A 57,671-nucleotide genomic window follows, 5' to 3' on the forward strand; every position below is an offset into this window, starting at 1 on the left:
CACCTGACCGAACAATTCCAGCAAAACTGGCTCGAAGGCCACAAACACTACCGCCTGCGCCTGACCAGCGAACCCGACAACCCCGACCAGCGCATCGCCGAAGACATCTACCTCCTTGCCGACAAAAGCATCGGGCTGTTCCGCTCCTTCATCAATAATATTGCCAAATTCAGCGCGTTCGTCGCCGTATTGTGGACGCTCTCCGGCGTGCAGACCTTCAATATCGGCGGGCGCGACATCACCATACACGGCTACCTCGTTTGGGTTGCCCTGATTTATTCCGTCATCAGCACCCTGATTGCCCACCTCGTCGGCCACAAACTCAAAAACCTCAACATCGACCGCCAGCACCGCGAAGCCGACTACCGCGCCGCCCTCCTGCGCGTGCGCGACCACGCCGAACAAATCGCCTTTTACAACGGCGGCGAAGCCGAAACAGGTCGTCTGAAACAGCGTTACCTCCGCATCCGCGACAACTGGCGGCGGCTCACCAACTGCGAATTCCGCCAAGAAACCTTTTGGGCGACCTATGTGCGCATCAGCATCTTCATCCCCATCCTCGCCACCCTGCCCATGTACCTCGCCAAAACCATGACCTTCGGCGACATGATGCAGACCCGCACATCGTTTGCCCGCGTCCAAGACAGCTTCGGCTGGTTTACCGACTCCTACCGCCGCCTCATTGAATGGGCGGCAGTCGTCGAACGCCTCTCCGGTTTTCAGACGGCCTTGGAACAAGTAGAACAAGAAGGAATAAGCACCGCCCGCCCAGCACCCGCCCTGACTTTAAACAACCGCCGCCAAAGCGGCATCCTCGTCCTGCAAAACCTCACCGTCCACACCCAAACCGGCAGCCCACTGCTTACCGACATCAACCTCGAAGCCCACACCCCCGAATGGGTATTGCTCGAGGGCAGAAGCGGCATCGGCAAATCCACCCTGCTGCGCGCCCTCGCAGGCTTGTGGCCGTATTACCAAGGCAGCTTTGCCCTCGACGGCAGCCTCCTCTTCCTGCCCCAACGCCCCTACCTCCCCGCCGACACCCTGCGCCACACCGTCAGCTATCCCCACACCGTCTGCCAAGACGATCGACTTATTCAGACGACCTTGGAACAAGTCGGACTAGGCCGCCTGAAAGATAATTTAGACGAACCATACGAATGGCACGGCATCCTTTCCGGCGGCGAACAGCAACGCCTCAGCCTCGCCCGCGCGCTGCTGCACAAACCGCAAATCCTGTTCCTCGACGAAGCCACCAACCAGCTCGACGGCGAATCTGCATTGGCGCTGATGCAAACCCTCAAACGTGCCTTACTCGACACCCTCGTCATCGGCATCAGCCACCAACCCGAAATCCAAGCCTTGTTCGGACGTAAAGTTAATTTAAGACCACTCAACGAGCTTGCAAACCGTTCAGATTAGTAATATAGTTCTTTATGACTAGTTTCATAGTTCTTTAGGGTTACTTTTTTGAAATTCCTTGGATAGCCTCCGCCAACTCCCGGCAGGAGGCGTTTTTTTGCCTGTCTGCGCTTAAAATAAATTAAATTTCAAGGCGTTGGATGGTTATAAATATTGGTATTTGAATAGGTTTAATTTTCAGACAAATCTTGTTGTATGGGCTTAATGTGTAAAACAAGAAATAGAAAAAGGTCGTCTGAAAACCTTGCATTCAGGTTTTCAGACGACCTTTGTGTGCATGAACTTATATCAGCAAGAAGGATTAGCCGCCGAAGTATTCATGCTCTAATCTGAGAAGTGTTGAATGTTTACCAGTCCTGCGCCCGCTTCAAGTCGTTCTGCGCCAGCGTGTCGGCGTGTTCGTTGCGGCTTTTGTATTCCCTGTTTTGCAAGATGCTGTTGGCGACGTAGTTTAAGTGTATTTTGGCGGCTTCGGCGGCATCGGCAGGGCGGCGTTCGAGTATGGCTTCGTAGATGGCGCGGTGTTGCGCGATCAGCTTGGGGCGCGGGTCTTCGGTTTGGTTGGAATAGATGATGCTGCTACGCGTCTGGCGGTAGAGCATTTTGAGCAGGCCGCCGGAGAGGTGGCTGAAGAGGATGTTGTGTGCGGCATCGGCGATGGTTTGGTGAAAGCTTACGTCGGCTTCGCTTTGATGTTCCAGATGACCGCTTTCGCAGGCGGATTCGAATTTTTGCCGCCAAAAATCAATCCGTTTCAAATCGGCATCGGTGCGCCGCTCGGCAGCCAGCGATGCCATGCAGCCTTCGATATGGCAGCTGAAATCGAAAACGTCGGTTTCCCAGTTGGTATGTTTGCCGAGCAATTCCTGCCAGCTTTGGAGGAAATCTTGTTGCGGTTTGACGGAAACGTAATAGCCGTCACCCTGACGCGCTTCCAAAACCTGTCGCGCAATCAAGATGTTCAGTGCGACCCTGACCGACGGGCGCGATACGCCGAATTCTTCCGCCAACGTGCGTTCGGGCGGGATTTTGCCGCCTTCTTCGTAAACGCCCGTCGCAATCCGTTCTTCTAATATCGACAATATTTGGTCGCTGATTTTTTGTGGCCGAACCAGTTTTGTCATTTTAATTCCCTCTTTTCCCTCATGTTTTCTTTATGAGGAAGACTCAAATCCGATAATGTGATGCGGCAGGTCGTCTGAAATGGCAATCTGCGTCAAAATTGGCATGACCAAATTGGTATGCCCAATGTCGCGGTATTCTAATTAACCGGCCATATCCCGTCAATATGGCTTGTTCTACCCGAATATGGTTTAAAACTATATCGGGTTACATTTTTACAATTCATATAATGTTTTGTTTTATTTAAAATTAAATAACAATTTTGCACTTATGTAGTAAGGTTGTTTAAAAAAATAATTGACTGCCATATTAAAGTTTCGTAAAGTGTCCTCCGTTCAAAAAATTGGTTTTACCAATTTAGGAAAGTATATTAGAAAAATATTCGGAGATTTTCCCAATGGAAACTTGGATTCAAAACTATACCGCAGTGGGCGGCAGCCTATATTTGACGGCAGCCGTCGCCCTCCTGCCCATTATCTTTTTCTTTGTCGCACTGACCGTCCTGAAGCTTAAAGGCTATCAGGCGGGGCTTTATACGCTTCTGATTGCGCTTGGCGTTGCCGTATTAGGTTTCGGAATGCCTGCTGGCATGGCGGTTTCTTCCGCGCTGTACGGCTTCGCTTACGGTTTGTGGCCGATTGCATGGATTATCGTTACTGCCGTGTTCCTGTATAAAATTACCGTGAAAACAGGGCAGTTCGACATCATCCGCGCTTCCGTGATTTCGATTACCGAAGACCAACGCCTGCAAATGTTGCTGGTCGGCTTCTCCTTCGGCGCATTCCTCGAAGGCGCGGCAGGCTTTGGCGCGCCGGTGGCGATTACCGCCTCGTTGTTGGTGGGCTTGGGCTTTAATCCGCTTTACGCCGCCGGTTTGTGTTTAATTGCCAATACCGCGCCTGTGGCTTTCGGCGCGATGGGTATTCCAATCCTGGTTGCCGGTCAAGTGTCTAACCTCGACCCTTACCACATCGGTCAGGTCGCTGGCCGCCAACTGCCGATCCTGTCGATTATCGTTCCTTTCTGGCTGGTCGCCATGATGGACGGTATGCGCGGCATACGCCAAACTTGGCCTGCCGTATTGGTGGCGGGCGTATCTTTCGCCACTACCCAGTTCATTACTGCCAACTTCATCGGTCCGGAATTGCCAGACGTAACCTCCGCATTGGTCAGCCTGGTTTGTCTGTCTGCCTTCCTGAAAAAATGGCAGCCTAAAGAAATCTTCACCTTCAACGGCATGAAAAAACCGGCCGAGCGCAAAGCGGGCGAATACACTGCCGGACAAATCATCAAAGCCTGGTCGCCTTTCGCCATCCTGACCGTTTTCGTCAGCGTGTGGACGATTAAGGGCGTGAAAGAGGCTTTGGGTGTTGCCACCATTAAATTCGACTGGCCGATGCTGCACAATTTGGTACAAAAAGCCGCGCCCATCGTCAGCGAACCGACACCATACGCCGCCGTGTTCAAAATCGACCTCCTCGGCGCAGTCGGCACGGCAATCCTGTTTGCTTCCATCGTTTCCGCCGCCTTGCTGAAAATGAAACCTTCCGAAGCCGTCGGCACTTTCTTTGAAACGCTCAAAGAACTGCGCCTGTCCATCCTGTCTATCGGCTTGGTACTCGGCTTCGCATTCGTGGCAAACTATTCAGGTCTGTCGTCCACATTGGCACTCGTCCTCGCCGCCACTGGCACCGTATTCCCGTTCTTCTCGCCGTTCCTCGGCTGGCTGGGCGTATTCCTGACTGGTTCGGACACTTCCGCCAACGCGCTCTTCGGCTCGCTGCAAGCCAGCACCGCGCATCAAATCGGCGTCGTGCCTGAGTTGACCGTTGCTGCCAACACCACCGGGGGCGTGACCGGCAAAATGATTTCGCCGCAATCCATCGCCATCGCCTGCGCGGCAGTCGGTCTGGAAGGTAAAGAATCCAACCTGTTCCGCTTCACTGTGAAACACAGTTTGATTTTCTGTACCTTCGTCGGTCTGCTGACCCTGCTGCAAGCCTACGTCTTGCCGTGGACGCTGATTTTCTTCAATAAATAAGCCTATCGGTTTGAAATGAAAAAGGTCGTCTGAAAACCAATTTGGGTTTCAGACGACCTTTTCGTTGTGGGTTGCAAATACCAAGATGCGGAAGGTTTCATTTGAGCCTGCGATATAGCTATAGTGGATTAAATTTAAACCAGTACGGCGTTGCCTCGCCTTGCCGTACTATTTGTACTGTCTGCGGCTTCGTCGCCTTGTCCTGATTTAAATTTAATCCACTATAATTTAATCCACTATAATTTAATCCACTATACGATAAAAATTCGACAGAAGGCTTGAATTAAGGTCGTCTGAAACGTTATGCTTGCCGTCTGTATTCCAATTTTTACCCGAAAGCAAAACCATGAGCAAAACCGTCCATTATCTGAAAGATTACCAAACGCCTGCCTACCGTATTCTCGAAACCGACCTGCATTTTGATATTGCCGAACCGCAAACCGTCGTGAAATCCCGTTTGACGGTCGAGCCGCAGAGGGTGGGGGAGCCGCTGGTGTTGGACGGTTCGGCGAAACTCTTGTCCGTCAAAATCAACGGGGCGGCGGCGGATTATGTGTTGGAAGGCGAGACGCTGACGATTGCGGGCGCGCCGTCCGAACGCTTCACCGTCGAAGTGGAAACCGAAATCCTGCCGGCGGAGAATAAATCGCTGATGGGGCTGTATGCTTCCGGCGGCAATCTGTTTACCCAGTGCGAGCCGGAGGGCTTCCGCAAAATCACGTTTTACATCGACCGTCCGGATGTGATGTCCAAGTTCACGACCACCATCGTCGCGGACAAAAAACGCTATCCCGTTTTGCTTTCCAACGGCAACAAAATCGACGGCGGCGAGTTTTTAGACGACCGCCATTGGGTGAAATGGGAAGACCCGTTTGCCAAGCCGAGCTATCTGTTTGCTTTGGTCGCGGGCGACTTGGCGGTCACGGAAGACCGTTTCACCACCATGAGCGGCAGGAACGTCAAAATCGAGTTTTACACCACCGAAGCGGACAAGCCCAAGGTCGGCTTTGCCGTGGAATCGTTGAAAAACGCGATGAAGTGGGACGAAACGCGCTTCGGTTTGGAATACGACTTGGATATTTTCATGGTCGTCGCCGTGGGCGATTTCAATATGGGCGCGATGGAAAACAAGGGTTTGAACATCTTTAACACCAAGTTCGTCCTCGCCGACAGCCGCACCGCCACCGATACCGATTTCGAAGGCATCGAATCTGTCGTCGGACACGAGTATTTCCACAACTGGACGGGCAACCGCGTGACCTGCCGCGACTGGTTCCAGCTTTCGCTGAAAGAAGGGCTGACCGTGTTCCGCGACCAAGAATTTTCCGGCGACCGCGCCAGCCGCGCCGTGCGCCGCATCGAAAACATCCGCCTGCTGCGCCAGCACCAGTTCCCCGAAGACGCAGGCCCGACCGCCCATCCGGTGCGCCCCGCCAGCTATGAGGAGATGAACAATTTCTACACCATGACCGTTTATGAAAAAGGCGCGGAAGTGGTGCGGATGTATCACACCCTGCTCGGCGAAGAGGGCTTCCAAAAAGGCATGAAGCTCTACTTCCAACGCCACGACGGGCAAGCCGTGACCTGCGACGATTTCCGAGCGGCGATGGCGGACGCGAACGGCATCAATCTCGACCAGTTCGCCTTGTGGTACAGCCAGGCGGGCACGCCCGTTTTGGAAGCGGAAGGTCGTCTGAAAAACAATATTTTCGAGTTAACCATTAAACAAACCGTGCCGCCTACGCCTGATATGGCGGACAAGCAGCCGATGATGATTCCGGTCAAAGTCGGGTTGCTGAACCGCAACGGCGAAGCGGTGGCATTCGATTATCAGGGCAAACGCGTAACCGAAGCCGTGTTGCTGCTGACCGAAGCCGAACAAACCTTCCCGCTCGAAGGCGTAACGGAAGCCGTCGTTCCCTCGCTGCTGCGCGGGTTCAGCGCGCCGGTGCATCTGAACTATCCGTACAGCGACGACGACCTGCTGCTCCTGCTCGCCCATGACAGCGACGCCTTCACGCGCTGGGAAGCCGCCCAAACGCTCTACCGCCGCGCCGTCGCCGCCAACCTTGCCGCGCTTTCAGACGGCGTTGAGCTGCCGAAACACGAAAAACTGCTTGCTGCCGTCGAAAAAGTCATTTCAGACGACCTCTTGGACAACGCCTTCAAAGCCCTGCTTTTGGGCGTGCCGTCTGAAGCCGAGCTGTGGGACGGCGCAGAAAACATCGACCCGCTGCGTTACCATCAGGCGCGCGAAGCCCTGTTGGATACGCTTGCCGCCCACTTCCTGCCGAAATGGCACGAATTGAACCGTCAGGCGGCGAAGCAGGAAAACCAAAGCTATGAATACAGCCCTGAAACCGCCGGCTGGCGCACGTTGCGCAATGTCTGCCGCGCCTTCGTCCTGCGCGCCGACCCCGTCCACATCGAAACCGTTGCCGAAAAATACGGCGAAATGGCGCAAAACATGACCCACGAATGGGGCATCCTGTCCGCCGTCAACGGCAACGAAAGTGATACGCGCAACCGCCTGCTGGCGCAGTTTGCCGACAAGTTTTCAGACGACGCGCTGGTGATGGACAAATATTTCGCCCTCGTCGGCTCAAGCCGCCGCAGCGACACCCTGCAACAGGTTCAAACCGCCTTGCAGCATCCGAAATTCAGCCTCGAAAACCCCAACAAAGCCCGTTCGCTCATCGGCAGCTTCAGCCGCAACGTCCCGTATTTCCACGCACAAGACGGCAGCGGCTACCGCTTCATCGCCGACAAAGTCATCGAAATCGACCGCTTCAACCCGCAGGTCGCCGCCCGCTTAGTGCAGGCGTTCAACCTCTGCAACAAGCTCGAGCCGCACCGCAAAAACTTGGTGAAACAAGAATTGCAGCGCATTCGGGCGCAGGAAGGATTGTCGAAAGACGTGGGCGAAATCGTCGGCAAGATTTTGGATTGAGGCATCATCGAAATAGACGGATTCCGCATTCTTTTGGACACACATACCTAATCGTTAAGCCCGTAAAAAAAGGCGCATGATTGCGCCTTTCTTAAACGAAGGAGCTGGTGTGTGGGTATGGTGATTGTCATTGCTGCCATTTCGATGTAGATGAAAAATCATGATTGAGAAGCGGGAGTAACAGTTGCTAGACTAGAAATCTCAGCAAAAATAAAAGGTCGTCTGAAAACGTACAATATTTGTTTTCAGACGACCTTCTTGTATGCAGTTCGTTATTTTTGCTTACGCAGTTGCGGGTGGTTTTTCAGATTGTCCAAGAGGATGTCGATCACACGCGGTGCGGTTTGGGCGAGATCAAAATTTTTGCCGGACGAGAGCCAACGCCAAATCAGACCGTCCAGCGTCGATTTGATGAAGATGACCGCCATGTCGGTATCCAAATCTTCGGATAAGGCATGTTGGGCGATGGATTTGGTCAGAACTTCGGTAATTTTTTCGCGCCAAATGGATTGATGTTTATGCGCGATGTCGATGACCGCGGCGTTCTGATCGGTGTGTTCGCATTTTAAAAACAGGATGCTGTGGAATTTATAGTGGATGTCGTTGGTTTGCAGACGCGTGAAAAAGTGCATCAAGGTGCGGCGGAAAAGCGGCCACTCTTGTTCATTGCTATCAGCTGCGTCCTGATGCATACAGTTTTCGATGTCGTCGCAAATGCGTTGGAAGAGGGCGTCGAACAAGTCTTCTTTGTTTTTGAAATGCCAATACAAAGCGCCGCGCGTGACGCCGGCGGCTTGGGCGATTTCGTTGAGGGAAGTGCGCGCGATGCCTTTTTGGTGGAAGGTTTCCAGCGCGGCGAGCATTAAATGTTCTTTGGTTTTAAGAGCTTCGGTTTTGGTTTTCCGCATGATGCCTGTTTCAAGTTAAGTGGAATGTTGGGGATTATAAAAAATACTTTGTATCCATGCAAGCATGTATGTATAATGACGCCTGTAATTGAGATTGGCTCTCAAATATAAACTCTTTTTTTCAGACGACCTGCTTCAGATATTGAAGCAGGCGATTGTTGTTTTCGGAACCAAAAATCGGCTACAATAACAAAGCATATAGTGAAACTTCATAACAATTATCTAGATAGGAAAAATAATGACTTTTTATGCTTCTAAGGTGAAAAGCATGACGGCAATCGCTGCCGCTATTGCGCTGGCTCTTTCGGCGTGCGGTAAAGGTGGTGATACGGCGAAAGGCGAAGCGGGCGGAGCAGGGCAGCAGGCAGCGGCACAGCAGGCTCCCGCTCCTGTGGTCGGTGTCGTTACCGTCCATCCTGAAACTATCGCGTTGACGACCGAGCTGCCGGGACGTTTGGAGTCGCTGCGTACTGCGGATGTCCGCGCGCAAGTCGGCGGTATCATCCAAAAACGCCTGTTCCAAGAGGGCAGCTATGTCCGCGCCGGGCAGCCGCTTTACCAAATCGACAGCTCCACCTATGAAGCAAATCTGGAAAGCTCGCGCGCCCAATTGGCAAGCGCGCAGGCAACCCTTGCCAAAGCCAATGCCGACTTGGCGCGTTACAAACCGCTGGTTGCCGCCGATGCCATCAGTAAACAGGACTACGATGCGGCGGTAACGGCGAAACGTTCTGCCGAAGCAAGCGTCAAAGCGGCTCAGGCGGCGATTAAATCTGCCGGTATCAATCTGAACAGGGCGCGCATTACCGCGCCAATTTCAGGTTTTATCGGTCAGTCTAAAGTATCCGAAGGTACGCTGTTGAACGCGGGTGATACGACCGTTCTGGCAACCATCCGCCAAACCAATCCTATGTATGTGAACATCACTCAATCTGCGACCGAAGTGATGAAGCTGCGCCAACAGGTTGCCGAAGGCAAGCTGTCGGGCGTGGACGGCGCGATTGAAGTGGGCATCAAGTTCGACAACGGCGAAGTTTATCCGCACAAAGGCCGTTTGCTGTTCTCCGATCCGTCTGTTAACGAAACGACTGGACAAATCACGCTGCGCGCGTCAGTGCCGAACGACAAAAATATCCTGATGCCCGGTCTCTATGTGCGCGTCCTGATGGAGCAGGTTGCTGTTGCTAATGCCTTTGTCGTGCCGCAGCAGGCAGTAACGCGCGGTACGAAAGATACTGTAACGATTGTGAACGCCAAAGGCGAAATGGAGTCGCGCGAGGTAACAGTCGCCCGGCAGCAGGGAACCAATTGGGTTATTACTTCTGGTTTGAACGACGGCGACAAAGTCGTTGTGGACGGCACCAGCATTGCCGCCATGATGGGTGCGAAAAAGGTTACGCCTAAAGAATGGACGCCTGCCGGAAGTGCTGCAGAAGCCGCGCCCAAAGCTGCTTCTGAAGCGAAAAAAGACGTTCAGACGACCTCTGAAGCTAAAGCTGCATCTGAAGCCAAATAAGGAACGCATGAATGTCTAAGTTTTTTATTGACCGCCCCATTTTTGCATGGGTTATTGCGATTTTTATCATCGCAGCGGGTATTTTCGGCATTCAAAAACTGCCGATTTCCCAATATCCGTCCGTTGCTGCACCGACCATTACTTTGCGCGCTACTTATCCGGGCGCTTCTGCTCAGGTAATGGAAGACAGCGTACTGGCCGTTATCGAACGTAATATGTACGGTGTGGAAGGTTTGGACTATATGACGACTTCTGCCAATTCCAGCGGCAGCGGCAGCGTCAGTCTGACGTTTACACCGGAAACCAATGAAGATTTGGCGCAGGTAGACGTGCAGAACAAATTGTCGGAAGTGTTGTCCACATTGCCGTCTACCGTACAGCAATATGGTGTAACCGTATCTAAAGCGCGTTCCAACTTCTTGCAAGTGGTCATGCTTTCTTCTGAAAAGCAATCCATTGAGGAAATGAACGATTACGCCCAGCGCAATATCATTCCTGAACTGCAGCGTATCGACGGGGTAGGGCAGGTACAATTGTTTGGTGCGCAACGCGCCATGCGTATTTGGGTTGACCCGAAAAAACTGCAAAACTACAACCTGTCTTTTGCAACGGTAACCAACGCACTGGCTACTCAAAATATCCAAATTTCTGCAGGCTCTATCGGCTCTTTGCCGGCGGCTGCAGGTCAGACCATTTCAGCAACTGTGACGGCTCAAGGTCAGCTGAGCACTGCTGAAGAGTTTGGCAACATCATTTTGGTATCCAATACCGATGGTTCTAATGTCTATCTGAAAGACGTTGCCAAAGTCAGCTTGGGTATGCAGGACTATTCTACTTCCACACGTTTGAACGGCGTGAATGCCACCGGTATGGCAGTGATGCTGTCCAACAGCGGTAACGCTTTGGCAACGGCGACTGCCGTGAAAGAAAAAATGGCAGTTTTGCAGAAGTATTTTCCAGACGGCATGAGCTGGAAAGTTCCTTACGATACTTCCAAATTTGTGGAAATTTCGATTGAGAAAGTGATCCATACGCTTTTGGAAGCCATCGTATTGGTATTCTTAGTGATGTATCTCTTCCTGCAAAACATCCGCTATACGCTGATTCCGACCATTGTTGTACCGATTTCCCTGTTGGGCGGTTTTGCCTTTATCTCATACATGGGTATGTCGATTAACGTATTGACCATGTTTGCGATGGTATTGGTGATCGGTATTGTGGTCGATGACGCGATTGTGGTCGTTGAAAACGTTGAGCGTATTATGGCGAGTGAAGGTCTGTCGCCTAAGGCTGCAACCAAAAAAGCGATGGGTCGGATTTCCGGCGCGGTGATTGGTATTACTGCCGTGTTGATGTCCGTATTTGTTCCGCTGGCAATGTTTAGCGGTGCAACAGGTAACATTTACAAACAGTTTGCCTTGACCATGGCGGCATCGATTGCATTCTCCGCATTCCTTGCCTTGACGCTGACTCCGGCATTATGTGCCACCATGCTCAAACCGATTCAGAAGGGTCATCACGAAGAGAAAAAAGGTTTCTTCGGTTGGTTTAACAAAAAATTCGACAGCTGGACACACGGCTACGAAGGCTGGGTTGCCAAAGTCTTGCGCAAGACTTTGCGCATGATGGTTGTCTATATTGGTTTGACTGTTGTGGGCGTATTCCTGTTTATGCGTCTGCCGACTTCCTTCTTGCCGACTGAAGACCAAGGTAACTTGATGTTGAGCGTACAGCTGCCTGCCGGCGCGACCAAAGAGCGTACCGATGCAACTTTGGCTCAAATCACTCAGCTGGCAAAATCTATACCTGAGATTGAGAACATCATTACCGTTTCCGGCTTCAGTTTTTCAGGTTCCGGTCAAAACATGGCTTTGGGCTTTGTCATTCTGAAAGACTGGAGCGAACGTACTGCCCCGGGCAGCGATGCGACTTCTATTTCCGGTAAGTTGACCGGCATGATGATGGCTACGCTGAAAGACGGTTTCGGTTTGGCGATTGTGCCTCCAGCCATTATGGAATTGGGTACAGGCTCCGGCTTGACGATTTACCTGCAAGACCGTAACAACAGCGGCCATGCTGCATTGTTGGCCAAGCGCAATGAGTTGATTGACAAAATGCGCAAAAGCGGTTTGTTTAACCCAAGTACCGTTCGTGCGAGCGGTTTGGAAGATGCGCCTCAGTTGAAAATCGACATCAACCGCTCTGCAGCAGCCGCACAAGGTATTTCGTTCTCTGATATCCGTACTGCTTTGGCTTCTTCTTTGGGTTCGTCTTATGTCAACGACTTCCCAAATCAAGGACGTCTGCAACGCGTGATGGTACAAGCTGATGCGAGTGCCCGTATGCAGCCTGCCGATATTCTGAACCTGACCGTGCCGAACAAATCCGGCGTTGCTGTACCGCTTTCTACCATTGCTACTGTTTCTTGGGAAAACGGTATGGAACAAAGCGTCCGCTTCAATGGTTATCCGGCAATGGAGCTTTCCGGCTCGCCTGTTAATGGCGTATCTTCCGGTCAGGCCATGACTGCGGTACAGCAAATGGTTGATGACATGGGCGGCGGTTACAGTCTGGAATGGGGAGGCCAGTCTCGTGAAGAGGCTAAAGGCGGCTCGCAAACTGTCGTATTGTACGCATTGGCCGCTGCCGCTGTATTCTTGGTATTGGCTGCTTTGTACGAAAGCTGGTCTATCCCGTTGGCGGTTATCCTTGTGATTCCGTTGGGCTTGATTGGCGCGGCATTGGGTGTGACTGGCCGTAACATGTTTGAAGCATTACTGGGCAGTATTCCGGCATACGCCAACGATATCTACTTCCAAGTCGGTTTCGTTACGGTGATGGGTTTGAGTGCGAAAAACGCGATTTTGATTATCGAGTTTGCCAAAGACCTGCAAGCGCAAGGCAAGAGCGCGCTTGAAGCTGCGCTTGCCGCCGCACACTTGCGTTTCCGTCCGATTATCATGACTTCGTTTGCCTTCATCTTGGGCGTGGTACCGCTTTATGTTGCCAGCGGTGCCAGCTCCGCCAGCCAACGTGCGATTGGTACGACCGTGGTCTGGGGTATGTTGATCGGTACGATTCTGTCTGTGTTCCTTGTGCCTTTGTTCTATGTGGTTGTGCGCAAATTCTTTAAAGAAACCGCACACGAGCATGAGATGGCCGCCAAACACGCCGCTGAAGCCGGCATGATTGAAGACGGTAAACAAGATTCAGACAAGCACTAAAGCAAAGGCCGTCTGAAAAATTTTCAGACGGCCTCAAAATGCTAAAGGATTCTAAAATGAAGAAGATTACATTCAAACCTGTACTGACCGCCGTTGCCGCCGCCGTGGCTTTGTCGGCCTGTACCATGATGCCGAAATATGAGCAGCCTCAAGTTGCCGTGGCCGATACGTTTAAATACGACACTGTTGACGACGGTATCCGTGCAGCCGAATTGGGTTGGCAAGATTACTTTGCCGATCCTCGCCTTCACCGCCTGATCGACATCGCATTGGAACGCAATACCGATTTGCGTACAGCCGCGCTGAATGCGGAAATCTACCGCAAGCAATACATGATTGCGCGTAATAATTTGTTGCCAACCGTCAATGCCAGCGGTACAGGTTCGCGTCAAGGCAGTTTGAGTGGCGGCAGCGTTAGCAGCCAATACAGCGTGGGTTTGGGCGCAGCCTCTTATGAGCTTGACCTCTTCGGCCGTGTCCGCAGCACCAGCGAAGCCGCGTTGCAAGGTTATTTTAATGTGGCCGCAAACCGCGATGCCGCCCATCTGACCCTGATTTCTACCGTTGCCAAAGCCTACTTTAACGAACGCTACGCGGAAGAAACCATGGCATTGGCACAACGCGTATTACAAACCCGTGAAGCGACTTACAAGCTCTCGCAATTACGCCATAAGGCCGGCGTGATTTCCGCCGTTGATTTGCACCAACAGGAAGCGCTGATTGAATCGGCCAAAGCCGATTACGCATCTGCGGTAAAAAACCGCGAGCAAGCGCGAAATTCCTTGGCTATGTTGATTAATCAACCTTTGCCTGAAGACTTGCCTGCCGGTTTGCCTTTGAACAAACAGTTCAAAATGACCAAACTGCCTGCCGGTTTGAGTTCGGACCTGTTGCTCAACCGTCCGGATATCCGTGCGGCCGAACACGCGCTCAAACAAGCCAATGCCAATATCGGTGCGGCACGTGCGGCGTTTTTCCCGCGCATCAGCCTGACCGGTTCTGTCGGTACCGCTTCCGGCGAGTTGAGCGGCCTGTTTAAGAGCGGCACGGGTATTTGGGCTTTTGCACCATCCATCACTCTGCCTATCTTTGATTGGGGCACAAACAAAGCCAATCTTGACGTAGCCAAACTGCGCCAACAGGCACAAATCGTTGCTTATGAAGCCGCTGTTCAATCCGCATTCAAAGACGTTTCCAATGCGTTGGTTGCACGCGAACAGCTGGATAAAAGCTATGCCGCTTTGAGCAAACAAAGCCGTGCCTACAACGACAGCCTGCGCCTCATCAGCCTGCGCTACAAACATGGCGTATCCAGTGCATTGGATTTGCTGGATGCCGAGCGCAGCAGTTACGGCGCAGAAACTGCTCTTTTGGCTAATCAGCTGACCCGTTTGGAAAACCTTGCCGACTTGTATAAAGCACTTGGCGGCGGTTTGAAACGCGAAACCGTTAGCCAACCTGCCGCGCAGCAGTAAGACTGTTCGAAATAAGCGGCATTAAAAACGTCGTCTGAAAACCGGATATCCAGTTTTCAGACGACGTTTTTATATTTTGGCATGGATACAATATGGATGGACTGGGCTAGCAGGCAGGTATCTAGGAGTTTGAGCTTACGGCAATTTTTAAGTATGACTGACAATCTGAGGTCAGGATTCCTGTTTGTGCAGAATAAATATGATTAGGTATTTCCTATTACGATTCACGATATAAAAAGGTCGTCTGAAAACTTCAGACGACCTTTGCTGTTTGATTATACGGTTAGCTGCCCATCAATTTTAAACGCTGACCCGGAGTAACGGTTCGGGTATTTTTATTCCAGCGGCGGATATCGTTGACATCTACGTTAAAGCGGTTGGCAATCGTATTGAGTGTATCGCCTCTACGGACTGTATAAGAAACATTTTGAATGTTGTTTTTACGGGTTTTGACCGGAGCCGCGCTAACGCGTAACAGCTGACCCTTGCGGATGTTGCTGCCTTTGATATTGTTGGCCACAATCAAATCGGCAACGCTTAAGTTGTAGCGTTTAGAGATATTGAACAAAGTATCTCCATCAGTCACGCGGTGCATACCTGCCATAGTTGTCGGCTGTGCAGATGATTGATTATTTGCTCTTGCCAGTCGTGCTTCAGTACGGCTTTGATGCTTGGCAATATTTTCGGCAATGCGTTCGCTGCGTGCTTTGGCTGCATCAACTTCTTGATGAAGCGTATCGATATTTTGAGCAACAGTGGTTTGATCCTCTTCTGCTTTTTGCAGACGTGAATCAGCATTGGCAAGCAATGCCATCATTTGGTCAGGTTCTTCGACTGTCGAAGGAGTGGAAGGGGCAGCTGATTTTGCGGATGCCACGACCTGCGGCTCTGTTAAGGTGAAGGCAGGTTGTGCAAGCTCGGCTGCCGCAATGACAGTTGTGTCCGCAGCAGTTTTTGCTTCCGTGGATTGTACGGTTTGAACGCGTTCTACACGGGGTTGGGCGGTTGTAACGGTATCGACGGTAATAGGGGTAGTTGCAGCTTTGGTATTAGCAACAAAATCAAAGCTTGCTGGAGCTTGTTCTTGTGCAATCGTATTGGCAGGGATGACGACTGTTTTGACTGTATCGGTCTTGAGTTTTGCCGTTTGAATCGGAGCCATTGTCGGCATATTCGAACGGTAGGTATCCGGAGTATTGTCAGTATCAATGAAATTAATCATATCCTGTTTGGTCGCAGTATTATTTTGCGCAACCAAAATAGTACGTCCTTCAGACAGCGAATTGCCGTTTAAGCCGTTCAGGCGTTTGATTTCGGCAACGCTCATCCCGGCTTCTGTCGCAATCTTGTTCAGATTGGTATTGCGGGCCGATGTATAGGCATTGAAAGAGAGCAGTGTCTCGGGGTTTGCATTGCGGTAATTTTTTTCGAATGCGGATACGGCGGAAACGGGTAGCAATAATTTGCGGTTGTTTTTCGGGATGAAGACAGGTGCGTTGAAGGCAGGGTTCAATGTTAGCAGCTCGCTCTCGCTGATATTGGCAAGGCGGGCGATGGTGCTGTTGTCGATGGGTTTGTCAATACTGACTGTTTGGAAATAAGGCTGATTAGTGATTTCGCTGATATTCATGCCGAAAGTCTGGGGGCTGGCGACGATATTGCGGACAGCCAGCAATTTTGGAACGTAGTTGCGTGTTTCGTTCGGCATGCGCAGGTTTTCGTAAGTCGGCTCCAAGCCTTGTGCGCGGGCACGGTTGACGGCGCGGCCTACATTGCCTTCGCCCCAGTTGTATGCAGCCAATGCCAAAGACCAGTCGTTAAACAGCCCGTGCAGATATTGCAGGTAGTTCAGCGCGGCGTCGGTCGCGGCATATACGTCGTGGCGGCCGTCATACAAAGGTGTTTTTTCCAAGCCGAAATGACGGCCGGTTGCCGGCATGAACTGCCACAGGCCGGATGCGCCGACGTGGGATTTGGCTTTGGTGACGAATGCGCTTTCAATGAAGGGAAGAAGCGCGATCTCAGCGGGCATATTGCGTTTTTTAACTTCGGTTGCAATATGGTACATATAAGGTTTGCTACGCGTGATGGTGCGGTCGAAATAGGCACCGTTTGCGGCGAATTTGCTTTCGTGGCGGCGGACCAGCTCGGAATTGACTTCGCCCATGCGGAAGTCTTTTTTCAACGAGGCCCACAGGCTACCGGAACCGAAAGTCTTGGCTTTGGCTTGGTCGAGAAGGGCAGAATTGAGCCGCATCATTGCCATACCTGTTTGGTTGGGAGTGGCGTTTTGTGCGGCGGCCGCGCCGGAAACGGCGGATAAACCGGACAGCGTCAGGGCGATGGTTTTCAGTTTTGCCATAGTAGTCAATTATCAATATATATTATTCAGTCTCCGCGATGTTACTGTCTGATTCATGTGAACGTCAAGGATATGAGGGTAATTTACATATGACTGGAGCTTAATGATAAAATTTGTCGCGAAAATACGGCGGTTTGCGTATATATGCCGTTAAAATCAGATTAAGCAAAAGAACATGCTATAAAGAACATCCTATGATTTCCAAAAATTCCTCCCTGCTCGATTTCGACCGCGCCCACTTGCTTCATCCCTATACGTCCATGACCGCCCCGTTGCCTGTGTATCCGGTGCGCCGTGCGGAGGGCGTGCATATCGAATTGGCGGACGGTACGCGGTTGATTGACGGGATGTCGTCTTGGTGGTGTGCGATACACGGCTACAATCATCCCGTTTTGAATCAGGCGGTTGAGGCGCAGATTAAACAGATGTCGCATATGATGTTCGGCGGTTTGACACACGAGCCAGCGGTGGAGCTGGGCAAATTATTGGTCGGGATTTTGCCGCAGGGGCTGGATCGTATTTTTTATGCGGATTCGGGTTCGGTTTCGGTGGAAGTCGCGTTGAAGATGGCGGTGCAATACCAGCAGGCGAGGGGTTTGACGGCGAAGCAGAATATCGCGACGGTGCGGCGCGGTTATCACGGCGATACGTGGAACGCGATGTCCGTCTGCGATCCGGAAACGGGGATGCACCATATTTTCGGCAGCGCGTTGCCGCAGCGTTATTTTGTCGATAATCCGAAAAGCCGTTTCGATGATGAATGGGACGAGGCGGATTTGCAGCCTGTCCGCGCCTTGTTTGAAGCGCATCATGCGGATATCGCCGCCTTTATTTTGGAACCGGTCGTACAGGGCGCGGGCGGCATGTATTTTTATCATCCGCAGTATCTTCGCGGTTTGCGCGATTTGTGCGATGAATTTGATATCGTGTTGATTTTTGACGAAATTGCCACCGGATTCGGGCGCACGGGCAAGATGTTTGCCTGCGAACACGCGGACGTCGTGCCGGATATTATGTGTATCGGCAAGGGCTTGAGCGGCGGTTATATGACGCTGGCAGCGGCAATCACTTCGCAAAAAGTCACCGAAACGATTTCGCGCGGCGAAGCGGGCGTGTTTATGCACGGCCCGACATTTATGGCGAACCCGCTGGCGTGTGCCGTTGCCTGCGCTTCGGTCAAGCTGCTTTTGTCTCAAGACTGGCAGGCAAATATCCGCCGCATCGAAAGCATCCTGATAGGTCGTCTGAAAACCGCATGGGACATTCGCGGCGTGAAAGACGTGCGCGTTTTGGGTGCCATCGGCGTGATCGAGTTGGAAAAAGGCGTGGATATGGCGCGTTTTCAAGCGGACTGCGTGGCGCAGGGCATTTGGGTGCGCCCGTTCGGCAGGCTGGTGTATCTCATGCCGCCTTACATTATTTCAGACGACCTCTTGACCGAACTTGCCGACAAAACCGTGCAAATCTTGAAGGAACACAGAAAATGAAAGGCGTTTACTTCGTCAGCGGTATAGACACGGACATCGGCAAAACCGTCGCCACCGGCGTATTGGCAAAACAATTGTTGCAGCAGGGTAAAAGCGTGATCACGCAAAAGCCTGTGCAAACCGGTTGCCAAAACATCGCCGACGACATCGCCGTCCACCGCAAAATCATGGGCATACCCATGCAGGAAGCCGACAAGCAAAAGCTGACCATGCCCGAAATCTTCAGCTATCCCGCTTCGCCGCACCTCGCCGCCCGTCTGGACGGCAGGACTTTGGACTTGGACAAAATCCGCACCGCCACGCAGCAACTGGCGGCGCAATACGAAATCGTATTGGTCGAAGGTGCGGGCGGATTGATGGTTCCGCTGACGGAAAATCTGTTAACCATTGATTATATTCAGCAACAAGATTATCCCGTCATCCTCGTCACCAGCGGGCGGCTCGGCAGCATCAACCACACCCTGCTCAGTTTCGCCGCACTCAAACAATACGGTATCAGCCTGCACAGCCTGATTTTCAACCACATCCACGACAGCCGCGACGACCACATCGCCCAAGACAGCTTGGCGTATCTGAAGGGTCGTCTGAAAACAGATTTTCCTGATGCGGAGTGGATGGAGTTGGACAAAACGGAGACGGACGAAAGGTCCTTGGATTCGGATTTCAAGTGCAACACTAGTGTATCAGTGGTTTGAACAGATTCAAGAATAAAACACTTGGCGTTTCGTAGCCAAGTGTTTTTCTTGGCCGGTGGTTCAACTCATCTTGAACCCTGCGTATCTCCCGATCGCTGATGTTTCGGAAATCGGTTTGCTTGGGGAAATATTGTCGGATGAGTCCGTTGGTGTTCTCATTCAGCCCTTTCTCCCAAGAATGGTAGGGGCGGCAAAAATAAGTCTCCGCTTTCAATGCTTTGGCTATTTTGGTGTGTTGGTAAAATTCTTTACCGTTGTCCATGGTGATGGTGTGGACTCTGGCTTTATGTGCCCTTAATACCCTAATGGCTGCCAGAGCAGTGTCTTCGGCTTTGAGGCTGTCCAATTTGCAGATGATGGTGTAGCGGGTAACGCGTTCGACCAAGGTCAGTAATGCGCTTTTCTGTCCTTTGCCGACGATGGTGTCGGCTTCCCAATCGCCGATGCGGGCTTTCTGGTCGACGATGGCGGGTCGGTTTTCTATGCCGACGCGGTTGGGCACTTTGCCTCTGGTCCATGTGCTGCCGTAGCGTTTGCGGTAGGGTTTGCTGCATATTCTGAGGTGTTGCCACAAGGTGCCGCCGTTGCTTTTGTCTTGGCGGAGGTAGCGGTAAATGGTGCTGTGGTGGAGTGTTATCCCGTGATGTTTGCGCAGGTAGGCGCATACTTGTTCGGGACTGAGTTTGCGGCGGATAAGGGTGTCGATGTGTTGAATCAGCTGCGAATCAAGCTTATAGGGCTTTCGCTTACGCTGTTTGATAGTCCGGCTCTGCTTCTGTGCTTTTTCGGCACTGTATTGCTGCCCTTGGGTGCGGTGCCGTCTGATTTCGCGGCTGATGGTGCTTTTGTGGCGGTTAAGCTGTTTGGCGATTTCTGTGACGGTGCAGTGGCGGGACAGGTATTGGATATGGTATCGTTCGTCTTGGGTCAGTTGTGTGTAGCTCATGGCAATCTTTCTTGCAGGAAAGGCCGTATGCTACCGCATACTGGCCTTTTTCTGTTAGGGAAAGTTGCACTTCAAATGCGAATCCGCCGACTTTTTCAATTCGATGTTGCCAGCCATGCAACAAAACCTATGCCATACAAACCTTGCCCCGCCTAAATTTGACACCAGCCCTCCGACTGCCTACAATTCAGGTTTCTCAAAAATCAACGTACATTCCGTACACCATTCTTTTCAGACGACCTCCGTCTTCCGAATCCCATTCTTTTCCAATACAACTGTCAAAAATCATGCACGTTTCAGAACTACAAACCCTACACATTTCCAAGCTCTTGGAAATGGCAGAAGAACACGGCATTGAAAACGCCAACCGTTTCCGCAAACAAGACCTCGTATTCGCCATCGTCCGCCAAATGATGAAGCAGGGTGAAAGCTTTACCTGCTCAGGCACGCTCGAAATCCTACCCGACGGCTTCGGCTTTTTACGCAGCGCAGACACTTCCTATCTTGCCGGTCCCGACGACATTTACGTTTCTCCCACGCAAATCCGCCGCTTCAACCTGCATACGGGCGACACCATCGAAGGCAGCGTGCGCGTTCCCAAAGACAACGAACGCTATTTCGCCCTCGTCCGCCTCGACAGCATCAACGGCGATCATCCCGAAGTCTGCAAACACAAAATCCTCTTCGAAAATCTTACCCCGCTTTTCCCTACCAAACAGTTCAAACTCGAGCGCGACATCAAAGCCGAAGAAAACCTTACCGGCCGCGCCATTGATCTGGTCTCCCCCATTGGTCGCGGACAGCGCGCCCTTTTGGTTGCACCGCCGAAAACCGGTAAGACCGTGATGCTGCAAAACATCGCCCACGCGATTACCGCCAACTATCCCGATGTCGAACTCATCGTTCTCTTAATTGACGAGCGCCCTGAAGAAGTTACGGAAATGAGCCGATCCGTGCGCGGCGAAGTCGTGTCTTCTACCTTCGACGAACCGGCGCAGCGCCATGTTCAAGTGGCCGAAATGGTGATTGAAAAAGCCAAGCGTATGGTGGAACACAAAAAAGACGTGGTCATCCTGCTTGACTCGATTACCCGCCTCGCCCGCGCCTATAACACCGTCGTGCCGACCTCCGGCAAAATCCTGACCGGCGGCGTAGATGCCAATGCCCTCCACCGCCCCAAACGCTTCTTCGGCGCAGCGCGCAATGTAGAAGAAGGCGGCTCGCTCACCATTATTGCGACTGCTTTGGTAGAAACCGGCAGTCGCATGGATGATGTGATTTATGAAGAATTTAAAGGCACAGGCAATATGGAGCTGCACCTCGACCGCCGCATGGCGGAAAAACGCCTGTTCCCCGCCATCAACATCAACAAATCCGGTACACGCCGCGAAGAGCTGCTGGTGCCTAACGATCAGTTGCAGCGTATGTGGCTCTTGCGCAAATTCCTGCATCCGATGGACGAGATTGAAGCGACCGAATTTTTGGTGGGCAAACTCAAAGATTCCAAAAACAACGACGATTTCTTCGAGCTGATGCGCGGAAAATAAAATCATCGAAGGTCGTCTGAAAACGATGGATTAAGTTTTCAGACGACCTTTCTCATTTCCGACAACCTGTCCCCTCATATCCAAACGAGAAAACCCCATGACCTGCCCCATCTGCACTGCCGACAACGAAGACATTTTGCTGCAAACCCCAAACCTGCGCGTTATCGCCGTCCACAACGAAGCCTCAGCCCCGGCATTCTGCCGCGTCATCTGGAACGACCACATCGCCGAGATGACCGACCTTTCAGCCGCCGAACGTGCCGAAATCATGGAAATGGTGTATAAAGTCGAAGCCGCCATGCGCCAAGTGTTCCGTCCCGCCAAAATCAACCTTGCCAGCCTGGGCAACGTCGTCCCCCATCTGCATTGGCACGTCATCGCCCGCTTCGAAAACGATGCCAACTTTCCCGCCCCGATTTGGGCAGCCCCCGTCCGCGAACACGGCATGACCCTGCCGGACCACTGGACGGAACAAGTCAAAGCCCTGCTGGCGTAACGTTCAGACGACCTCAATAGGCGTATCGGATACCGCATATCAACCGATTTTCAGACGACCCCTGCCGAAAAGGTCGTCTGAAACCCAAGCAAAGGAAACCATATGACCTGGCAAACCTCCCGCCGCCATTTCCTCCGCGCCTGCTCCGCCGCAGCCGGAGCCGGACTGGTGCAAGCCTGCGGCACCGGCACGACCGTTACCCCGTCCACTCAAACCGGCAACACAGCGAAAGCCCAACCCGTGCAGCCCAAAACCAGCCATCCCCCACGCTCCGGCGACAACCTCCTCCGCGTCGTCGCCCCTTCCGGCTTTGCCGAAGACCCCAACCGCGTCAACGCAGGCTTGACCCGCCTCTATAACGCAGGTTTTACTGTGACCAACCAACAAGCAGGCAGCCGACGCTATCAACGCTTCGCTGGCTCCGACGCCCAACGTGCCGCCGACTTCCAAGAGGTCGCCACCGGCCGCGTTGAAACACCCAAAGTCCTCATGGGCTTGCGCGGCGGCTACGGCGCGGCACGCATCCTGCCGCAAATCGACTTCGCTTCACTCGGCGCCAGAATGCGCGAACGCGGCACCTTGTTCTTCGGCTTCAGCGACGTTTGCGCCGTCCAACTCGCCCTGCTCGCCAAAGGCAATATGGCAAGCTTCGCCGGCCCTATGGTTTACAGCGAATTCGGCAAACCCGAACCCAGTGTCTTCACCATGGATTCGTTCATCCGCGGCACCACCAACAACGTCAACATTATCGACGTTCCCGCCATCCAACGCGCCAACGTCAACGTCGAAGGTACCTTATGGGGCGGCAACCTCAGCGTTCTCGCCTCCCTCGCAGGCTCGCCCTATATGCCCGACATCCAAGGCGGCATCCTGTTCGTCGAAGACGTCAGCGAACAACCCTACCGCATCGAACGCATGTTGAACACGCTTTATCTTGCAGGCATCCTGCAAAAACAACGCGCCATCATCTTCGGCGACTTCCGCATGGGCACCATCCGCGATGTGTACGACTCAAGCTACGACTTCTCCGCCGTCGTCAACCACGTCTCACGCACCGCCAAAGTCCCCGTCCTGACAGGTTTCCCCTTCGGACACATCACCAATAAGAGCACCTTCCCCTTGGGTGCACATGCCAAAATCCACAGTACAGCCAACGGCGGCTACACCGTAACCTTCAGCGGCTACCCTACCCTGAACCCCGCCGCCCTAACCCTCAACAACCTGCTGCCCCCGCCCATGCCTACCTTTGACAGCTCTACTTACAGCCCCATAGTCGAAGAAATTACCGAATAAACAAGATGCCGATCCAAGAGAAGGTCGTCTGAAAATTTTCAGACGACCTTTTTACCCCCTAATCATTGAACCGATTAATGTTTTTTTGTACAATCCCCGCCATCTCAACCCTTTCTCAGGCCGTCGCAAAAGCGGCCTGAACCTTTTTGCAAAGAAAGCCCATGTCCCAAGAAATCCTCGATCAAGTGCGCCGCCGCCGCACATTTGCCATCATCTCCCACCCCGACGCGGGTAAAACCACGCTGACCGAAAAACTCTTGCTGTTTTCAGGCGCAATTCAAAGCGCAGGTACGGTAAAAGGTAAGAAAACCGGCAAATTCGCCACTTCCGACTGGATGGAAATCGAGAAGCAGCGCGGCATTTCCGTCGCTTCGTCAGTGATGCAGTTCGACTACAAAGACCACACCGTCAACCTTTTGGACACGCCGGGACACCAAGACTTCTCCGAAGACACCTACCGCGTTTTAACTGCCGTTGACAGCGCGTTGATGGTCATCGACGCGGCAAAAGGCGTGGAAGCGCAAACCATCAAACTCTTGAACGTCTGCCGCCTGCGCAATACGCCGATTGTCACGTTCATGAACAAATACGACCGCGAAGTGCGCGATTCTTTGGAATTGCTGGACGAAGTGGAAAATATTTTAAAAATCCGCTGCGCGCCCGTTACTTGGCCGATCGGCATGGGCAAAAACTTCAAGGGCGTGTACCACATCCTGAACGACGAAATCTATCTCTTCGATGCAGGTGGTGAGCGACTGCCGCACGAGTTCGACATCATCAAAGGCATCGACAATCCCGAATTGGAACAACGCTTTCCGCTGGAAATCCAGCAGTTGCGCGACGAAATCGAATTGGTGCAGGCGGCTTCCAACGAGTTCAATCTCGACGAATTTCTCGCCGGCGAACTCACGCCCGTGTTCTTCGGCTCGGCGATTAATAACTTCGGTATTCAGGAAATCCTCAATTCATTGATTGACTGGGCGCCCGCGCCGAAACCGCGCGACGCGACCGTGCGTATGGTCGAGCCGGACGAGCCGAAATTCTCCGGATTTATCTTCAAAATCCAAGCCAATATGGATCCGAAACACCGCGACCGCATCGCCTTCTTGCGCGTCTGCTCCGGCAAATTTGAGCGCGGCATGAAGATGAAACACCTGCGCATCAACCGCGAAATCGCCGCCTCCAGCGTGGTTACATTCATGTCGCACGACCGCGAGCTGGTGGAAGAAGCCTACGCGGGCGACATCATCGGCATCCCGAACCACGGCAACATCCAAATCGGCGACAGCTTTTCTGAAGGCGAACAACTGGCGTTCACCGGCATCCCCTTCTTCGCGCCCGAACTTTTCCGCAGCGTCCGCATCAAAAACCCGCTGAAAATCAAGCAACTGCAAAAAGGTTTGCAACAGCTCGGCGAAGAAGGCGCGGTTCAAGTCTTCAAACCGATGAGCGGCGCAGATTTGATTTTGGGCGCGGTCGGCGTGTTGCAGTTTGAAGTCGTTACCTCCCGCCTCGCCAACGAATACGGCGTGGAAGCCGTGTTCGACAGCGCATCCATCTGGTCGGCGCGCTGGGTATCGTGCGATGACAAGAAAAAACTGGCGGAGTTTGAAAGAGCCAACGCGGGCAACCTCTCCATCGACGCAGGCGGCAACCTCGCATACCTCGCCCCCAACCGCGTGAATTTGGGACTCACGCAAGAACGCTGGCCGGACATCGTGTTCCATGAAACGCGCGAGCATTCGGTGAAACTGTAATGGATTAAAAAAGGTCGTCTGAAAACGTTTCAGACGACCTTTCCTTATATTGCCGCGACATTTAGCGCACGATACTCGCCAACCCCGGCAAAAAATATTCCGTCAATTCCAACACCTCGCCATCCCAATCGAAATAAGACCTGCGGGCAGCGACAGGTCGTCTGAAATCATCCTGACCGCCTGCGTTTTCCATCAGACAAAACTCGAATGCTGAACGCTTCAGGGGCAGCGTGCCGTCAAACAGCCGCTCGCCCAAAGGCTGCGTGCCGCAATCCAACACGCCGCGCCAGGCTTGCGATTGCGGGCTGCACGCGCTGCGCGCCTGTACGACGGGAACGCCGTCCAGATGCAGCAAAACATCGCGGACGAATTGCGAGGCGGCGGTTTCAGCATGGTTTTCGCCAAACGAATTGCCCTGCCCGTCCAGTTCACCCATATACAGCACTTTTACCGTAAAGCTGCCGCCCAAGGCGCGTAAAGCGGCGGTCAGCGATTGCGCTTGGCACAAGGCGGCGGCGCGTTCGTTCCAGCCTTGCGGCAGCTCGCTGGGAAGTTTGTCTTGCCAATTTAAAGGGAGATTCATGGGGTTTTGATTGATGGGTTTCATGTTTTAATCGTTTTCAGACGACGGCGGATTCGCATTTGAAGTGCAACTTTCCCTAACAGAAAAAGGCCAGTATGCGGTAGCATACGGCCTTTCCTGCAAGAAAGATTGCCATGAGCTACACACAACTGACCCAAGACGAACGATACCATATCCAATACCTGTCCCGCCACTGCACCGTCACAGAAATCGCCAAACAGCTTAACCGCCACAAAAGCACCATCAGCCGCGAAATCAGACGGCACCGCACCCAAGGGCAGCAATACAGTGCCGAAAAAGCACAGAAGCAGAGCCGGACTATCAAACAGCGTAAGCGAAAGCCCTATAAGCTTGATTCGCAGCTGATTCAACACATCGACACCCTTATCCGCCGCAAACTCAGTCCCGAACAAGTATGCGCCTACCTGCGCAAACATCACGGGATAACACTCCACCACAGCACCATTTACCGCTACCTCCGCCAAGACAAAAGCAACGGCGGCACCTTGTGGCAACACCTCAGAATATGCAGCAAACCCTACCGCAAACGCTACGGCAGCACATGGACCAGAGGCAAAGTGCCCAACCGCGTCGGCATAGAAAACCGACCCGCCATCGTCGACCAGAAAGCCCGCATCGGCGATTGGGAAGCCGACACCATCGTCGGCAAAGGACAGAAAAGCGCATTACTGACCTTGGTCGAACGCGTTACCCGCTACACCATCATCTGCAAATTGGACAGCCTCAAAGCCGAAGACACTGCTCTGGCAGCCATTAGGGTATTAAGGGCACATAAAGCCAGAGTCCACACCATCACCATGGACAACGGTAAAGAATTTTACCAACACACCAAAATAGCCAAAGCATTGAAAGCGGAGACTTATTTTTGCCGCCCCTACCATTCTTGGGAGAAAGGGCTGAATGAGAACACCAACGGACTCATCCGACAATATTTCCCCAAGCAAACCGATTTCCGAAACATCAGCGATCGGGAGATACGCAGGGTTCAAGATGAGTTGAACCACCGGCCAAGAAAAACACTTGGCTACGAAACGCCAAGTGTTTTATTCTTGAATCTGTTCAAACCACTGATACACTAGTGTTGCACTTGAAATCCGAATCCAAGGACTTTTATGAGAAACAACGATCTTCTACTGAAAGATTAGTATTTGTTCAGACGACCTTGGGGGAAAATGCTGCGATAGGCGGTGTATATACCGATCATTGCTACAGGGTAGAGAACCAAGTAAGTAATCACTAAGAAGATGAAGAACAAAATAAAAACAGGACCGGAAAGCGCGGTTGCTTGCTGTATCGATGCTTCTGTTGCAAATGCGGAAACGATGACTATCATAAATATGAACCAAAACGCGATACCGATACCCAGCCAAATTAAGCCGTATACCAGCAGGGCAGGGATGTTGCAGCGGCAGGCATTGAAGCTGGCCTTAATGGCGGCAACAGGGTTCATATCCTCCAACATGACAAAGGCGGGAGCCAGCCAAAACATCATGGAGTAAATGGCGATAATAACCAACAGGATAATAAATAAAATCGGAAAGGCCGGCATAAAGTCTGCCCTTAAGAAATTTCCGTTGGCGAACATACCGAAAGGAATAACAACGGCCAAAGCTAAAAGCAGGCATATGACGATACTCAGCAGTAAAAGAATCAGGAATGCTCCGCTTTTTTTAATCGAAAATCCGGCAAACAGAGAGCCGAAGTTGAAATTCTTACCTTGCGCGGTTTGGGCTGCAAGCAGCACGATGCCACCGAGGAAACAAAAGCCCACCCAATAGAAAAACAGATTGAAGAGCAATTCTCGGATTATTATGGTTGAGGTGAAATCATTGAAATCAGCGGGCGGGGGGCTTTCAATGCCTAGCAAACCGAATAGAAAACCTACCGCGATAGGAATAAGGCTGATTAAAATAATTGCGCCCATCCATTTGAATTTGTTTTTACTGAAAATACGCCATGAGTCGGTAAACCAGCTTACCCCTTCGCCTGCGCGAAGACGTTTGGGTTCGTTGAAGGAGTTTTTTGGGGGGGTAGGGTGCTGGGAAGGTTGCAATGTTTCCATAAAAATAATTTCCAAGTTTACAGATGAGAAAGGCTATCATTATATCATAAGCGTATATGGTTATTTGTTGAGAGTTTGACAAAAGGTCGTCTGAAAATTTTTCAGACGACCTTTGTGTTTAGCATGAGGCAGTTTATAGCGTACCAAGATAAATTGCAGATGGGTTATTGGGCGATATGTTTCGAAATCTATCGGCAGACGATTTTCTGTTTTGGGAAGGATACGTTTAAAGAACGATGGCAGCTTGCTGTCTGTCAGCTGAACCAAAAGCGGAAAACTAAATAAAAAACCAATGCCAACACGCCAGCCCAGACGACCAGCATAAATCCTGCAACGGCCTGCCCTAATCGGTAAACGGGATTTTTACGTTCGTCTTCAGGCAGGGAAGGCTGAGTGTTTTTAGGTTCGGTCATGTTGTCGGCTCCCGTCGGTAATCGGATAAAGGCGTAAGGTTACGCCGTGGCGGGGAAAGATTCAAGTTTGCTGCATTTTTACAGCGGAATTTCTTCAAGAAGCCTGTTGCCGTCATGGCGGGCTGTTCCGCTATAATCCTTGCTTTCCGAATATCTTTAAAGAGAGGGGAGATATGAAAATCCGTACCAAAATATGCGGCATTACCCGCCCCGAAGATGCGCAATCTGCCGCTGATGCGGGCGCGGATGCCGTCGGGCTGGTGTTTTACGTGAAAAGCAAACGTGCGGTAACGGCGGAACAGGCGGCGGAAATTGTGGCTGCATTGCCGCCCTTTGTGTCGGTGGTTGCTTTATTTGTTAATGAAACGGCGGACAATATCCGCGAAATCCTGCACCAAGTGCCGATAGACGTGATTCAGTTTCATGGTGATGAAGACGATGATTTTTGCCGCCAATTTGACCGTCCGTATCTCAAAGCCGTGCGCGTGCAGTCAGCCGCCGATATTCAGACGGCCTGCGCCAGGTTCCCCAACGCGCGTGCGCTGTTGTTCGACGCTTACCATCCTACCGAATACGGCGGCACGGGGCAGAGCTTCGATTGGACGCTGTTGCGCGGCAATATCGGCAAACCGTGGATTTTGGCGGGCGGCCTGACGCCGGAAAATGTTGCCGATGCGGTGAGAATCAGCGGCGCGGCGGCGGTGGACGTATCCGGCGGCGTGGAAAGCGCGGCAGGGATGAAAGACAAGGAAAAAATAGCGGCGTTTGTGGCGGCTGCAAAGGTCGTCTGAAACTGGAAATCTGATTTTCAGACGACCTTTGTTGATAAAGGAATGAGATGGAACGTTATTCTGTACATTTGAAACTGCTGGGGATGGCGGTGTTGTGGGGTGCGTCTTGGCCGATGGGGCGGATGCTGGGGCAGTCGCTTCCGCCGCTGACGGGCGGGGCGGTTCGGTTTGTGCTGGCTTCGGTTTTGTTGTTGGGCTGGTTGTTTACGCGCAGCAGGTTTGCGACTTTGGCGGCTTTGTCGGCGCGGCAATGGCTGGGCTTGACAGTGGCCGCTTCCGTCGGGGTGTGCGGCTATGCGGTGTTTTTTATGTTGGGTTTGCAGGCAATGCCGGCGGGTAAGGCGGCGGTGGTCGTGGCGGTGAATCCCGTGCTGACGCTGCTGCTGGCGGCTTGGCTTTTCGGCGAGCGTTTAAACGCGAAGATTTTGGCGGGTATGCTGCTGGCGGTTTTTGGTGCAATAACGGCGGTAACGCAAGGGCAGCCGTTGGCGGTATTGTCGGGCGGCATCAAGGCAGGGGAGTGGCTGATTTTCGGCTGTGTGGTCTGCTGGGCGGCTTATACTTTAATCGGACGTGCGGTTTTGCGCGGGATAGACGCGCTGACGGTAACGGCGGCAACGTCGTTCATCGGCGCGCTGATGTTGTCAGTGGTGGCGTTGTGGACGGACGGATTGCCGTTTGAGGCAATGGCGGCGATGGATGCACGCGGTTGGACGGCATTGGCGTGGCTGGTCATCGGCGCGACGGTATTGGCCTACGCGTGGTATTTCGAAGGCGTGAAGACTTTGGGTGCAGGCAGCGCGGCGGCGTATATTACGCTCGTACCGATTTTCGGTATGCTCAGCTCGGCGTGGGTTTTGGGCGAACCGCTGCATATTTCGTTGGTCGCGGGCTGCGCTGCGGCAGTCGGCGGCATGACGCTGATGCGGTACGGGCAGAAGGTCGTCTGAAAAGGCGGCAACCGGCTGCTTTGTGTTCAATATTTTTTATCAAGGAAATCATGATGTCCGCTCCGCTTGAAATCGAAATCCACCCTTTTCCCGCCTTGCTGCCGCCGCAGGCGACGGTAATGATGATGGGGACGTTTCCGCCCAAGGAAGACAAACGCGCGATGCAGTTTCATTATCCGAATTTCCAAAACGATATGTGGCGCGTCTATGGGCTGGTGTTTTTTAATGATGCGGCGCATTTCCAGATGCCGTCTGAAAAAGCGTTTGATGCGGAGAAAATCAAGGCGTTTTTGAGCGAACGGGGGATTGCGTCCTGCCCGACCGTGTTGAAGGCGGTGCGGGAACACGGTAATGCGTCGGACAAGTTTTTGCAAGTGATCGAAACTGTCGATTTGGCGGCGGTGTTGGCGCAGATGCCCGACTGCCGCTATATCTGCACCACCGGAGGTAAGGCGACGGAAATCCTGCTCGATATTCAGGGCGGCGGCATCAAAATGCCGAAAACGGGCGAAACCGTGCCGTTTCCGTTTGCCGGACGGGATTTGACCCTGACCCGCCTGCCGTCCACTTCGCGCGCCTATCCTTTGAGTTTGGCGAAAAAGGCAGCGGCGTATCGGGCGTTTTTCGAAATGGCGGGTTTGGTGTGAGGTACTTATACCGTCGTTACATCTCGCCTGCGCAAGGATGAGTTGCAGTGTGGCACATACTTGGATGTTTTAAGATACGGGTGTTTGAGAAACAGTTTCTTAAGTTCAAAAATGAATTCCCGCCTGCACGGGAATGACGGGAGTTAGAGGATGCCTTGTTATGAAAGTCAAATGAACCGTTATCTGTATTTCTGTATTAACGGTAGCGGTATTCGGTGAAAAGGTCGTCTGAAAAACCTTGAATCTGGGTTTTCAGACGACCTTTTGTCTGACGGCTGCTGTCTTTATTTGTTGGCGTTCAGATAAAGATTGATCAGGCGGGTGGTGGAGCTGTCGTGTTTTTGTACGCCGGTTTCTCCGGTCAGTTCGGCAAGGATGGTTTTGGCGAGCTGTTTGCCGAGTTCGACGCCCCATTGGTCAAAGCTGTTAATGCCCCAGATGATGCCTTGGACGAAGGTTTTGTGTTCGTACATGGCAATCAGACTGCCCATGTTGCGGGGGTTGATTTTGTCCATGAGGATGAGGTTGGTCGGGCGGTTGCCGGAGAAGGTTTTGTGCGGAACCAGCTCTTCGATGCGGGCTTCTTCCATGCCTTGGGCTTTGAGTTCGGCGCGGACTTCGTCGGGGGTTTTGCCGCGCATGAAGGCTTCGGCTTGGGCGAAGACGTTGGCGAGCAGGATTTCGTGGTGGCCGCGCAGGTTGCTGCGTTTTTCAAGCGAGGCGATGAGGTCGATCGGGGTGATGTGGGTACCTTGGTGCAGCAGTTGGAAGAAGGCGTGCTGACCGTTGATGCCGGTTTCGCCCCAAATAATCGGGGAGGTTTCGTAGCCGATGGACTTGCCGTCGAGAGTAACTTGTTTGCCGTTGCTCTCCATGTCGAGCTGCTGGATGAATTTGGGCAGTCGGTGGAGGTGTTGGTCGTAGGGAGCGATGACGTGGCTGCCGCCGCCGTAGTAGTTGATGTACCAGATGCCGACGAGGGCGAGGATGACGGGGAGGTTGCGCTCGAGCGGGGTGTTGATGAAGTGTTGGTCCATCAGGTGCGCGCCGTTGAGCATTTCGATGAAGTTTTCTTCGCCCAAGTAGAGCATGATGGGCAGGCCGATTGCCGACCAGAGGCTGTATCGTCCGCCGACCCAGTCCCAAAATTCAAACATATTGGCGGTGTCGATACCGAATTCGGCAACGGCTTTTTGGTTGGTGGAGACGGCGACGAAGTGTTTGGCGACGGCGGTTTCATCGCCTGCGTGGTCAAGGAACCATTTGCGCGCGGTCAGGGCGTTGGTGAGGGTTTCTTGGGTGGTGAAGGTTTTGGAGGCGATGATGAAGAGGGTGGTTTCGGGGTGGACTTTGGACAGTACGTCGCGCAGTTGGGAGCCGTCCACGTTGGAGACGAAGTGCATTTTCAGGCGCGGATGTCCGAAGGGTTTGAGCGCGGTACACATCATCAGCGGGCCGAGGTCGGAGCCGCCGATGCCGATGTTGACGATGTCGGTGATGACTTGGTTGGTGTAGCCTAACCAGTTGCCGCTGCGGACTTCGTGTGCGAATTCACCCATGCGCTGAAGGACGCGGTTGACTTTAGGCATGACGTCTTCGCCGTCAACGATGATGGGGGAATTGGTGCGGTTGCGCAGGGCGACGTGGAGGACGGCGCGGTTTTCGGTGGTGTTGATTTTTTCGCCGTGGAACATCTGCTGCATACGCTCGGGTACGCCGGCTTCGCGGGCAAGCTCGGTCAGCAGCGACATGGTTTCGTCGGTGATGCGGTTTTTGGAGTAATCCAGCGTCAGCCCACCGACTTGCAGCCAGTAGCGTTCCGCGCGCTGCGGGTCTTGTTCGAACATTTCGCGCATGTGTTGTTCTTTGGTTTCGTCAAAATGTATCCATAATTTTGACCAAGCCGGTAAGTCGTGAAGGTGTTTCATCGGATGCTCCTGAGGTTGGACGGTTTTGTGGGAAAAACGGCCGCGAGGTCGTCTGAAACGGGAACGGGTGGGTTTCCGTTTTTAGGGTTTGTGGCAAAGGCGGGTTGTCTGCCGTTATTTTTTCTAGTGGATTAACTTTAAACCAGTACGGTGTTGCCTCGCCTTAGCTCAAAGAGAACGATTCTCTAAAAATACTGAAGCACCAAGTGAATCGGTTCCGTACTATTTGTACTGTCTGCGGCTTCGTCGCCTTGTCCTGATTTTTGTTAATCCACTATATTTAGTGTTGGTGTTGAGGATAACGGTAGCACTGATTTGTCGGTCGGTATTTTCAGACGACCTTGGGATATGTCGGGTCGTCTGAAAATGTATAGTTTAGTCTTTATCGTAATCGACGTGTTTGTTGTGTATGCTTTTTTTGCTTTTTTGCAGTTGCAGGCTGGCGGCATCGCCCAAGCGCAGGGCGAGTCCGATGGCGAGGATGTCGATGACGGCAAGTTGCAGCAGGCGGGAAACCATTGGGGTGTAGAGTTCGGCGTTTTCCTGCGTGGCGATGCTCAAAACGCAGTCGGCAAGTTGCGCCAGCGGGGAGTCGTTGCGGGTCAGGGCAATCACTGCTGCGCCGTTTTCTTTGGCGATGCTGACGGCGTCTAAAAGCTCGATGGACGAGCCGGTGTTGGAAATGGCGACGAGGACGTCTTGATCGGACAGGACGGAGGCCGCCATCAGCTGGGTGTGGGTATCGACGTAGGCAACGGTGGAGATGCCGAAGCGGAAGAACTTATGCTGCGCGTCTTGGGCGACGATACCGGAGTTACCGACGCCGTAGAACTCGACACGGCGGGCGTGCATCAGTGTGGCGATGGCGTTTTCCAGCTCGGCTTCTTTCAGGAAGCGGCGTTCGCCCAAAATGGAGGCGGCGGCGTTGCCCAAAACTTTTTCGACCACGACACTCATGTCGTCGTCGGTGTTGAGTTCTTCATGGACGTAGGGCATACCTTCGTGGCCTATGCTGGCGGACAGGGCGAGTTTGAACTCGGGCAGTCCTTTGTAGCCCAGGCTGCGGCAAAAACGGATAACGGTCGGCTGGCTGACGGATGCGCGCTCGGCGATTTCGGCGACGGCGGCATGGACAAACCATTTGGGTTCTGCCAAGGCGCATTCGGCGACTTTGCGTTCCGCGCCCGACAGGTTTGACAGTGATTCGCTGATTTTGCTTAACATAAATATGCCCTTCGGTGTGTGCCGCCCCTTGTCGAGGCGGCTTGTGTGATTAAACGTTTTTCAAGTGGTTGTCGAGTGCCGCCGCTGCGCCGGTGATGCCCGGAAATTCGCTTAAGACGACATAGACGGGAATCGCGGCGAGATAGGCTTCGAAACGGCCTTTGTTTTCAAAGCGGCTGCGGAAAGGTGAGGTTTTAAAATATTCCAAAACGCGGGGGATGATGCCGCCGCACAAATACACGCCGCCACGCGCACCCAGCGTCAGGGCGAGGTTGGAGGCAACCGTGCCGAGCATGGCGCAGAAGATGTCCAAAGTCTGACGGCAGAGCGGGGAAGTGCCGCTTAAGGCTTTTTCGGTGATTTCGGACGGTTTGAGGCGGTAGTTTTTCAGTTTGTCGCGTTTGGCGAGTGCTTCGTAAATCAGGCTCAAGCCTGCGCCGCTGAGGAAGCGTTCGGCGGAAACATGGCCGTATTTGTTTTTCGCATACTGCCAGATCAAAACTTCCATGTCGTCAAACGGCGGGAAGCTGGAATGTCCGCCTTCGCCGGCAAGTGCCACCCAGCCTGCGGGGCTGTGTACCAGTCCGCTGACGCCCAAACCGGTTCCCGGGCCGATGACGGCTTTGGGGGCAAATTCGACCGGTTTTTGCCCGCCGATCTGCATCAGGTCTTTGCTTGAAGTCTGCGTTACCGCCAATGCCTGCGCGGTAAAGTCGTTCAAGAGGATAAGGGTGTCCAGCCCCAATGCCTGACGGGTGGTTTCGATGGAAAACGCCCAATGGTGGTTGGTCATTTGCACCCAGTCGCCCAAAATCGGATTCGCCATGGCGAAGGCGGCGTGGCGCACATCGACTCCGCCTGTCTGTTCCAAATAGGAGCGGGCGGCATCGACGATGGTGTCATAGTCTTTGCACGGCAAGACTTTGGCGTGTTCAATCTGCTGCGGGGCGGTTTCGAGCGCGAAGCGGGCGTTGGTGCCGCCAATGTCGGCAACGAGGCGCGGATAACTTTTGCTGACGGGTTGTTGAATATCAGTTTGAGTAGAAGACATGGCAGTTCACTCCTTGATGGTTCAATACCAGGCTGGTCGGATATTCCAAATCGGCGCGTGAGGCAGCTTTGTCGAACACGGCTTTCTTTTCCGCACCCTGAATCGACAGAAAGACGTTTCCCGTTTTGGCGATGGCGCCCAAGGTCATGCTGATGCGCTCGTGCGGCGCGGTAACGGGCGTGGTGTGGATAAGGGTCGGGTCGTTCGATTCGTTGATGGCTGCATTCAGCTGCGGCGCTTGCGGGAAGAGGGAGGCGGTATGTCCGTCGCCACCCATGCCCAAAATCAGCACGTCAGGTTGTTTGTAATGTTTCAGCGCGTAGGCAACGACGCTGTCGGGTTGTAATTCAGTTTCAGATTTGCCCGCTTCGACAACGGGAATCCAAGTCGCTGCGGCGGCTTTGTTTTGCAGCAGGTATTCGTGTGCCAAGGCGGTGTTGCTGTCGGCGTGGGTAGTCGGCACGATGCGCTCGTCAACCAAAGTAATGCCGACTTTTTGCCAGTCCAAATCTTTTTGCGACAGGGCTTGGAAGAACGGAATCGGCGAGCGGCCGCCGGAAACCGCCAATACTGCGCTGCCTTTGTTATCCAGCGCGTTTTGCAGCGCGGCGGCTACTGCGTCCGCCAAAGCTTCTGAGGCTGCTGCTGCGTTTTCGTATTCATGCCAAACGAACATAAAAGTGTCCTTTCTCTGTTTTCAGACGACCTTTTTTAAGAAGGATGTGGGCGGTCGTCTGAAAGGCAGTGTTTGTGAGCGGGAAAGTAAGTAAGAGCCTGTGTCGTTGATGGTGGCGTGAAAGTTGACGGGAAACGCCTAATCCGCCGCCTTATGGTTTTCAGACGACCTTTTTGAACCGAGAACGCTTCAAGCAAAGGTCGTCTGAAAAGGCTTTACTGGTCTTCGTGCCACTTATGTCCGTCGCGCGCCAAGAGTTCGCGGGCGGCTTCCGGTCCCCATGAATGCGCGTCGTAGCCGTGCGGCGGGGTGGTGTTGCTTGCCCAGTTGTCCAAAATCGGCATCACATATTCCCAAGCGGCTTCGAGTTCATCGCGGCGGTTGAAGAGGGCGAGCTTGCCGTTGATGACGTCCAGCAGCAGGCGTTCGTAAGCTTCGGCGCGGCGGCCTTCAAGAGCTTTTTCCAAGTCGGTTGCCAGCGGCACGATTTCGACTTTGTTGCCTGCGCCCGGCGTTTTCATCTGCGTATAGAGGCGCACGGATTCGGTCGGCTGCAATTCGATAACCAAACGGTTGGGCGCGGCTTGGCTGTTTTCAAAAATATGGTTTTGCAGCGGACGGAAGTTCAATACGATTTCCGCCACTTTGCCCGCCATGCGTTTGCCGGTGCGCAGATAGAAGGGGACGTCTTTCCAGCGGTCGTTTTCGATTTCGGCTTTGATGGCGACGTAGGTTTCGGTGAAACTGTCTTGCGGAACGTTGATTTCTTCCAGATAGCCGTTCATGCCTTTGGCGGCGGTGTATTGTCCGCGTACGACGTTTTCGTTGACGGATTCGATGGTCAGCGGTTTCAAAGATTTGATGACTTTGACTTTTTCATCGCGCACTGCGTCGGCATCCAGGCTGGCAGGCGCTTCCATCGCGGTCATACACAGCATTTGCATCAGGTGGTTTTGCACCATGTCGCGCAGTGCGCCGGTAATGTCGTAGAACTCGCCGCGCTCTTCCACGCCGAGTTGTTCGGCGATGGTCAGTTGTACGCTCTCAATATATTTGTTGTTCCACAACGGCTCGAACATCACGTTGGCAAAACGCAGCGCCAGCAGGTTTTGCAGGCTTTCTTTGCCTAAGTAGTGGTCGATGCGGTAGATTTGGCTTTCTTTGAAGTAGCGGGCGACATCGGTATTGATTTGTTGGGAAGAGGCGAGGTCGGTACCCAGCGGTTTTTCCAAAACGACGCGCGCGTTGTCGGCGTTCAATCCGACTTTGGCAAGGTTTTCACAGGCTTGCGCGAAGAATTTCGGCGCGGTGGAAAGGTAGATGATGACGTTGTCGGTTTCTTTGCGTGCTTTGACTGTTTCGCCCAAAGCGGCAAAATCGGCTTCTTCGGTAACGTCTACTTTCAGATATTCGATGCGTTTGACGAACGATGCCCAAGCGTCGTCTGAAAAGTTTTGTTTGACATGGATTTTGGAGTTGGTTTCCACTTTTGCCAAAAAGCCCGCCGTATCCAAATCGCTGCGGCTGACACCCAAAATACGGCCCTGAGGATTGAGCAACCCTGCAACGTGCGCCTGATACAGACAAGGCAGCAGCTTGCGCATTGCCAAATCGCCGGTCGCACCGAACAACACCAAATCAAAATTTGTTTGTGTACTCATCGTTTTATCTCTCGTTGAGGAGGGCTTTGTGCCGGTGCCGTTAAATGCCGTGAAAGACGGGCGGCTCGCGGCGTAAAAGCTATGGAAACCAATCGCCTGCATCAAAATTTCAAAACAGGCGGGCTAGTGAGTAGTAATACTACACATGGCTACACATTTTGTCTATTCTCATTTTTACAAATTATTTGACTTAGTTTAAAAGTTTGATGAGTTTGGTCGGGTAGATTTTCACAAAAGACAAATATCACGATTTAAATCAAATTTCTTACATTTAGCGGATTATTTTGTAACTAAATTACAGGTTTTGTATTATAATAGCCTATATATAGAGTGAGGCTTTCAGACGACCCCTTGTACAGTTTGAAAGGTCGTCTGAAACGCTAAACGCCCCACACCCAATACAAAAAATCAGAAACGCGCAAACAAAATCCCCATACCACCCCCTTCCGACAGGAGATCGAACATGAACCCCACTCCTATCCACCCCAAACTCGCCGAAATCACCGAGCGCATCATCGAACGCAGCCGTCCGACCCGCGAAAAATATCTGGCGAAAATCCGCAGCGCCAAACAAATGGGACGGCTGGAGCGCAACCAACTCGGTTGCAGCAACTTGGCGCACGGTTACGCCGCCATGCCCAAAAGCATCAAAATCGAAATGCTTCAGGATACCGTTCCCAACTTAGGCATCATCACCGCCTACAACGACATGGTTTCCGCACACCAGCCGTTTAAAGACTTCCCCGATCAAATTAAAGACGAAGCGCAGAAAAACGGCGCGACCGCGCAAGTCGCTGGCGGCACGCCTGCCATGTGCGACGGCATCACGCAAGGCTATGCCGGTATGGAATTGTCGCTATTCTCCCGCGACGTGATTGCCATGAGTACCGCCGTGGGTCTGTCGCACCAAATGTTTGACGGCAGCCTGTTTATGGGCGTGTGCGACAAAATCGTACCGGGTTTGATGATTGGCGCGCTTTCGTTCGGTCATATTCCCGGCATCTTCGTCCCCGCAGGCCCTATGTCCAGCGGTATCGGCAATAAAGAAAAAGCCCGTACTCGCCAGCTTTTCGCCGAAGGCAAAGTCGGCCGCGACGCCTTACTTGAAAGCGAAATGGGTTCTTATCACAGCCCCGGCACCTGCACTTTCTACGGCACGGCAAACTCCAACCAAATGATGATGGAAATGATGGGCGTACACCTGCCCGCCGCCGCCTTCGTCCATCCTTATACCGATTTGCGTGAAGCCCTGACCCGCTACGCCGCCGGACACCTCGCTCGCGGTATCAAAAACGGCACCATCAAACCTTTGGGCGAAATGTTGACCGAAAAATCCTTCATCAACGCCCTGATTGGTCTGATGGCGACCGGCGGTTCGACCAACCACACCATGCACCTCGTTGCCATGGCGCGCGCCGCCGGCGTAATTTTGAATTGGGACGACTTTGACGAAATTTCTTCTATCATCCCGCTGCTTATCCGCGTGTACCCCAACGGCAAAGCCGACGTGAACCACTTTACCGCGGCAGGCGGCCTGCCTTTCGTCATCCGCGAATTGCTGGACGCAGGCTTGTTGCACGACGATGTCGATACCGTCGTCGGACACGGTATGCGCCACTACACCAAAGAGCCTTTCCTCATCGACGGCAAACTCGAATGGCGCGAAGCCCCCGAAACCAGCGGCAACGACGACATCCTGCGCAAAGCCGACAACCCGTTCTCCCCAGACGGCGGCCTGCGCCTGATGAAAGGCAACATCGGACGCGGCGTGATTAAAGTGTCCGCCGTGCGCGAAGGCTGCCGCATCATCGAAGCGCCCGCCATCGTGTTCAACGACCAACGCGAAGTGTTGGCGGCATTCGAACGCGGCGAGTTGGAACGCGATTTTGTGTGTGTCGTCCGCTATCAAGGCCCGCGCGCCAACGGTATGCCCGAATTGCACAAACTGACCCCACCGTTGGGCATTCTGCAAGACCGCGGCTTCAAAGTGGCGCTTCTGACCGACGGCCGTATGTCCGGCGCATCCGGTAAAGTTCCGGCCTCCATCCACATGACGCCCGAAGCCCTGATGGGCGGCAACATCGCCAAAATCCGTACCGGCGACCTGATCCGCTTCGACTCCGTTACCGGCGAACTCAACGTTCTGATTAACGAAGCCGAATGGAACGCCCGCGAAGTCGAACGCATCGACTTGAGCGCGAACCAACAAGGCTGCGGCCGCGAACTCTTCGCCAACTTCCGCAGCATGACCAGCAGCGCAGAAACCGGCGCCATGAGCTTCGGCGGCGAATTTGCTTGATTCGGCGTTTCAGACGACCTTTTCAAACGAAAGGTCGTCTGAAAAATTATTGAAGCGGTTTAAATAGACGTAGGTCGGATTCTCGAATCCGACGTTATCAGAGTATTTGTCGGATACGGGTATCCGACCTACAGCCCCAAAAGGTCGCCTGAAACTTAAACCACCATTCCTTTTGAACGCGACAGACGTAGCGTGGGCTTTGCCAGCGAACAAAACTAAAGACGTAGGTCGGATTCTCGAATCCGAGGTTATCAGAGTATTTGTCGGATACGGGTATCCGACCTACAGCCTCAAAAGGTCGTCTGAAACTTAAAACCCTGTCCCGTTTGAACGCAACAGACGTAGCGTGGGCTTTGCCCGCGAAGAAAAGCAAAGACGTAGGTCGGATTCTCGAATCCGACGTTATCAGGGGCATTTGTCGGATACGAGTATCCGACCTACAGCCCCAAAGGTCGTCTGAAAACTTAAACCCCCATCCCGTTTGACCTCAACAAAAAACAACACCCCATTCCACTTGGAGAACCGAAATGTCCAAACTGACCCCCCGCGAAATCCTGAGCGCAGGCGCAGTTGTGCCTGTGATGGCGATTGACGACTTGAGCACCGCTGTCGATTTGTCCCACGCCCTTGTCGAAGGCGGCATCCCCACCCTCGAAATTACCCTGCGCACCCCCGTCGGCCTCGACGCCATCCGCCTGATTGCCAAAGAAGTGCCCAACGCCATCGTCGGCGCAGGTACGGTGACCAACCCCGAACAGCTCAAAGCCGTCGAAGACGCAGGCGCGGTTTTCGCCATCAGCCCGGGTCTGCACGAATCCCTCGCCAAAGCCAGCCACAACAGCGGCATTCCCCTGATTCCTGGCGTTGCCACTCCGGGTGAAGTCCAACTGGCTTTGGAACACGGCATCGACACCCTCAAACTCTTCCCTGCCGAAGTCGTCGGCGGCAAAGCCATGCTCAAAGCACTCTACGGCCCTTACGCCGATGTGCGCTTCTGCCCGACCGGCGGCATCAGCCTCGCCACCGCGCCCGATTACTTGGCACTGCCCAACGTCTTGTGCGTCGGCGGCTCTTGGCTGACGCCGAAAGAAGCCGTGAAAAACAAAGACTGGGACACCATTACACGCCTCGCCAAAGAAGCGGCGGCGTTGAAACCTAAAGCCTGATGTTCCCACATCCCAAAGGTCGTCTTAAACCGTTTTCTAGGGTTTCAGACGACCTTGTTCTTTCAGGCGGCGTATATTCGGACGAAATCCGCTATAATCCGTACAATTTTTTTCCATTTTCGCGGTTCGCAAACCTCCCGCGTTACCAAAACTAGGATTCACCATGCAAAACCCACAAGCCTTGGTCATCTTCTCCGGCGGCCAGGATTCCACCACCTGCCTGATTCAGGCGATTCAAACCTACGGGCGCGAAAACGTCCAAGCCATCACCTTCCAATACGGACAACGCCACGCCGTCGAGCTGGAACGCGCCCGCTGGATCGCGCAGGATTTGGGCGTCAAACAAACCGTACTCGACTTGAGCCTGATGCAGCAAATTACACACAACGCCCTGATGGACGACACCGCCGCCATCGAAACCGCTTCAGACGGACTGCCCAATACCTTCGTGGACGGACGCAATGCCCTTTTTCTGCTCTACGCCGCCATCTACGCCAAAGGACAAGGCATCAGGCACATCATCGCGGGCGTGTGCGAAACCGACTTCTCCGGCTATCCCGACTGCCGCGACGTGTTCGTCAAATCCATGAACGTCACCCTCAATCTGGCGATGGACTACGCCTTCCAAATCCACACCCCGCTGATGTACCTGACCAAAGCGCAAACTTGGGCGTTGGCGGACAAAATGGGCGCACTGGATTACATCCGCGAGCAGACCCACACCTGCTACAACGGCATCGTCGGCGGCTGCCACGAATGCCCGAGCTGCGTGTTGCGCGAGCGCGGGCTGGCGGAATATTTGGAAAGTAAAAGGGTCGTCTGAAAATATAGTGGATTAACTTTAAACCAGTACGGCGTTGCCTCGCCTTGCCGTACTATCTGTACTGTCTGCGGCTTCGTCGCCTTGTCCTGATTTAAATTTAATCCACTATACAACCATCATCCGATACAAGCCTTATCATGCCCAAACTTTATATGTTCTATCTCGGCGGTAACGCAGGCCGTTCCAATATCGAAGTACACGACATCCAATTTGCCGTGTGCGACGACTACCGCGAAGCTATCCCCGCGCTCAAAGCCGCATGGTTTGGCGATGCAGACAAAATCCACATCGATGGCTGGCAGGTTGTCGAATGGGCGGACGGTTACGATGTTAACGTATCCGACCACGCCGAGCCGCAGGGGTCGTCTGAAAACGTTCCGCACTTGTATTTTGTCAATGTCGGCGGTTATCGCGCGGGGCAGCTTGCCGAGGCGCACGCTTTCGGATTGTTCGTCGCCGTCACGCCTGCCGAAGCCAAACAAAAAGCCCTGCGAACCCTGTTGACCGACCATGTTCAACAGCATAAAGACAACTTAAAAGATGTGGACAACCTGCTCAGGCTCGATCGCATCGGCAAGCACACCATCCGCCTGACCCCGAATCCGCACGGCAAACCTGCCGAAATCGGCTTTCAGGGCTATTTACCGATTTAAAGTACCCACCATGAAAATTACCAAGATATTTACCTTCGACTCTTCACACATGCTCGACGGGCATGACGGCAAATGCCAAAACCTGCACGGACATACCTACAAACTCGAAATCACCGTTTCAGACGACCCCGTCAGGGGCGGGCCGAAAGACGGCATGGTGATGGATTTCACCGACCTCAAAGCCATTGTGAAACAACACATTACCGACCCTTTTGACCACGCGTTTATCTACAATGGCGGCAACGAGCGCGAATGCCAAATCGCCACGCTCTTGGAGGGCTGGAACATGAAAACCCTGTGCCTGCCCTGCCGCACCACTGCCGAAAATATGGCGGTCGAAATGTACGACCGTTTGAAAAACGCGGGGCTGAAAGTGTGCAACGTGAAACTGTGGGAAACACCGACATCGTGTGCGGAGTATGAAGGGGATTAGGGAGAGCGGTTCCTACCTGCAAACCCAAATCATCAGCCAAGAAGCAAAAAGGTCGTCTGAAAACCCGATTACCCATATTTCAGACGACCTTTCACAACGATACACCCATTAAAAGGAACACCCATGAAACTTCTTCCCACCCTTCTAGTCCTCCTCGTCGCCGCCGAACATTTCTACATCGCCTGGCTTGAAATGACGCAGATTCCCAGCGAAAAAGCGGCGGAAATGTTCAATCTGCCTTATGAATTTATGGAACAAAAGCGCGTGCAGACCCTGTTCAGCAACCAAGGGCTGTATAACGGCTTTCTTGCCATCGGGCTGGTGTGGTCGCGGTTTGCCGCGCCGGACAATGCCGTTTACGGCGCGACGATTCTGTTTCTCGGCTTCGTCTTGATTGCCGCCGCATGGGGCGCGTTCTCGTCCGGCAACAAAGGCATACTCATCAAACAAGGTCTGCCCGCAATGCTGGCAGCGGCGGCGGTGTTGGTGGTATGAAAAAAATCAGCGTCGCCCCCGAAAATCCGCAATACCGCATCGTCGAAATTTTCGAGAGCCTGCAAGGCGAGGGCTGGAACACGGGTATGCCTGCCGTTTTCGTCCGTTTAGGCAAATGCAATCTGGCGTGCGGCTGGTGTGATACCGATTATTTGAAATTCGGCATGATGAGCCTGTCCGACATCTTGGGTCGTCTGAAAACCTACACTGCGCGCAACGTCATCATTACCGGCGGCGAGCCGACCATACAGCCGCATCTCGATACGCTGCTGGACGCGCTCAAAGCCGAAGGCTATTTCCTCTGTATCGAAACCAACGGACTCAAGCCCGCGCCGCCGCAAATCGACTACGTCGCCACCAGCCCCAAAGCCTGCTACGCCGCCAAATATGAAACAAACTGCATCGCCGAAGCTGACGAAGTGCGCATCGTGGCGGACGGCGATGTCGTTGCATTCTGCCAAAACATGGAGCGTAAAATCCGCGCGCGCCATTACTACCTTTCACCCTGCGAACAAAACGGCGTGATGAACATCTACGACACCATCCGCCAAATCGGTATTTTAAACAGCCGCCCCGACGCGCCCGTGCATTGGCAGTTGAGCGTGCAGACACACAAATGGGCGGGGATAGAGTAGGGGAATAGTAAAGAATCAAACGCCAACCTAATACGCAAATATCACTCTTCTAAATCCGTATGTGATTGAAAAAGGTCGTCTGAAACTTTTCAGACGACCTTTTTTGCGGCTGTCGGGTTTGTTTGATAAAAAATGAAAGGCAGAAATCAATACAGATGGAAATGACGTATTGGAAAAGATGTAAATTATTTGATTCTTTTTCGACTGTTCAATATACTCCGACCGCTTTATTTCATCTTATTACGAAAAATTGATAGAAGTTCTCATTTTATGACACAAAAAGCCATTTACTGTCGATTTGCGTAAGGAGGCTTTGAGCTCCGCCGCCATTCGGAATGGCTGAATAACTAGGAGACACCATGCCATTATCTAAATTTCGTCCGGCGCGTTTGCCGGTTGCCGTTGCTGCGGCACTTTTATCCGCCTATTCCTTCGGTGCAGGGGATGGGGTTGAGCAGGTTGATTTGCCTACCGTCCAAGTAAAGGGCATCGGCAAACAGACGACCACCAACTACACCATTCCCGCCTCCTCCGCTGCTACGGGCATCCGCCTGACCCAACGCGAAACGCCGCAGTCTTTGTCTGTCGTTACCGAAAAACAAATGGATGACCAAGGTTTGGATACCTTGCAGGACGTGTTGAAACAAACACCGGGCGTGTTCCACAGCAAAATGGGCAACAATGTCTCCGGCCACAGCGAGTTTATTTCGCGCAGTCAGGCGATTGACAGCATTTCCGTGGACGGCGCGCCCAAATTCCTTTACGACGGTAAAGCCATCCGCCGCGGCACCAACAATCTGGACAGCGCATTGTACGAACAAGTCGTCGTCGTGCGCGGCGCAAGCGGTTTGTCTAACGGCGGCATGGGCGAACCGGGCGGTACGGTTGCTTTGGAACGTAAAAAACCGACTGCCAAACCTGCCGTCAGCGTGGAAGCCGGAGTCGGTTCGTGGAAACACTACCGCTTCGTCCTTGATGCCAATCATCCTTTGAATGCCGACAATACCTTGCGCGGCCGCGCTATTTTGGTCAGCGACCACGGCGGCGATTATCTGCCGAACACATCGCGCCACAATCACACTTTCTACGGCATTCTGTCTTACGATCTCACGCCGCAAACCCACTGGCGCCTCGGTACGGAAATACACCGTTTCCGCAATACCGGCAGCTCTCCTTTCAGCTATCTGACCGTAGCGGGAGACCCTGAAAACAATCAACCTTTCAAACCGTTTGCAGCCTCTCCACGCAGCAATTCCTCGGCAAAATGGGCTTACGGTAAAGAAAACAGTGCGGAAATCTTCACCTCTATCAATCATGAGTTTGAAAACGGTTGGGCTCTGAACGGCAACTACAGCCATACTTATGGAAAAAGTGATGCAGTTTCCGGTATAGCCGGTCCTTTTATCATTTATCCGGACTATTCCGCTAAATTTGTTGCCGAGCGCGACCAAGCCAAGTACGCCGACCAAGATTTTTCTCTGAGTTTGGACGGCGATTACTCGCTTTTGGGACGCAAACATGAATTCAATGCCGGCATCAGCTATCAGTACAATAAGGAAACTCCTTCATATTACGAAGAAAATGAAGACGGTGTTGTCCCTGATTTGCGCCTTTTTGACGGAAATTTCACAAAACCGTCCATACCTTACCTTCGCGACGGCTTTGCCCATATGAAAAACCTCTCTGTTTACGGTTCGACCCGTTTCAAACTGACCGACAGGCTGGCATTGATAGGCGGCGGACGGTTTGTCGATTGGCAATACCGCTACAGTTCCGATCGCAACCATTTTGCCGACAGCAGGCATAAAAACAAGGTATTTATCCCCTATTTGGGCGCAAGTTATGATTTAAACGACAATCTGACAGCCTACACCTCCTATACCACCATATTCCGCCCGCAAGTGCGCTATTTGGATCAAAACGGCAAACCGCTCGAACCGCAACGCGGCAAAACATATGAACTCGGCTTAAAAGCCTCGTGGTTTGAAGGCCGTTTGAACGCTTCTGCGGCCGCATTTATGAACAAACGCGACCATTTGGGCGTGGTTGCAGGCAAATTCGCGAATGGTAAGAAATACTACCGTGCAGCCGACAACACTACAACAAAAGGCGTCGAACTCTCTGTCGGCGGACGCCTGAGCGACAAATGGCTGCTTAATGCTTCCTATGCGTACTCCAAACTCAAAAATGATTCGGGCAATGTGGTCAACCCTTCTTATCCTGCCCACCTTTTCAAACTCTTCACGGCGTATGACGTTACCGACCGCCTAAACTTGGGTGCAAACGTCAACTGGCAAAGCGGTACAAACGCCTATGATGAATACCAGCCCTTCACCGCTGCCGGTAAAGAAGCACTGACCCAACGCCCATACGCTACGCTGGACTTGACCGCGCATTACAAAATCGGCAAATCCACCCGCATCGGTTTGGACTTTGAAAACGTGTTCAACAAACGCTACCGCCCCATGCCTGATATCCACGTTTACGGCACGCCGCGCAGCCTGACTGCTACGCTGAAACACACGTTCTAAATAGGCAAAAGAAAAGGTCGTCTGAAAAACCCGATTTGAGATTTTCAGACGACCTTTATGTTTCTATAGCAAGCATACTTAACTTTAATACGGTATATCATTAAATTCCGTCATTCCCATCCTCGCGTAGGCGGGGGCGGGAATGACGATAAGAGATAAGTTGCGTATCGAAAAAAGTTATTCAGCTATATCAATCCGTCAGGCGTTTACAGGTTGGGATTGACGATGATTTTAACGGCGGATTCGTTGTTGTGAATCAGACGCTCGAAGCCTTCTGAAATCAGCTCGTCCAGCTTGATGCGCTGGGTGATGAAAGGTTCAAGGTTGATTTTGCCTTCTTCCACCAGTTTGATGGTTTCGGCGTGGTCGTTGCAGTAGGCGATGGTGCCGCGCACGTCCAGCTCTTTCATCACGACGCTGTGGACGTTGATGGTGGCGGGGTGGCTCCAAATGGATACGATAACGACTTTCGCAGTCGGGCGGCAGGCTTCGACCATGGTGTCCAGCACTTTGTTGACGCTGGTGCATTCGAATGCGACGTCCACGCCTTCGCCGTTGGTCAGTTTTTTCACTTCTTTGACGACATCGACTTCAGACGGGTCGAGGATGTAGTCGGCAACGCCGGATTCGCGGGCTTTATCTTTGCGCGCTTTGCTCAATTCGGTGATGATGACTTTGATGCCTTTGGCTTTCAAAACGGCGGCAAGCAGCAAACCGATCGGACCTGCGCCACCGACCAATGCGACGTCGCCTGCTTTCGCGCCGCTGCGGACGTAGGCGTGATGGCCGACGGACAGAGGCTCAATCAAAGCGGCTTGGTCTAACGGGATTTTGTCGGAAATCGGATGCACCCAGCGGCGTTTGACGGCGATTTTTTCGGCAAGGCCGCCACCGCAGCCGCCCAAGCCGATGAAGTTCATGTCTTTGGAGAGGTGGTAGTTGCTGCCTTCGCCGGTCGGTACGTCATCGCGGATGATGTAGGGTTCGACCACTACGTGTTGTCCGACTTTGAGGTCGTCCACGCCTTCGCCGACGGCATAAACCACGCCGGAGAACTCGTGTCCCATCGTTACGGGTGCGGACTCGCCGGAAATCGGGTGCGGATGGCCGCAGGGCGGAATGAAAATCGGACCTTCCATAAATTCGTGCAGGTCGGTACCGCAGATGCCGCACCAGGCGACGTTGATGCCGACGGTGCCGGGGGCGACGGTCGGTTCGGGGATGTCTTCGATGCGGATGTCGCCTTTATCGTAAAAACGTGCTGCTTTCATTGTAACACTCCTTGTTTTGAGGTTGGAAAGAAAGGTCGTCTGAAAGGTAGGACGGCTTTTCAGGGAAGGGTAGGTGTGCGCTTGAATGACGACAGTTTTTATTATCGGCAGGGTTTGTGTCGTTTGATTGCTGTTATTTTAATACTTTTTGCTTTGGCCGGCAGGCCGTATTTTGAATAAACAAAAAGAGGTCGTCTGAAAACCTTGTTTCTAGGTTTTCAGACGACCTTTCGTTTAGCCTGACTGGAAATGCGGATTACAGGCTGTAATACATTTCAAATTCCAACGGATGCGGCGCCATGCGGATTCGGCGTACGTCTTCTTCTTTGAAGGTGATGTAGCTGTCGATCCAGTCTTTGCTGAACACGCCGCCGCGCAGCAGAAATTCGTGGTCGGCTTTGAGGGCGGCGAGGGCTTCTTCCAAAGAGGCGCAGACGGTTGGGACGAGTGCGTCTTCTTCCGGCGGCAGGTCGTAGAGGTTTTTATCGGCAGGGTCGCCCGGATGGATTTTGTTTTGGATGCCGTCCAAACCCGCCATCAGCAGGGCGGCGAACGCCAAGTATGGGTTGGCGGTCGGGTCGGGGAAACGCGCTTCGATGCGGCGTGCCTTGCTGCTGTTCACGGACGGGATGCGGATGGACGCGGAACGGTTTTTGGCAGAGTAGGCAAGCTTGGTCGGTGCTTCGAAGTGCGGCACGAGGCGTTTGTAGGAGTTGGTGGACGGATTAGTAATCGCGTTCAGGGCTTTGGCGTGTTTGATGATGCCGCCGATGTAGTAGAGCGCGGTGTCGCTCAAGCCGGCGTAGCCGTCGCCTGCGAACAGGTTTTGACCGTCTTTCCAGATGGATTGGTGGACGTGCATACCGCTGCCATTGTCGCCCATGATGGGTTTGGGCATGAAGGTAGCGGTTTTGCCGAAGTTGTGGGCAACGTTTTGGATGACGTATTTCATGTCTTGGGTTTGGTCGGCACGTTTGACCAAGGTGGCGAAGCGCGTGCCGATTTCCATTTGGCTGCCGGTACCGACTTCGGCGTGGTGGACTTCGACTTCGATGCCGAGTTCTTCCAAGATGTTCACCATGGCGGAGCGCAGGTCTTGTCCGGCGTCAATCGGGGCGACGGGGGCGTAGCCGCCTTTGACGGCAGGGCGGTGGCCGGTGTTTTGACCGTCCATGTGCAGGCCGCTTGCCCATGCGCCGCTTTCGGACGTGATTTCGTAACGGGTTTTGTGCATATCGGTTTCAAACTCTACACCGTCGAAGACGAAGAATTCAGGTTCGGGGCCGAAGTAGGCAGTGTCGCCGATGCCGGAGGATTTGAGGTAGGCTTCGGCGCGGCGGGCGATGGAGCGCGGGTCGCGGTCGTAGCCTTGACCGTCGGCGGGGTCGATGACGTCGCAGGTGAGGACGACGGTGGTATCGTCGTAGAAGGGGTCGATGAAGGCAGTCGCAGGGTCGGGACGCAACTGCATGTCGGATGCCTGAATGCCTTTCCAGCCGCCTATGGACGAGCCGTCAAACGCCTGACCGTTTTCAAACCACTCTTCGGGGTCGTCGAGGACGATGCGGGCGGGGACGGTGAAGTGGTGCTGCTTGCCTTTGGTATCGGTAAAGCGCAAATCTACGAAGCGGGCTTCGCTTTCTTCAATCAGTTTTACTGCGTCTTTGATAGACATTTTCGGCTCCTAATGGGAAGTAACGGATACGCAATCTCGAGGAAAATCTGCTGCATTTTATCATGCCGAAGGTCGTCTGAAACCGCAAATCCGTTAAATTTCTGACTTGCGGAATATAGTTTCAGACGACCTGATTGTCAACAATCCGATGCGTATTTGGATTTATTGGAAAACAGCGGTATGAGGCGGCAAAGGCGGTTATAATGGGCGGTCTTTGCATTTGTCCTGCCGGATAGGATTTTTATGAACACTGCTCCCCGTTATGCCGTTTTCGGCAACCCCGTCGCACACAGCAAATCGCCGCAAATCCATCGGCAGTTTGCCTTGCAGGAAGGCGTTGAAATCGAATATGAACGAATTTGCGCCGACATCGGCGGTTTCGCGCAGGCAGTTGAAGCGTTTTTTGCCGACGGCGGGCGCGGGGCGAATGTTACCGTACCGTTCAAGCAGGAAGCGTTTGCCTTGTCGGACGAACATTCCGAACGCGCTTTGGCGGCAGGTGCGGTCAATACGCTGATTTTGCTGGAAAACGGTAAAATACGCGGTGACAATACCGACGGGCTCGGACTGACGGACGATATTTCAAAGAGGCTGGGCGTGGAACTGTCGGGCAAAACCGTCTTGCTGCTCGGCGCGGGCGGCGCGGTGCGCGGCGTGATTCCCGTATTGAAGGAATACCGCCCCGCGCGCATCGTTATCGCCAACCGAACCCACGCCAAAGCGGCGGAAATGGCGGCGCATTTCGATATTGAAGCCGTACCTTTGGATGAACTGGAAGGCGGCTTCGACATCATCATCAACGGTACATCCGGCGGCTTAAGCGGACAGCTTCCCGCCGTGTCGCCGAAAATTTTTGAACATTGCACTTTGGCTTACGATATGGTTTACGGCGAGGTGGCAGAGCCGTTTTTAGCGTTTGCCCGCCAATCAGGCGCCAAACAAACCGCCGACGGATTGGGTATGCTGGTCGGACAGGCGGCAGCTTCCTACCGTCTTTGGCGCGGCTTTGCGCCCGATGTCCTGCCCGTCGTCCAATATATGAGAGAGTTATAAAATGTTCCGCATCATCAAATGGCTGATTGCCCTGCCTTTGGGCGCATTTATCTTTTTCAACGCTTATGTGTACGGCAACATCATCACTTACCGCGCCGTCGCGCCGAATAAAACCGCCTTCATGGCGATGCGGATGCGGCAGTTTCAAAGCGAAGGCAAAGATGTCGCGCTCGATTACCGCTGGGTGCCTTACGACCGCATTTCGGTTAATCTGAAAAAAGCCCTGATTGCCTCCGAAGACGCCAAATTCGCCGAACACGGCGGCTTCGACTGGGGCGGCATCCAATACGCCATCAAGCGCAACAAACAAAGCGGCGAAGTCAAAGCAGGCGGCTCGACCATCAGCCAACAGCTTGCTAAAAACCTGTTTCTGAACGAAAGCCGCAGCTATGTCCGCAAAGGCGAAGAAGCCGCGATTACCGCGATGATGGAAGCCGTTACCGACAAAGACCGCATTTTCGAGCTGTATCTGAACGCCATCGAATGGCACTACGGCGTATTCGGCGCAGAAGCCGCGTCCCAGTATTTCTACAAAAGACCCGCCGCCAACCTGACCAAACAGCAGGCCGCCAAACTCGCCGCCCGCGTCCCCGCGCCGCTGTTTTACGCCGACAACCCCAAAAGCAAACGCCTGCGCAACAAAACCAACATCATCCTGCGCCGTATGGGTTCGGCAGAACTGCCCGAAAGTGATCTGGATTGAGGTCGTCTGAAAACCTGAAACATGGTTTCAGACGACCTTTGCGTAACTGTAACCTTGTTTGCCGTATCACATATACCACTTATCCGAATACTTTTTCCGTTATTCCTGTGCAGGCGGGAATCCATTTTTGAAATTCAGAAATCTTTTTCAAATCAAAGTTTCTCAAGTTTTACGATGGATTCCCGCCGTAGCCTGTCCTCGCGTAGGCGGGGGCGGGAATGATGACAATCGGTAAGTTGCGTGTCGAAAATAATATAGTCCATAAGGACGTTGGCAACGCTGTATCATTGCAATTTTAATCCACTCCAGAAAACGCCCGTTTCGTCATCTTTACCCCGCCTGTGAGGGAATGACGAAACGGGCGTTTTTGAATGGATTTTCTTTCTGCGCCGCTGTCTTCGGCGAAATTTACGCCACGAAATCCAAACCTATGTCCAGCGATCGGCTGCTGTGGGTCAGATAGCCGAGGGCGATGCCGTCCACGCCGGTTTGCGCCACGCTCCGTAAGCGGTCGAAGCCGATGCCGCCCGATGCTTCGCAATAGATGGTGTGGGGGTGGGCGGTTTGCGTGTGGCAGCGGTTTGCCGCTTCTTTCAGGGTTTCGTCGTCCATATTGTCCAGCAAAATTCGTTCCGCGCCCGCTGCGATGGCTTCGTCCAGTTGTGCCAACGTGTCCACTTCGATTTCTACGCAAGTCAACGGTCCGACCGCCTGTTTTGCCTGCCGAACTGCTTGGGCGATGCTGTCGCAATAGGCGAGGTGGTTGTCTTTGATGAGCACGGCGTCGTCCAAACCCATGCGGTGGTTCACGCCGCCGCCCGCCCTGACGGCGTATTTTTGCAGGACGCGCAGCAGGGGGATGGTTTTGCGGCTGCACACGATGTCTGTGCCGTATTCGGCGACTTCGGCAACGGCACGCGCGGTGGCGGTGGCGATGCCGCTTAAGTGCGTGAGGTAGTTGAGCGCGGTGCGTTCGGCGGCGAGCAGCGCGCGGGCGTTGCCTTCTACGGCAGCCAGCGTCTGACCTGCACGGACGGCTTGCCCGTCTTGGATTTCGGTTTGGAAGCGGACGGACGGATCCATCGTCTGAAAGGCGAGGCGCGCCAAGTCCATGCCGGCGATGGCGCCGTCTTCGCGGCTGACGAGGAAGAGTTTGGCGGTTTTGTCGGGCGCGATGACGGCGGCGGACGTAATGTCGCCACGCCTGCCCAAATCTTCGCTCAGGGCTTGTTCGACTATGGGGCGCAGCAGGGTGTCGGGCAGGGGGAAGAGGGTGTCTTCAGACGACATGGGGTTTCCTTTTTTGAAAAGATTGATGTTGCACCGATGGGGCAAAACTTCATTTGAGGTCGTCTGAAAACGGGCTAACGGCTGCCCAGCGGCAGTCCGATGTCCGAAATCAGCCTGTCGGGCAGGACGTCGTCGCGGAAGCGGTAAAGCTGTGCGGGACGGCCTTTGCTGCCCGATACGCCGGTATCCGACGGTTCGATGAGGTTTTGCTGCTGAATCTGGCGGCGGAAGTTTTGCTTGTGCAGCAATCTGCCGCTGATGGCTTCGACGCTGTTTTGCAGTTGCAGCAGCGTGAATTCGGGCGGCATCAGTTCGAAAATTACGGGGCGGTATTTGATTTTGGCGCGCAGGCGGGAAAGGGCGGTTGCCAGCACGCGGCGGTGGTCGTGGCGCATGGGCTGCCCCGTGAGCGCGAAGTCGAAGTTTGCCTGCGGCTCGGCGGCCTCCGCTATCAGGCCGCTTTCATACAACATTTCATAGCGTTGCAAAACGTATTCTTCCGACCAGTTTTCCGGTTCGACCCCCCAGCACAAATGAATGCGCTTGAGCCGCTTTTGGCGCACTTCCTCCGTGTCCGCCGAGTTTGCCCAAATGCGCAGGCGGCTGACGATGGTGTCGCGCTGTCCGCCGTCGGTGCGCAAGTCTTCCCACGGGAAATAGCCGTAGAAGTCCTGCCATTTCGCGTCAGGATGCAGGATGCTGTCGGCTGCCTCGCGCACCAGCCCCAAATAGCTGACGTACAGTACGGGCATGCCGTGTTCGTTGCGGCGGTGGGTATCGACAAAGGTGTAAAGCTGTTCCACATAGCCCATAGGCTGCGAAGTCTGCTTGGCGACCCACAGCTTCACGCCCGCCTGCAGGGAATTGCGCAGGGGGGAGAGCGGGCCGTTGGGCAGGAGCGTGCCTTGGGCGACGGTCAACACCCGCAGACCGCCGTCGGTAACGGCAATCAATACGGGAACCAGCTCGACGATGCTTTGCGGCGGGGCTTCGGCTTCGGGGTAGGCATCCATGCTCGGCTTTCTGCGGGTGGGAAAGGCTTTATTGTAAACCAAAGCGGTTTGTCGGAACGAAGCGGGTCGGTTTTGCGGTATCTCAAACCTGGTTTCAGACGACCTTGCATATTATACTCAAGTTGAGCATAATATAAAAACAGTTTGAAAAACAGACGGCAAACCTTCATGCCGTCTGAAAACCAGCTACAAGGAAACATCATGCAAACCGCCGCCCGCCGCTCGTTCGACTACGATATGCCCCTCATCCAAACGCCGACTTCCGCCTGCCAAATCCGTCAGGCGTGGGCGAAGGTTGCCGACACGCCCGACCGCGAGACGGCAGGTCGTCTGAAAGACGAAATCAAGGCCTTGCTGAAGGAGAAAAACGCGGTCTTGGTGGCGCACTATTATGTTGATCCGCTGATTCAGGATTTGGCTTTGGAGACGGGCGGATGCGTGGGCGATTCGCTGGAGATGGCGCGCTTCGGTGCGGAACACGAGGCCGGTACGCTGGTGGTGGCGGGCGTGCGCTTCATGGGCGAGAGTGCGAAAATCCTCTGCCCTGAAAAAACGGTGCTGATGCCTGATTTGGAAGCAGAATGTTCTTTGGATTTGGGTTGCCCGGAAGAGGCGTTTTCGGCGTTTTGCGACCGACACCCCGACCGCACGGTGGTGGTGTACGCCAACACTTCCGCAGCCGTGAAAGCGCGTGCCGACTGGGTGGTAACGTCTTCGGTGGCGTTGGAAATCGTGTCGTATCTGAAATCGCGCGGCGAGAAACTGATTTGGGGACCCGACCGCCACCTCGGCGACTACATCCGCCGCGAAACGGGCGCGGATATGCTGTTGTGGCAGGGTTCGTGCATCGTCCATAACGAATTCAAAGGGCAGGAACTGGCGGCGTTGAAGGCGGAGCATCCCGACGCGGTGGTGCTGGTTCATCCCGAATCGCCGCAAAGCGTCATCGAACTGGGCGACGTGGTCGGCTCGACCAGCAAATTGCTCAAAGCCGCCGTATCTCGTCCCGAAAAAAAATTCATTGTGGCGACCGATTTGGGCATCCTGCACGAAATGCAAAAGCAGGCGCCCGACAAAGAATTTATCGCCGCCCCGACGGCGGGCAATGGCGGAAGCTGCAAAAGCTGCGCGTTCTGCCCGTGGATGGCAATGAATTCGCTGGGCGGCATCAAATACGCCCTGACAAGCGGACACAACGAAATTCTGTTGGACAGGAAGCTGGGCGAAGCCGCCAAACTGCCTTTGCAGCGTATGCTCGACTTCGCGGCAGGACTCAAACGCGGGGATGTGTTCAACGGCATGGGGCCCGCCTGATTTGCCGTCCATATTATAGTGGATTAAATTTAAATCAGGACAAGGCGACGAAGCCGCAGACAGTACAAATAGTACGGCAAGGCGAGGCAACGCCGTACTGGTTTAAATTTAATCCACTATACCGTTTCAGACGACCTCTCAAACAAAGGACAACACCATGCAAACCGATTGCGACGTATTGATTGCCGGAAACGGGCTGGCGGCACTGACGCTCGCCCTGTCGCTGCCTGAATCGTTCCGCATCGTCATTTTGTGCAAAAACCGGCTGGACGACACCGCCAGCCGCCATGCGCAAGGCGGAATTGCGGCGGCGTGGTCGGGAGAGGACGACATCGAAAAACACGTTGCCGATACCTTGGAAGCGGGCGCGGGCTTGTGCGACGAAGCCGCCGTCCGCACCATCCTGTCGCAGGGCAAACCGGCAATCGAATGGCTGCTGGCGCAGGGCGTGGCGTTCGACCAAAATAATAACAACCTGCACCTGACGCGCGAAGGCGGGCATACCTGCCGCCGAATCGCCCACGTCGCCGACTACACGGGCGAAGCCGTCATGCAGAGCCTGATTGCCCAAATACGCCGCCGCCCGAACATCCGCGTTTGCGAGCGGCAAATGGCGTTGGACGTTCAAACCGAATCAGGCGCGGCATGCGGACTGACCGTCCTCGACCGCCGAACGCAAGAAACCTACCGCATTCGCGCCCGCCATACCGTACTCGCAGGCGGCGGCTTGGGACAGATTTACGCCGCCACCACCACGCCGCCCGAATGCACGGGCGACGCCATCGCCATGGCGATACGCGCAGGCTGCGCAGTCGAAAACCTCGAATTTATCCAATTCCACCCCACAGGCTTGGCAAGGTCGTCTGAAAACGGCCGCACCTTCCTGATTTCCGAAGCCGTGCGCGGCGAAGGCGGCATTCTGACCAACCAAGCGGGTGAACGGTTTATGCCGCATTACGACCGCCGCGCCGAACTCGCGCCGCGCGACATCGTTGCCCGCGCCATCGCCGCCGAAATCGCCAAACAAACGCAAGATTTCGTCTCACTCGACATCAGCCATCAACCCGCAGAGTTCGTCCGTCAGCATTTCCCATCCATCCATCGGCACTGCCTATCCCAATGCGGCTTGGACATCGCGCGCCAAGCCATCCCCGTCCGCCCCGTGCAACACTACACCTGCGGCGGCATCCAAACCGACCCCTACGGCAGAACCTCCCTGCCGCGGCTCTACGCCTTAGGCGAAACCGCCTGCACAGGGCTGCACGGAGCCAACCGCCTCGCCAGCAACTCCCTGCTCGAATGCGTCGTGACCGCCAGGCTTGCCGCCCAGACCATTGCGGACGGACAAGCGTTCCAAACCGCACCGTCCCAAAGGTCGTCTGAAAACCCCTCCGCCGAAGCAGACATCTTTTCAGACGACCTCCAAAACACATTCAGCCGCCCCGTCCTGCAAACCTTCAACCAACGCCATCTGGGCATCCTCCGCAACGATACCGGCCTGCGCCGCGCCATCGCCCAACTGCGGCTTTGGAAACAAAACCAAGCCGAACCGCACACCGCGTCCGAATATGAAAACCGCAACCTGCTCGAATGCAGCCTCGCCGTCGCCCAAGCCGCATACGCAAGGCGGCAAAACATCGGCGCGCATTTCAATACCGATTTGGCAGAGCGTGTCGATTGGAAAAAACAGGCGGCAGGCTGAAGGGGTGGGCTGCGCGGGGATTTGAGATATTCCTGTGAAAAATGAAGAAAGGTCGTCTGAAGAGTTTGAACTGCACCCCAAAAGTTGGATACATCCCCTCCAACTCACAAGGTGCAGTTTTTTATGAGCAAATATACATTACACTTCAAATACCAAGCCGTACTCCACTACCTGCACATACGCAGCCAACAGCGTACCGCAGACCATTACGGCATTTCCCAAACCCACCTGCGGCGATGGATACGCGCCTATCAGGAAGGCGGCATCGGCGCACTCGAACATCCCCAATCCAAAACCATGCCCCAACACCGCAAAAACCCCTTCATCGCCGACAAACCCGACAACGAAAAAACACAGGCAGAGCTTATCGAAGAGTTGTGCTATATGCGCGCAGAGGTTGCCTACCTAAAGGAGTTAAAAGCCCTCAGCCCAAAGCGGACCGAAAAGGACAAAGCCAAACCGTCCAAGCACTGAGGGCGCAACACCCGCTCAAATACCTGCTGCACATCGCAAACCTGCCCAAAAGCAGCTTTTACTACCATCACCAAGACCGACCCGACCCCGATGAAGCCGACAAAGCCCTTATCGCCGAAATCTACGAACGGCATAAAGGACGCTACGGGCAAAGGCGCATTGCCGCAGCATTGGATTGGAACCGCAAAAAAGCAGCTCGGTTGATGAAACAGATGGGGCTGAAAGCCAAAATACGGGCGAAAAAAGCCTACCGCCATCCCGCCATGGGCGAAATATCGGAACACCTCCTCAAACGCCGGTTCAAAGCCCGAAAGCCCAACGAAAAATGGCTGACCGACGTGACCGAACTCAAAGGGAGCGACGGCAAACTGTACCTCTCGCCAATCTTGGACTTGTTCAACCGAGAAATCGTCGCCTACGCCATGAGCCGCAATGCTAACAGCGAAATGGTGAAGGAAATGCTCGAAAAAGCCGCACCCCGTCTGACTGATAAGGGAACGATGCTGCATTCCGACCAAGGTGTGCTGTACCGTACGGCGGGGTATAGGGAATTGCTTGCGGAGCATTCCATGGTTCAAAGCATGTCGCGTAAGGCGAACTGCTGGGACAATGCACCGATGGAGAGTTTCTTTGCGGTGCTGAAGACGGAGTGTTTCTATAACGCAGGGGAATTGACGGTGGACGAATTGATGAAGCAGATAGATGACTATATGGATTACTACAACCGGGAGCGTTGCAGTTTGAAATTGAAAAAGCTGAGTCCTGTCGCATACAGAACCCAGCTTGCACAGAGCGCCTGAATAGGCTTTTATGAGTGTCCAAGATTTGGGGGGCAGTTCAGTCGTTTCAGACGACCTTTTAGGCTTTGTGGAGAAGCGAATTTATTTCGTGCC

General features: G+C 53.6%; 48 protein-coding genes and 2 pseudogenes (2 of these 50 only partly in view). 32 read left to right on the plus strand and 18 right to left on the minus strand.

Features of this window, described 5'->3' with window-relative positions; all coding sequences use genetic code 11:
* On the plus strand, window positions 1-1,422 hold the 3' portion of the coding sequence (locus J7445_RS00820; protein WP_070655044.1) for an ABC transporter ATP-binding protein/permease. 291 nt of this gene lie to the left of the window's left edge; 1,422 of the gene's 1,713 nt are visible here — the last part of the coding sequence; its start codon lies off the left edge, out of view; its stop codon occupies window positions 1,420-1,422.
* A gap of 347 nt (window positions 1,423-1,769) precedes the next feature.
* On the opposite strand, the gene J7445_RS00825 is transcribed toward J7445_RS00820, so the two are convergent.
* Window positions 1,770-2,546: a FadR/GntR family transcriptional regulator gene (locus J7445_RS00825; RefSeq protein WP_049228090.1), complete on the minus strand. Its 777-nt coding sequence runs from the start codon at window positions 2,544-2,546 to the stop codon at window positions 1,770-1,772.
* A 395-nt stretch (window positions 2,547-2,941) separates the two neighbouring features.
* Here J7445_RS00825 and J7445_RS00830 point away from each other — a divergent pair, with 395 nt between their 5' ends.
* Together J7445_RS00830 and pepN are read left to right on the plus strand one after the other, a co-directional pair.
* Complete coding sequence (locus J7445_RS00830) at window positions 2,942-4,585, plus strand: lactate permease LctP family transporter (protein ID WP_049228088.1); 1,644 nt, start codon at window positions 2,942-2,944, stop codon at window positions 4,583-4,585.
* Between the two features lie 346 nt (window positions 4,586-4,931).
* Window positions 4,932-7,535: an aminopeptidase N gene (pepN, locus tag J7445_RS00840; protein WP_146736456.1), complete on the plus strand. Its 2,604-nt coding sequence runs from the start codon at window positions 4,932-4,934 to the stop codon at window positions 7,533-7,535.
* A gap of 272 nt (window positions 7,536-7,807) precedes the next feature.
* On the opposite strand, the gene mtrR is transcribed toward pepN, so the two are convergent.
* Entirely contained in the window at window positions 7,808-8,443 is a 636-nt protein-coding gene (gene mtrR, locus J7445_RS00845; RefSeq protein ID WP_049228086.1) for a multidrug efflux system transcriptional repressor MtrR, read from the minus strand.
* Between the two features lie 238 nt (window positions 8,444-8,681).
* Here mtrR and J7445_RS00850 point away from each other — a divergent pair, with 238 nt between their 5' ends.
* From J7445_RS00850 to J7445_RS00860, 3 genes are read left to right on the plus strand one after another with little or no spacing between them, the layout of a single operon-like run.
* Complete coding sequence (locus J7445_RS00850) at window positions 8,682-9,959, plus strand: efflux RND transporter periplasmic adaptor subunit (RefSeq protein ID WP_209283089.1); 1,278 nt, start codon at window positions 8,682-8,684, stop codon at window positions 9,957-9,959.
* Between the two features lie 11 nt (window positions 9,960-9,970).
* On the plus strand, window positions 9,971-13,183 hold the full coding sequence (locus J7445_RS00855; protein WP_209283090.1) for an efflux RND transporter permease subunit: 3,213 nt from the start codon (window positions 9,971-9,973) through the stop codon (window positions 13,181-13,183).
* 56 nt (window positions 13,184-13,239) lie between these two features.
* Window positions 13,240-14,658: an efflux transporter outer membrane subunit gene (locus J7445_RS00860; RefSeq protein ID WP_107820281.1), complete on the plus strand. Its 1,419-nt coding sequence runs from the start codon at window positions 13,240-13,242 to the stop codon at window positions 14,656-14,658.
* A gap of 283 nt (window positions 14,659-14,941) precedes the next feature.
* Here the strand turns inward: J7445_RS00860 and J7445_RS00865 are convergent, their stop codons facing one another.
* Window positions 14,942-17,020, minus strand: a complete 2,079-nt coding sequence (locus tag J7445_RS00865) for a LysM peptidoglycan-binding domain-containing protein (protein ID WP_070539082.1) — start codon at window positions 17,018-17,020, stop codon at window positions 14,942-14,944.
* A 194-nt stretch (window positions 17,021-17,214) separates the two neighbouring features.
* Between J7445_RS00865 and bioA the strand changes: the two genes are divergently transcribed.
* Both bioA and bioD read left to right on the plus strand, forming a co-directional pair.
* On the plus strand, window positions 17,215-18,507 hold the full coding sequence (gene bioA / locus J7445_RS00870) for an adenosylmethionine--8-amino-7-oxononanoate transaminase (RefSeq protein ID WP_070655036.1): 1,293 nt from the start codon (window positions 17,215-17,217) through the stop codon (window positions 18,505-18,507).
* Complete coding sequence (gene bioD, locus J7445_RS00875) at window positions 18,504-19,202, plus strand: dethiobiotin synthase (RefSeq protein ID WP_209283091.1); 699 nt, start codon at window positions 18,504-18,506, stop codon at window positions 19,200-19,202. Before bioA ends, bioD begins: the two co-directional genes overlap by 4 nt.
* Here bioD and J7445_RS00880 read toward each other — a convergent pair.
* Window positions 19,183-20,148, minus strand: coding sequence for an IS30 family transposase (locus J7445_RS00880; RefSeq protein ID WP_209282829.1), 966 nt, complete (start codon window positions 20,146-20,148; stop codon window positions 19,183-19,185). The genes bioD and J7445_RS00880 overlap by 20 nt on opposite strands.
* Window positions 20,149-20,435: 287 nt before the next feature.
* Here J7445_RS00880 and rho point away from each other — a divergent pair, with 287 nt between their 5' ends.
* The 4 genes from rho to J7445_RS00900 all read left to right on the plus strand — a co-directional run bounded on the left by rho (window position 20,436) and on the right by J7445_RS00900 (window position 25,241).
* A complete protein-coding gene (gene rho / locus J7445_RS00885; protein ID WP_003741568.1) occupies window positions 20,436-21,695 on the plus strand; it encodes a transcription termination factor Rho in 1,260 nt (419 codons plus the stop codon).
* 97 nt (window positions 21,696-21,792) lie between these two features.
* Window positions 21,793-22,191: an HIT family protein gene (locus J7445_RS00890; RefSeq protein ID WP_060975492.1), complete on the plus strand. Its 399-nt coding sequence runs from the start codon at window positions 21,793-21,795 to the stop codon at window positions 22,189-22,191.
* Between the two features lie 102 nt (window positions 22,192-22,293).
* Complete coding sequence (locus tag J7445_RS00895; RefSeq protein ID WP_070655042.1) at window positions 22,294-23,484, plus strand: LD-carboxypeptidase; 1,191 nt, start codon at window positions 22,294-22,296, stop codon at window positions 23,482-23,484.
* Window positions 23,485-23,645: 161 nt separating this feature from the next.
* Window positions 23,646-25,241: a peptide chain release factor 3 gene (locus J7445_RS00900; protein ID WP_070655040.1), complete on the plus strand. Its 1,596-nt coding sequence runs from the start codon at window positions 23,646-23,648 to the stop codon at window positions 25,239-25,241.
* A gap of 61 nt (window positions 25,242-25,302) precedes the next feature.
* Here J7445_RS00900 and J7445_RS00905 read toward each other — a convergent pair whose 3' ends face one another.
* Window positions 25,303-25,848, minus strand: a complete 546-nt coding sequence (locus J7445_RS00905; RefSeq protein ID WP_083310375.1) for a chorismate--pyruvate lyase family protein — start codon at window positions 25,846-25,848, stop codon at window positions 25,303-25,305.
* Window positions 25,849-25,958: 110 nt separating this feature from the next.
* Here J7445_RS00905 and J7445_RS00910 point away from each other — a divergent pair, with 110 nt between their 5' ends.
* On the plus strand, window positions 25,959-26,924 hold the full coding sequence (locus J7445_RS00910; RefSeq protein WP_209282829.1) for an IS30 family transposase: 966 nt from the start codon (window positions 25,959-25,961) through the stop codon (window positions 26,922-26,924).
* Window positions 26,925-26,986: 62 nt separating this feature from the next.
* Here J7445_RS00910 and J7445_RS00915 read toward each other — a convergent pair whose 3' ends face one another.
* Window positions 26,987-27,907, minus strand: a complete 921-nt coding sequence (locus J7445_RS00915; RefSeq protein ID WP_070613668.1) for a BPSS1780 family membrane protein — start codon at window positions 27,905-27,907, stop codon at window positions 26,987-26,989.
* A gap of 254 nt (window positions 27,908-28,161) precedes the next feature.
* Entirely contained in the window at window positions 28,162-28,320 is a 159-nt protein-coding gene (locus J7445_RS00920; protein WP_016687403.1) for a hypothetical protein, read from the minus strand.
* A 173-nt stretch (window positions 28,321-28,493) separates the two neighbouring features.
* Here J7445_RS00920 and J7445_RS00925 point away from each other — a divergent pair, with 173 nt between their 5' ends.
* From J7445_RS00925 to J7445_RS00935, 3 genes are read left to right on the plus strand one after another with little or no spacing between them, the layout of a single operon-like run.
* Window positions 28,494-29,111 (plus strand): phosphoribosylanthranilate isomerase, encoded by a 618-nt coding sequence (locus J7445_RS00925; RefSeq protein ID WP_070655873.1) that lies wholly within the window; start codon window positions 28,494-28,496, stop codon window positions 29,109-29,111.
* Window positions 29,112-29,158: 47 nt separating this feature from the next.
* Complete coding sequence (locus tag J7445_RS00930; RefSeq protein WP_070655876.1) at window positions 29,159-30,061, plus strand: DMT family transporter; 903 nt, start codon at window positions 29,159-29,161, stop codon at window positions 30,059-30,061.
* Window positions 30,062-30,114: 53 nt separating this feature from the next.
* On the plus strand, window positions 30,115-30,708 hold the full coding sequence (locus J7445_RS00935) for a DNA glycosylase (RefSeq protein ID WP_070655878.1): 594 nt from the start codon (window positions 30,115-30,117) through the stop codon (window positions 30,706-30,708).
* Window positions 30,709-30,992: 284 nt separating this feature from the next.
* On the opposite strand, the gene pgi is transcribed toward J7445_RS00935, so the two are convergent.
* From pgi to zwf, 5 genes are all read right to left on the minus strand, one after another.
* Entirely contained in the window at window positions 30,993-32,636 is a 1,644-nt protein-coding gene (gene pgi, locus J7445_RS00940; RefSeq protein ID WP_070613652.1) for a glucose-6-phosphate isomerase, read from the minus strand.
* A gap of 375 nt (window positions 32,637-33,011) precedes the next feature.
* The gene (hexR, locus tag J7445_RS00945) at window positions 33,012-33,860 is read right to left on the minus strand and encodes a DNA-binding transcriptional regulator HexR (RefSeq protein ID WP_070497598.1); all 849 of its coding nucleotides are present in this window, start codon (window positions 33,858-33,860) and stop codon (window positions 33,012-33,014) included.
* 49 nt (window positions 33,861-33,909) lie between these two features.
* Entirely contained in the window at window positions 33,910-34,911 is a 1,002-nt protein-coding gene (locus tag J7445_RS00950; RefSeq protein WP_070613651.1) for a glucokinase, read from the minus strand.
* Complete coding sequence (gene pgl / locus J7445_RS00955; RefSeq protein ID WP_070497602.1) at window positions 34,892-35,587, minus strand: 6-phosphogluconolactonase; 696 nt, start codon at window positions 35,585-35,587, stop codon at window positions 34,892-34,894. The genes J7445_RS00950 and pgl overlap by 20 nt, the downstream gene beginning before the upstream one ends.
* A gap of 215 nt (window positions 35,588-35,802) precedes the next feature.
* A complete protein-coding gene (gene zwf, locus J7445_RS00960) occupies window positions 35,803-37,248 on the minus strand; it encodes a glucose-6-phosphate dehydrogenase (RefSeq protein ID WP_070655879.1) in 1,446 nt (481 codons plus the stop codon).
* Between the two features lie 463 nt (window positions 37,249-37,711).
* On the opposite strand from zwf, the gene edd reads away from it, so the two are divergent.
* The 3 genes from edd (at window position 37,712) to queC (ending at window position 41,536) form a co-directional block, all read left to right on the plus strand.
* Window positions 37,712-39,547, plus strand: a complete 1,836-nt coding sequence (gene edd / locus J7445_RS00965; protein WP_003741552.1) for a phosphogluconate dehydratase — start codon at window positions 37,712-37,714, stop codon at window positions 39,545-39,547.
* 527 nt (window positions 39,548-40,074) lie between these two features.
* A complete protein-coding gene (locus tag J7445_RS00970; protein ID WP_002235906.1) occupies window positions 40,075-40,713 on the plus strand; it encodes a bifunctional 4-hydroxy-2-oxoglutarate aldolase/2-dehydro-3-deoxy-phosphogluconate aldolase in 639 nt (212 codons plus the stop codon).
* Window positions 40,714-40,876: 163 nt separating this feature from the next.
* Window positions 40,877-41,536, plus strand: coding sequence for a 7-cyano-7-deazaguanine synthase QueC (gene queC, locus J7445_RS00975; RefSeq protein ID WP_070541011.1), 660 nt, complete (start codon window positions 40,877-40,879; stop codon window positions 41,534-41,536).
* 2 nt (window positions 41,537-41,538) lie between these two features.
* Here the strand turns inward: queC and J7445_RS12400 are convergent.
* Window positions 41,539-41,646 (minus strand): annotated as a pseudogene (locus J7445_RS12400) (IS5/IS1182 family transposase); the annotation flags it as partial.
* Window positions 41,647-41,673: 27 nt separating this feature from the next.
* Here J7445_RS12400 and J7445_RS00980 point away from each other — a divergent pair.
* The 6 genes from J7445_RS00980 (at window position 41,674) to J7445_RS01000 (ending at window position 46,283) form a co-directional block, all read left to right on the plus strand.
* A complete protein-coding gene (locus J7445_RS00980; protein WP_070613649.1) occupies window positions 41,674-42,189 on the plus strand; it encodes a DUF1543 domain-containing protein in 516 nt (171 codons plus the stop codon).
* Window positions 42,190-42,199: 10 nt separating this feature from the next.
* Window positions 42,200-42,622 carry a 6-carboxytetrahydropterin synthase QueD gene (gene queD / locus J7445_RS00985; protein WP_070613648.1) on the plus strand — a complete coding sequence of 141 codons (423 nt, stop codon included), beginning with the start codon at window positions 42,200-42,202 and terminating at the stop codon, window positions 42,620-42,622.
* Window positions 42,600-42,734: a hypothetical protein gene (locus tag J7445_RS12330; protein ID WP_267894333.1), complete on the plus strand. Its 135-nt coding sequence runs from the start codon at window positions 42,600-42,602 to the stop codon at window positions 42,732-42,734. The genes queD and J7445_RS12330 overlap by 23 nt, the downstream gene beginning before the upstream one ends.
* An 11-nt stretch (window positions 42,735-42,745) precedes the next feature.
* A complete protein-coding gene (locus J7445_RS00990; protein ID WP_070613647.1) occupies window positions 42,746-43,117 on the plus strand; it encodes a DUF1304 domain-containing protein in 372 nt (123 codons plus the stop codon).
* Window positions 43,114-43,752 (plus strand): 7-carboxy-7-deazaguanine synthase QueE, encoded by a 639-nt coding sequence (locus J7445_RS00995; RefSeq protein WP_070613646.1) that lies wholly within the window; start codon window positions 43,114-43,116, stop codon window positions 43,750-43,752. Before J7445_RS00990 ends, J7445_RS00995 begins: the two co-directional genes overlap by 4 nt.
* A 359-nt stretch (window positions 43,753-44,111) precedes the next feature.
* The gene (locus J7445_RS01000) at window positions 44,112-46,283 is read left to right on the plus strand and encodes a TonB-dependent siderophore receptor (protein ID WP_070655640.1); all 2,172 of its coding nucleotides are present in this window, start codon (window positions 44,112-44,114) and stop codon (window positions 46,281-46,283) included.
* A gap of 206 nt (window positions 46,284-46,489) precedes the next feature.
* Here J7445_RS01000 and J7445_RS01005 read toward each other — a convergent pair whose 3' ends face one another.
* Together J7445_RS01005 and glnA are read right to left on the minus strand one after the other, a co-directional pair.
* Window positions 46,490-47,554 (minus strand): 2,3-butanediol dehydrogenase, encoded by a 1,065-nt coding sequence (locus J7445_RS01005; protein ID WP_070655638.1) that lies wholly within the window; start codon window positions 47,552-47,554, stop codon window positions 46,490-46,492.
* Between the two features lie 256 nt (window positions 47,555-47,810).
* Window positions 47,811-49,229 (minus strand): type I glutamate--ammonia ligase, encoded by a 1,419-nt coding sequence (glnA, locus tag J7445_RS01010; RefSeq protein WP_019270334.1) that lies wholly within the window; start codon window positions 49,227-49,229, stop codon window positions 47,811-47,813.
* A gap of 243 nt (window positions 49,230-49,472) precedes the next feature.
* Between glnA and aroE the strand changes: the two genes are divergently transcribed.
* Both aroE and mtgA read left to right on the plus strand, forming a co-directional pair.
* Entirely contained in the window at window positions 49,473-50,282 is an 810-nt protein-coding gene (gene aroE / locus J7445_RS01015) for a shikimate dehydrogenase (protein WP_070655636.1), read from the plus strand.
* Between the two features lies 1 nt (window position 50,283).
* Complete coding sequence (gene mtgA / locus J7445_RS01020; RefSeq protein WP_049230408.1) at window positions 50,284-50,985, plus strand: monofunctional biosynthetic peptidoglycan transglycosylase; 702 nt, start codon at window positions 50,284-50,286, stop codon at window positions 50,983-50,985.
* Window positions 50,986-51,393: 408 nt separating this feature from the next.
* On the opposite strand, the gene nadC is transcribed toward mtgA, so the two are convergent.
* Window positions 51,394-52,275 carry a carboxylating nicotinate-nucleotide diphosphorylase gene (gene nadC / locus J7445_RS01025; RefSeq protein WP_070655634.1) on the minus strand — a complete coding sequence of 294 codons (882 nt, stop codon included), beginning with the start codon at window positions 52,273-52,275 and terminating at the stop codon, window positions 51,394-51,396.
* Between the two features lie 74 nt (window positions 52,276-52,349).
* Window positions 52,350-53,288, minus strand: coding sequence for an NUDIX hydrolase (locus tag J7445_RS01030; protein WP_070655632.1), 939 nt, complete (start codon window positions 53,286-53,288; stop codon window positions 52,350-52,352).
* Between the two features lie 201 nt (window positions 53,289-53,489).
* Here J7445_RS01030 and nadA point away from each other — a divergent pair, with 201 nt between their 5' ends.
* The 5 genes and pseudogenes from nadA (at window position 53,490) to J7445_RS01055 (ending at window position 57,578) form a co-directional block, all read left to right on the plus strand.
* A complete protein-coding gene (nadA, locus tag J7445_RS01035) occupies window positions 53,490-54,602 on the plus strand; it encodes a quinolinate synthase NadA (protein WP_209283092.1) in 1,113 nt (370 codons plus the stop codon).
* 11 nt (window positions 54,603-54,613) lie between these two features.
* Window positions 54,614-54,724, plus strand: a pseudogene (locus J7445_RS01040) (IS5/IS1182 family transposase); the annotation flags it as partial.
* A gap of 35 nt (window positions 54,725-54,759) precedes the next feature.
* Window positions 54,760-56,304, plus strand: coding sequence for an L-aspartate oxidase (nadB, locus tag J7445_RS01045; protein WP_070655627.1), 1,545 nt, complete (start codon window positions 54,760-54,762; stop codon window positions 56,302-56,304).
* A 123-nt stretch (window positions 56,305-56,427) separates the two neighbouring features.
* The gene (locus J7445_RS01050) at window positions 56,428-56,778 is read left to right on the plus strand and encodes a helix-turn-helix domain-containing protein (protein WP_209283093.1); all 351 of its coding nucleotides are present in this window, start codon (window positions 56,428-56,430) and stop codon (window positions 56,776-56,778) included.
* Entirely contained in the window at window positions 56,682-57,578 is an 897-nt protein-coding gene (locus J7445_RS01055; RefSeq protein WP_209283094.1) for an IS3 family transposase, read from the plus strand. Before J7445_RS01050 ends, J7445_RS01055 begins: the two co-directional genes overlap by 97 nt.
* A gap of 81 nt (window positions 57,579-57,659) precedes the next feature.
* Here the strand turns inward: J7445_RS01055 and J7445_RS01060 are convergent, their stop codons facing one another.
* Window positions 57,660-57,671 carry the end of a DEAD/DEAH box helicase gene (locus J7445_RS01060; RefSeq protein ID WP_070654881.1) on the minus strand. 1,404 nt of this gene lie beyond the right edge of the window, so 12 of the gene's 1,416 nt are visible here — the last part of the coding sequence; the start codon falls outside the window, past its right edge; the stop codon is at window positions 57,660-57,662.

The sequence above is a fragment of the Neisseria sicca genome (genome assembly GCF_017753665.1).
Classification (GTDB): domain Bacteria; phylum Pseudomonadota; class Gammaproteobacteria; order Burkholderiales; family Neisseriaceae; genus Neisseria; species Neisseria flava.

Excerpts from the sequence above, each read along its gene's own strand:
- J7445_RS00825 (WP_049228090.1), bottom strand. The coding sequence starts at position 2,546 with ATGACAAAACTGGTTCGGCCACAAAAAATCAGCGACCAAATATTGTCG.
- J7445_RS00830 (WP_049228088.1), top strand. The coding sequence starts at position 2,942 with ATGGAAACTTGGATTCAAAACTATACCGCAGTGGGCGGCAGCCTATAT.
- pepN (WP_146736456.1), top strand. The coding sequence starts at position 4,932 with ATGAGCAAAACCGTCCATTATCTGAAAGATTACCAAACGCCTGCCTAC.
- mtrR (WP_049228086.1), bottom strand. The coding sequence starts at position 8,443 with ATGCGGAAAACCAAAACCGAAGCTCTTAAAACCAAAGAACATTTAATG.
- J7445_RS00850 (WP_209283089.1), top strand. The coding sequence starts at position 8,682 with ATGACTTTTTATGCTTCTAAGGTGAAAAGCATGACGGCAATCGCTGCC.
- J7445_RS00855 (WP_209283090.1), top strand. The coding sequence starts at position 9,971 with ATGTCTAAGTTTTTTATTGACCGCCCCATTTTTGCATGGGTTATTGCG.
- J7445_RS00860 (WP_107820281.1), top strand. The coding sequence starts at position 13,240 with ATGAAGAAGATTACATTCAAACCTGTACTGACCGCCGTTGCCGCCGCC.
- J7445_RS00865 (WP_070539082.1), bottom strand. The coding sequence starts at position 17,020 with ATGGCAAAACTGAAAACCATCGCCCTGACGCTGTCCGGTTTATCCGCC.
- bioA (WP_070655036.1), top strand. The coding sequence starts at position 17,215 with ATGATTTCCAAAAATTCCTCCCTGCTCGATTTCGACCGCGCCCACTTG.
- bioD (WP_209283091.1), top strand. The coding sequence starts at position 18,504 with ATGAAAGGCGTTTACTTCGTCAGCGGTATAGACACGGACATCGGCAAA.
- J7445_RS00880 (WP_209282829.1), bottom strand. The coding sequence starts at position 20,148 with ATGAGCTACACACAACTGACCCAAGACGAACGATACCATATCCAATAC.
- rho (WP_003741568.1), top strand. The coding sequence starts at position 20,436 with ATGCACGTTTCAGAACTACAAACCCTACACATTTCCAAGCTCTTGGAA.
- J7445_RS00890 (WP_060975492.1), top strand. The coding sequence starts at position 21,793 with ATGACCTGCCCCATCTGCACTGCCGACAACGAAGACATTTTGCTGCAA.
- J7445_RS00895 (WP_070655042.1), top strand. The coding sequence starts at position 22,294 with ATGACCTGGCAAACCTCCCGCCGCCATTTCCTCCGCGCCTGCTCCGCC.
- J7445_RS00900 (WP_070655040.1), top strand. The coding sequence starts at position 23,646 with ATGTCCCAAGAAATCCTCGATCAAGTGCGCCGCCGCCGCACATTTGCC.
- J7445_RS00905 (WP_083310375.1), bottom strand. The coding sequence starts at position 25,848 with ATGAAACCCATCAATCAAAACCCCATGAATCTCCCTTTAAATTGGCAA.
- J7445_RS00910 (WP_209282829.1), top strand. The coding sequence starts at position 25,959 with ATGAGCTACACACAACTGACCCAAGACGAACGATACCATATCCAATAC.
- J7445_RS00915 (WP_070613668.1), bottom strand. The coding sequence starts at position 27,907 with ATGGAAACATTGCAACCTTCCCAGCACCCTACCCCCCCAAAAAACTCC.
- J7445_RS00920 (WP_016687403.1), bottom strand. The coding sequence starts at position 28,320 with ATGACCGAACCTAAAAACACTCAGCCTTCCCTGCCTGAAGACGAACGT.
- J7445_RS00925 (WP_070655873.1), top strand. The coding sequence starts at position 28,494 with ATGAAAATCCGTACCAAAATATGCGGCATTACCCGCCCCGAAGATGCG.
- J7445_RS00930 (WP_070655876.1), top strand. The coding sequence starts at position 29,159 with ATGGAACGTTATTCTGTACATTTGAAACTGCTGGGGATGGCGGTGTTG.
- J7445_RS00935 (WP_070655878.1), top strand. The coding sequence starts at position 30,115 with ATGTCCGCTCCGCTTGAAATCGAAATCCACCCTTTTCCCGCCTTGCTG.
- pgi (WP_070613652.1), bottom strand. The coding sequence starts at position 32,636 with ATGAAACACCTTCACGACTTACCGGCTTGGTCAAAATTATGGATACAT.
- hexR (WP_070497598.1), bottom strand. The coding sequence starts at position 33,860 with ATGTTAAGCAAAATCAGCGAATCACTGTCAAACCTGTCGGGCGCGGAA.
- J7445_RS00950 (WP_070613651.1), bottom strand. The coding sequence starts at position 34,911 with ATGTCTTCTACTCAAACTGATATTCAACAACCCGTCAGCAAAAGTTAT.
- pgl (WP_070497602.1), bottom strand. The coding sequence starts at position 35,587 with ATGTTCGTTTGGCATGAATACGAAAACGCAGCAGCAGCCTCAGAAGCT.
- zwf (WP_070655879.1), bottom strand. The coding sequence starts at position 37,248 with ATGAGTACACAAACAAATTTTGATTTGGTGTTGTTCGGTGCGACCGGC.
- edd (WP_003741552.1), top strand. The coding sequence starts at position 37,712 with ATGAACCCCACTCCTATCCACCCCAAACTCGCCGAAATCACCGAGCGC.
- J7445_RS00970 (WP_002235906.1), top strand. The coding sequence starts at position 40,075 with ATGTCCAAACTGACCCCCCGCGAAATCCTGAGCGCAGGCGCAGTTGTG.
- queC (WP_070541011.1), top strand. The coding sequence starts at position 40,877 with ATGCAAAACCCACAAGCCTTGGTCATCTTCTCCGGCGGCCAGGATTCC.
- J7445_RS00980 (WP_070613649.1), top strand. The coding sequence starts at position 41,674 with ATGCCCAAACTTTATATGTTCTATCTCGGCGGTAACGCAGGCCGTTCC.
- queD (WP_070613648.1), top strand. The coding sequence starts at position 42,200 with ATGAAAATTACCAAGATATTTACCTTCGACTCTTCACACATGCTCGAC.
- J7445_RS00990 (WP_070613647.1), top strand. The coding sequence starts at position 42,746 with ATGAAACTTCTTCCCACCCTTCTAGTCCTCCTCGTCGCCGCCGAACAT.
- J7445_RS00995 (WP_070613646.1), top strand. The coding sequence starts at position 43,114 with ATGAAAAAAATCAGCGTCGCCCCCGAAAATCCGCAATACCGCATCGTC.
- J7445_RS01000 (WP_070655640.1), top strand. The coding sequence starts at position 44,112 with ATGCCATTATCTAAATTTCGTCCGGCGCGTTTGCCGGTTGCCGTTGCT.
- J7445_RS01005 (WP_070655638.1), bottom strand. The coding sequence starts at position 47,554 with ATGAAAGCAGCACGTTTTTACGATAAAGGCGACATCCGCATCGAAGAC.
- glnA (WP_019270334.1), bottom strand. The coding sequence starts at position 49,229 with ATGTCTATCAAAGACGCAGTAAAACTGATTGAAGAAAGCGAAGCCCGC.
- aroE (WP_070655636.1), top strand. The coding sequence starts at position 49,473 with ATGAACACTGCTCCCCGTTATGCCGTTTTCGGCAACCCCGTCGCACAC.
- mtgA (WP_049230408.1), top strand. The coding sequence starts at position 50,284 with ATGTTCCGCATCATCAAATGGCTGATTGCCCTGCCTTTGGGCGCATTT.
- nadC (WP_070655634.1), bottom strand. The coding sequence starts at position 52,275 with ATGTCGTCTGAAGACACCCTCTTCCCCCTGCCCGACACCCTGCTGCGC.
- J7445_RS01030 (WP_070655632.1), bottom strand. The coding sequence starts at position 53,288 with ATGGATGCCTACCCCGAAGCCGAAGCCCCGCCGCAAAGCATCGTCGAG.
- nadA (WP_209283092.1), top strand. The coding sequence starts at position 53,490 with ATGCAAACCGCCGCCCGCCGCTCGTTCGACTACGATATGCCCCTCATC.
- nadB (WP_070655627.1), top strand. The coding sequence starts at position 54,760 with ATGCAAACCGATTGCGACGTATTGATTGCCGGAAACGGGCTGGCGGCA.
- J7445_RS01050 (WP_209283093.1), top strand. The coding sequence starts at position 56,428 with ATGAGCAAATATACATTACACTTCAAATACCAAGCCGTACTCCACTAC.